57 protein-coding genes (2 of these 57 cut by a window edge) are annotated in these 55,786 nt (G+C 65.1%); 26 read left to right on the top strand and 31 right to left on the bottom strand.

Annotation, left to right across the window (positions count from 1 at the left end):
- Together msbA and AB4Y34_RS17665 are read left to right on the top strand one after the other, a co-directional pair.
- A protein-coding gene (gene msbA, locus AB4Y34_RS17670; protein ID WP_176380783.1) for a lipid A export permease/ATP-binding protein MsbA crosses the window boundary here: on the top strand, window positions 1–1,374 show its 3' portion. It extends 420 nt beyond the left edge of the window; 1,374 of the gene's 1,794 nt are visible here — the last part of the coding sequence; its start codon lies off the left edge, out of view; the stop codon is at window positions 1,372–1,374.
- 151 nt (window positions 1,375–1,525) lie between these two features.
- Window positions 1,526–2,578 (top strand): glycosyltransferase family 2 protein, encoded by a 1,053-nt coding sequence (locus AB4Y34_RS17665; protein WP_368716735.1) that lies wholly within the window; start codon window positions 1,526–1,528, stop codon window positions 2,576–2,578.
- A 49-nt stretch (window positions 2,579–2,627) separates the two neighbouring features.
- Here AB4Y34_RS17665 and AB4Y34_RS17660 read toward each other — a convergent pair whose 3' ends face one another.
- Window positions 2,628–3,653 (bottom strand): glycosyltransferase family 2 protein, encoded by a 1,026-nt coding sequence (locus tag AB4Y34_RS17660; protein WP_176380785.1) that lies wholly within the window; start codon window positions 3,651–3,653, stop codon window positions 2,628–2,630.
- Window positions 3,654–3,834: 181 nt separating this feature from the next.
- Here AB4Y34_RS17660 and AB4Y34_RS17655 point away from each other — a divergent pair, with 181 nt between their 5' ends.
- Window positions 3,835–4,929, top strand: coding sequence for a glycosyltransferase family 4 protein (locus AB4Y34_RS17655; protein WP_368716734.1), 1,095 nt, complete (start codon window positions 3,835–3,837; stop codon window positions 4,927–4,929).
- A gap of 45 nt (window positions 4,930–4,974) precedes the next feature.
- Here the strand turns inward: AB4Y34_RS17655 and AB4Y34_RS17650 are convergent, their stop codons facing one another.
- On the bottom strand, window positions 4,975–6,276 hold the full coding sequence (locus AB4Y34_RS17650; RefSeq protein ID WP_368716733.1) for an O-antigen ligase family protein: 1,302 nt from the start codon (window positions 6,274–6,276) through the stop codon (window positions 4,975–4,977).
- 290 nt (window positions 6,277–6,566) lie between these two features.
- Here AB4Y34_RS17650 and AB4Y34_RS17645 point away from each other — a divergent pair, with 290 nt between their 5' ends.
- Complete coding sequence (locus tag AB4Y34_RS17645; protein ID WP_176109175.1) at window positions 6,567–7,412, top strand: glycosyltransferase family 2 protein; 846 nt, start codon at window positions 6,567–6,569, stop codon at window positions 7,410–7,412.
- A 66-nt stretch (window positions 7,413–7,478) separates the two neighbouring features.
- Here the strand turns inward: AB4Y34_RS17645 and AB4Y34_RS17640 are convergent, their stop codons facing one another.
- Complete coding sequence (locus AB4Y34_RS17640) at window positions 7,479–7,808, bottom strand: hypothetical protein (RefSeq protein WP_176380789.1); 330 nt, start codon at window positions 7,806–7,808, stop codon at window positions 7,479–7,481.
- A gap of 198 nt (window positions 7,809–8,006) precedes the next feature.
- On the opposite strand from AB4Y34_RS17640, the gene AB4Y34_RS17635 reads away from it, so the two are divergent.
- Window positions 8,007–8,939, top strand: coding sequence for a recombination-associated protein RdgC (locus AB4Y34_RS17635; RefSeq protein WP_368716732.1), 933 nt, complete (start codon window positions 8,007–8,009; stop codon window positions 8,937–8,939).
- 3 nt (window positions 8,940–8,942) lie between these two features.
- Here the strand turns inward: AB4Y34_RS17635 and AB4Y34_RS17630 are convergent, their stop codons facing one another.
- The 5 genes from AB4Y34_RS17630 to AB4Y34_RS17610 all read right to left on the bottom strand — a co-directional run bounded on the left by AB4Y34_RS17630 (window position 8,943) and on the right by AB4Y34_RS17610 (window position 14,438).
- A complete protein-coding gene (locus AB4Y34_RS17630; RefSeq protein ID WP_368716731.1) occupies window positions 8,943–9,800 on the bottom strand; it encodes a FecR family protein in 858 nt (285 codons plus the stop codon).
- A 592-nt stretch (window positions 9,801–10,392) separates the two neighbouring features.
- Window positions 10,393–11,613: an MFS transporter gene (locus AB4Y34_RS17625; protein ID WP_368716730.1), complete on the bottom strand. Its 1,221-nt coding sequence runs from the start codon at window positions 11,611–11,613 to the stop codon at window positions 10,393–10,395.
- 86 nt (window positions 11,614–11,699) lie between these two features.
- Complete coding sequence (locus tag AB4Y34_RS17620; RefSeq protein WP_176109171.1) at window positions 11,700–12,173, bottom strand: VOC family protein; 474 nt, start codon at window positions 12,171–12,173, stop codon at window positions 11,700–11,702.
- A gap of 67 nt (window positions 12,174–12,240) precedes the next feature.
- Window positions 12,241–12,726 (bottom strand): VOC family protein, encoded by a 486-nt coding sequence (locus AB4Y34_RS17615; protein ID WP_368716729.1) that lies wholly within the window; start codon window positions 12,724–12,726, stop codon window positions 12,241–12,243.
- A gap of 149 nt (window positions 12,727–12,875) precedes the next feature.
- Window positions 12,876–14,438: an SH3 domain-containing protein gene (locus AB4Y34_RS17610; protein ID WP_368716728.1), complete on the bottom strand. Its 1,563-nt coding sequence runs from the start codon at window positions 14,436–14,438 to the stop codon at window positions 12,876–12,878.
- Between the two features lie 158 nt (window positions 14,439–14,596).
- Between AB4Y34_RS17610 and AB4Y34_RS17605 the strand changes: the two genes are divergently transcribed.
- Window positions 14,597–15,022, top strand: a complete 426-nt coding sequence (locus AB4Y34_RS17605) for a molybdopterin-binding protein (RefSeq protein ID WP_368598241.1) — start codon at window positions 14,597–14,599, stop codon at window positions 15,020–15,022.
- A gap of 36 nt (window positions 15,023–15,058) precedes the next feature.
- On the opposite strand, the gene AB4Y34_RS17600 is transcribed toward AB4Y34_RS17605, so the two are convergent.
- Together AB4Y34_RS17600 and AB4Y34_RS17595 are read right to left on the bottom strand one after the other, a co-directional pair.
- Window positions 15,059–15,496 (bottom strand): hypothetical protein, encoded by a 438-nt coding sequence (locus AB4Y34_RS17600; protein WP_368716727.1) that lies wholly within the window; start codon window positions 15,494–15,496, stop codon window positions 15,059–15,061.
- Entirely contained in the window at window positions 15,493–15,975 is a 483-nt protein-coding gene (locus tag AB4Y34_RS17595; protein WP_368613775.1) for a lysozyme, read from the bottom strand. Before AB4Y34_RS17595 ends, AB4Y34_RS17600 begins: the two co-directional genes overlap by 4 nt.
- A gap of 286 nt (window positions 15,976–16,261) precedes the next feature.
- Here AB4Y34_RS17595 and AB4Y34_RS17590 point away from each other — a divergent pair, with 286 nt between their 5' ends.
- Complete coding sequence (locus AB4Y34_RS17590; protein WP_368716726.1) at window positions 16,262–16,762, top strand: GAF domain-containing protein; 501 nt, start codon at window positions 16,262–16,264, stop codon at window positions 16,760–16,762.
- Window positions 16,763–16,964: 202 nt separating this feature from the next.
- Window positions 16,965–17,774 (top strand): mechanosensitive ion channel family protein, encoded by an 810-nt coding sequence (locus AB4Y34_RS17585; protein WP_368716725.1) that lies wholly within the window; start codon window positions 16,965–16,967, stop codon window positions 17,772–17,774.
- 18 nt (window positions 17,775–17,792) lie between these two features.
- Here the strand turns inward: AB4Y34_RS17585 and AB4Y34_RS17580 are convergent, their stop codons facing one another.
- Window positions 17,793–18,191, bottom strand: a complete 399-nt coding sequence (locus tag AB4Y34_RS17580; protein ID WP_368716724.1) for a VOC family protein — start codon at window positions 18,189–18,191, stop codon at window positions 17,793–17,795.
- Window positions 18,192–18,761: 570 nt separating this feature from the next.
- Here AB4Y34_RS17580 and AB4Y34_RS17575 point away from each other — a divergent pair.
- Window positions 18,762–19,277, top strand: coding sequence for a hypothetical protein (locus AB4Y34_RS17575; protein ID WP_368716723.1), 516 nt, complete (start codon window positions 18,762–18,764; stop codon window positions 19,275–19,277).
- A 17-nt stretch (window positions 19,278–19,294) separates the two neighbouring features.
- A complete protein-coding gene (locus AB4Y34_RS17570) occupies window positions 19,295–19,732 on the top strand; it encodes a hypothetical protein (protein ID WP_368716722.1) in 438 nt (145 codons plus the stop codon).
- A gap of 87 nt (window positions 19,733–19,819) precedes the next feature.
- Here AB4Y34_RS17570 and rng read toward each other — a convergent pair whose 3' ends face one another.
- The 9 genes from rng to upp form a co-directional block, all read right to left on the bottom strand.
- Window positions 19,820–21,289 carry a ribonuclease G gene (rng, locus tag AB4Y34_RS17565; RefSeq protein WP_176380798.1) on the bottom strand — a complete coding sequence of 490 codons (1,470 nt, stop codon included), beginning with the start codon at window positions 21,287–21,289 and terminating at the stop codon, window positions 19,820–19,822.
- 9 nt (window positions 21,290–21,298) lie between these two features.
- Window positions 21,299–21,928: a nucleoside triphosphate pyrophosphatase gene (locus AB4Y34_RS17560; protein ID WP_368716721.1), complete on the bottom strand. Its 630-nt coding sequence runs from the start codon at window positions 21,926–21,928 to the stop codon at window positions 21,299–21,301.
- Window positions 21,929–22,186: 258 nt separating this feature from the next.
- On the bottom strand, window positions 22,187–22,657 hold the full coding sequence (gene rlmH / locus AB4Y34_RS17555; RefSeq protein ID WP_090803715.1) for a 23S rRNA (pseudouridine(1915)-N(3))-methyltransferase RlmH: 471 nt from the start codon (window positions 22,655–22,657) through the stop codon (window positions 22,187–22,189).
- Between the two features lie 36 nt (window positions 22,658–22,693).
- Window positions 22,694–23,143 (bottom strand): ribosome silencing factor, encoded by a 450-nt coding sequence (rsfS, locus tag AB4Y34_RS17550; RefSeq protein ID WP_176380801.1) that lies wholly within the window; start codon window positions 23,141–23,143, stop codon window positions 22,694–22,696.
- A 4-nt stretch (window positions 23,144–23,147) separates the two neighbouring features.
- Window positions 23,148–23,903 (bottom strand): nicotinate-nucleotide adenylyltransferase, encoded by a 756-nt coding sequence (locus AB4Y34_RS17545; RefSeq protein WP_368716720.1) that lies wholly within the window; start codon window positions 23,901–23,903, stop codon window positions 23,148–23,150.
- Between the two features lie 10 nt (window positions 23,904–23,913).
- Complete coding sequence (hemF, locus tag AB4Y34_RS17540) at window positions 23,914–24,837, bottom strand: oxygen-dependent coproporphyrinogen oxidase (protein WP_368716719.1); 924 nt, start codon at window positions 24,835–24,837, stop codon at window positions 23,914–23,916.
- A 256-nt stretch (window positions 24,838–25,093) separates the two neighbouring features.
- Window positions 25,094–26,377: a phosphoribosylamine--glycine ligase gene (gene purD, locus AB4Y34_RS17535; RefSeq protein ID WP_176121282.1), complete on the bottom strand. Its 1,284-nt coding sequence runs from the start codon at window positions 26,375–26,377 to the stop codon at window positions 25,094–25,096.
- A 104-nt stretch (window positions 26,378–26,481) separates the two neighbouring features.
- Window positions 26,482–27,210, bottom strand: coding sequence for a YebC/PmpR family DNA-binding transcriptional regulator (locus AB4Y34_RS17530; RefSeq protein ID WP_176121283.1), 729 nt, complete (start codon window positions 27,208–27,210; stop codon window positions 26,482–26,484).
- Between the two features lie 621 nt (window positions 27,211–27,831).
- Window positions 27,832–28,482 (bottom strand): uracil phosphoribosyltransferase, encoded by a 651-nt coding sequence (gene upp / locus AB4Y34_RS17525; RefSeq protein WP_013088896.1) that lies wholly within the window; start codon window positions 28,480–28,482, stop codon window positions 27,832–27,834.
- 216 nt (window positions 28,483–28,698) lie between these two features.
- Here upp and AB4Y34_RS17520 point away from each other — a divergent pair, with 216 nt between their 5' ends.
- The 15 genes from AB4Y34_RS17520 (at window position 28,699) to AB4Y34_RS17450 (ending at window position 44,614) form a co-directional block, all read left to right on the top strand.
- Window positions 28,699–29,478, top strand: coding sequence for an SDR family oxidoreductase (locus AB4Y34_RS17520; RefSeq protein WP_176380804.1), 780 nt, complete (start codon window positions 28,699–28,701; stop codon window positions 29,476–29,478).
- Window positions 29,479–29,564: 86 nt separating this feature from the next.
- Entirely contained in the window at window positions 29,565–29,954 is a 390-nt protein-coding gene (locus tag AB4Y34_RS17515) for a methylglyoxal synthase (RefSeq protein WP_013088898.1), read from the top strand.
- Between the two features lie 46 nt (window positions 29,955–30,000).
- Window positions 30,001–30,975 carry a quinone oxidoreductase gene (locus AB4Y34_RS17510; protein WP_176380855.1) on the top strand — a complete coding sequence of 325 codons (975 nt, stop codon included), beginning with the start codon at window positions 30,001–30,003 and terminating at the stop codon, window positions 30,973–30,975.
- Between the two features lie 181 nt (window positions 30,976–31,156).
- A complete protein-coding gene (locus AB4Y34_RS17505; protein WP_129959723.1) occupies window positions 31,157–31,267 on the top strand; it encodes a potassium ABC transporter ATPase in 111 nt (36 codons plus the stop codon).
- Window positions 31,267–31,359, top strand: a complete 93-nt coding sequence (gene kdpF, locus AB4Y34_RS17500) for a K(+)-transporting ATPase subunit F (RefSeq protein WP_013088901.1) — start codon at window positions 31,267–31,269, stop codon at window positions 31,357–31,359. Before AB4Y34_RS17505 ends, kdpF begins: the two co-directional genes overlap by 1 nt.
- Window positions 31,356–33,161 carry a potassium-transporting ATPase subunit KdpA gene (gene kdpA / locus AB4Y34_RS17495; protein WP_368716718.1) on the top strand — a complete coding sequence of 602 codons (1,806 nt, stop codon included), beginning with the start codon at window positions 31,356–31,358 and terminating at the stop codon, window positions 33,159–33,161. The genes kdpF and kdpA overlap by 4 nt, the downstream gene beginning before the upstream one ends.
- 88 nt (window positions 33,162–33,249) lie before the next feature.
- The gene (gene kdpB / locus AB4Y34_RS17490) at window positions 33,250–35,334 is read left to right on the top strand and encodes a potassium-transporting ATPase subunit KdpB (protein ID WP_176380806.1); all 2,085 of its coding nucleotides are present in this window, start codon (window positions 33,250–33,252) and stop codon (window positions 35,332–35,334) included.
- A gap of 59 nt (window positions 35,335–35,393) precedes the next feature.
- Window positions 35,394–35,972 carry a potassium-transporting ATPase subunit KdpC gene (gene kdpC / locus AB4Y34_RS17485; protein ID WP_368598251.1) on the top strand — a complete coding sequence of 193 codons (579 nt, stop codon included), beginning with the start codon at window positions 35,394–35,396 and terminating at the stop codon, window positions 35,970–35,972.
- A 151-nt stretch (window positions 35,973–36,123) separates the two neighbouring features.
- A complete protein-coding gene (locus AB4Y34_RS17480; RefSeq protein ID WP_368716717.1) occupies window positions 36,124–38,976 on the top strand; it encodes a DUF4118 domain-containing protein in 2,853 nt (950 codons plus the stop codon).
- Entirely contained in the window at window positions 38,969–39,667 is a 699-nt protein-coding gene (gene kdpE, locus AB4Y34_RS17475; protein ID WP_176380808.1) for a two-component system response regulator KdpE, read from the top strand. The genes AB4Y34_RS17480 and kdpE overlap by 8 nt, the downstream gene beginning before the upstream one ends.
- Window positions 39,668–39,769: 102 nt before the next feature.
- Window positions 39,770–40,090 carry a quaternary ammonium compound efflux SMR transporter SugE gene (gene sugE / locus AB4Y34_RS17470; protein WP_176135238.1) on the top strand — a complete coding sequence of 107 codons (321 nt, stop codon included), beginning with the start codon at window positions 39,770–39,772 and terminating at the stop codon, window positions 40,088–40,090.
- 230 nt (window positions 40,091–40,320) lie between these two features.
- A complete protein-coding gene (locus AB4Y34_RS17465; RefSeq protein ID WP_176380809.1) occupies window positions 40,321–40,932 on the top strand; it encodes a DUF4126 domain-containing protein in 612 nt (203 codons plus the stop codon).
- 101 nt (window positions 40,933–41,033) lie between these two features.
- Window positions 41,034–43,523, top strand: coding sequence for an ABC transporter permease (locus tag AB4Y34_RS17460; RefSeq protein WP_368716773.1), 2,490 nt, complete (start codon window positions 41,034–41,036; stop codon window positions 43,521–43,523).
- Between the two features lie 37 nt (window positions 43,524–43,560).
- The gene (locus tag AB4Y34_RS17455; protein WP_176109145.1) at window positions 43,561–43,974 is read left to right on the top strand and encodes a group II truncated hemoglobin; all 414 of its coding nucleotides are present in this window, start codon (window positions 43,561–43,563) and stop codon (window positions 43,972–43,974) included.
- Window positions 43,967–44,614 carry a DUF924 family protein gene (locus AB4Y34_RS17450; protein WP_368716716.1) on the top strand — a complete coding sequence of 216 codons (648 nt, stop codon included), beginning with the start codon at window positions 43,967–43,969 and terminating at the stop codon, window positions 44,612–44,614. Before AB4Y34_RS17455 ends, AB4Y34_RS17450 begins: the two co-directional genes overlap by 8 nt.
- 52 nt (window positions 44,615–44,666) lie before the next feature.
- On the opposite strand, the gene AB4Y34_RS17445 is transcribed toward AB4Y34_RS17450, so the two are convergent.
- The 11 genes from AB4Y34_RS17445 to AB4Y34_RS17395 form a co-directional block, all read right to left on the bottom strand.
- Complete coding sequence (locus AB4Y34_RS17445) at window positions 44,667–46,718, bottom strand: glycosyltransferase family 39 protein (RefSeq protein WP_176380812.1); 2,052 nt, start codon at window positions 46,716–46,718, stop codon at window positions 44,667–44,669.
- Window positions 46,719–46,978: 260 nt separating this feature from the next.
- On the bottom strand, window positions 46,979–47,725 hold the full coding sequence (locus AB4Y34_RS17440) for an SDR family oxidoreductase (RefSeq protein ID WP_368716715.1): 747 nt from the start codon (window positions 47,723–47,725) through the stop codon (window positions 46,979–46,981).
- 70 nt (window positions 47,726–47,795) lie between these two features.
- Window positions 47,796–48,383: a TIGR00730 family Rossman fold protein gene (locus tag AB4Y34_RS17435; RefSeq protein ID WP_368716714.1), complete on the bottom strand. Its 588-nt coding sequence runs from the start codon at window positions 48,381–48,383 to the stop codon at window positions 47,796–47,798.
- Window positions 48,384–48,385: 2 nt separating this feature from the next.
- Window positions 48,386–49,111, bottom strand: a complete 726-nt coding sequence (locus AB4Y34_RS17430; protein ID WP_013088915.1) for a TetR/AcrR family transcriptional regulator — start codon at window positions 49,109–49,111, stop codon at window positions 48,386–48,388.
- A gap of 282 nt (window positions 49,112–49,393) precedes the next feature.
- Entirely contained in the window at window positions 49,394–50,077 is a 684-nt protein-coding gene (locus AB4Y34_RS17425) for a diacylglycerol kinase (protein WP_176380814.1), read from the bottom strand.
- Window positions 50,078–50,097: 20 nt separating this feature from the next.
- On the bottom strand, window positions 50,098–51,129 hold the full coding sequence (locus AB4Y34_RS17420; protein WP_176380857.1) for a glycosyltransferase family 1 protein: 1,032 nt from the start codon (window positions 51,127–51,129) through the stop codon (window positions 50,098–50,100).
- Between the two features lie 48 nt (window positions 51,130–51,177).
- A complete protein-coding gene (locus AB4Y34_RS17415) occupies window positions 51,178–52,119 on the bottom strand; it encodes a UDP-2,3-diacylglucosamine diphosphatase (protein WP_176380815.1) in 942 nt (313 codons plus the stop codon).
- Window positions 52,120–52,874: 755 nt separating this feature from the next.
- The gene (locus tag AB4Y34_RS17410; protein ID WP_368716713.1) at window positions 52,875–53,399 is read right to left on the bottom strand and encodes an RDD family protein; all 525 of its coding nucleotides are present in this window, start codon (window positions 53,397–53,399) and stop codon (window positions 52,875–52,877) included.
- A 21-nt stretch (window positions 53,400–53,420) separates the two neighbouring features.
- On the bottom strand, window positions 53,421–54,194 hold the full coding sequence (locus AB4Y34_RS17405; protein WP_176380817.1) for a DUF3106 domain-containing protein: 774 nt from the start codon (window positions 54,192–54,194) through the stop codon (window positions 53,421–53,423).
- 16 nt (window positions 54,195–54,210) lie between these two features.
- Window positions 54,211–54,633 (bottom strand): DUF3619 family protein, encoded by a 423-nt coding sequence (locus tag AB4Y34_RS17400; RefSeq protein WP_176109136.1) that lies wholly within the window; start codon window positions 54,631–54,633, stop codon window positions 54,211–54,213.
- Window positions 54,630–55,193, bottom strand: coding sequence for an RNA polymerase sigma factor (locus AB4Y34_RS17395; RefSeq protein ID WP_008920621.1), 564 nt, complete (start codon window positions 55,191–55,193; stop codon window positions 54,630–54,632). The genes AB4Y34_RS17400 and AB4Y34_RS17395 overlap by 4 nt, the downstream gene beginning before the upstream one ends.
- Before the next feature lie 356 nt (window positions 55,194–55,549).
- On the opposite strand from AB4Y34_RS17395, the gene AB4Y34_RS17390 reads away from it, so the two are divergent.
- Window positions 55,550–55,786: the beginning of an acetolactate synthase 3 catalytic subunit gene (locus AB4Y34_RS17390; protein ID WP_176380818.1), read on the top strand. The gene runs 1,527 nt beyond the window's last position; 237 of the gene's 1,764 nt are visible here — the first part of the coding sequence; its start codon is at window positions 55,550–55,552; its stop codon lies off the right edge, out of view.

The following is a 55,786-nucleotide window of genomic DNA, read 5'->3' as shown; positions in this document are numbered from 1 at the left end:
TTCGAGGTCAACCAGATTCTGAACGTGCTGCTGAGCGTGATGGTCACGCTCGTGCGCGACTCGCTGACGGTGATCTTCCTGCTTGGCTATCTGTTCTATCTGAACTGGCGCCTGACGTTGATCGTCGCGGTGCTGCTGCCGGGCATCGGCTGGCTGGTCGGCAAGATCAATCGCCGGCTGCGGCGCCTGAACCGCGAGCATCAGCTGCTCACCAACGAGCTGTCGTACATCGTCGAGGAGACGGTGGGCGGCTACAAGGTCGTCAAGGTGCATAACGGCGAGCAGTACGAGATGGACCGCTTCAACTCGATGAGCCGGCGCCTGCGCGGCTACGCGATGCGCATGACGGTATCCGGCGGCCTCGCGCAGCCGTTGACGCAGTTCCTCGCGTCGATCGCGCTCGCGGTCGTGATCACGATCGCGGTGGTGCAGTCGTCATCGGATCAAACGACGGTCGGCGGCTTCGTCGCGTTCGTCACGTCGATGCTGCTGATCATCTCGCCGCTCAAGCATCTGATGGACGTGAACCAGCCGTTGCAGCGAGGTATGACCGCGGCCGAGCTGATCTTCGGTCTGATCGACGAGCCGGCCGAGCCGAAGGGCGGCGGCAAACCGCTCGCCCGCGCGCGCGGCGAGGTCGAGTTCCGCGACGTGTCGTTCACCTACGGCGCCAGCTCCACGCACAACCGTCACACGCTCGACCAGGTGTCGTTCAAGGTCGCCCCGGGCGAGATGGTCGCGCTTGCAGGTCCGTCGGGCAGCGGCAAGACCACACTCGTGAACCTGCTGCCGCGCTTCTTCGATCCGACCGGCGGCGCGATCCTGGTCGACGGCGTCGCGCTGCCCGAGTACGACCTGCACGCGCTGCGCAGCCAGATCGCGATGGTGAGCCAGGACGTCGTGCTGTTCAACGACACCATCGCGCACAACGTCGCGTACGGTCAGGAGGTCGATGCGGAGAAGGTCAAGGCGGCGTTGCGTGCGGCGAACCTGTGGGACACCGTGCAGGCGATGCCGCAGGGCATCGAGACGCTCGTCGGCGACAACGGCATGATGCTGTCGGGCGGCCAGCGCCAGCGTCTCGCGATCGCGCGCGCGATCTACAAGGACGCGCCGATCCTGATTCTCGACGAAGCGACGTCGGCGCTCGATTCCGAGTCCGAGCGCCACGTGCAGGCGGCGCTCGAAACGCTGATGAAGGGCCGCACGACGCTCGTGATCGCGCACCGGCTGTCGACCATCGAGCGCGCCGACCGCATCCTCGTGATGGAAGCGGGGCGGATCGTCGAGCGTGGCAGCCATCGCGAGCTGCTCGAGCACGACGGCTTGTACGCGCATCTGCATCGCATCCAGTTCCAGCAAAGCCCGGTTTGATCCGGCACATTGCGGCCCCCAGCCGCTGATTCTCCTACCCGGCCCATTGTCTGGGCCGGTGTTGTGTTTAAGTCTCAATTTATTGCGCTTTTTCGGCGCTCATCGCATGCTGGCGGGCAATCACGGCCCGCCTGGCGGAAATCGACTGCCTATGTTTGACGACGATCCGAGCAAGCCGCTCGTCTCCATCGCGCTCGCGACGTACAACGGCCGCACTTATCTGCCCGAGCTGCTGGCTTCGCTCGAAGCGCAGAGCTGGCCGCATCTCGAAGTCGTGGTATCCGACGACGCATCCTGCGACGGCACCCGCGAACTGCTCGCGTCGTATACGGGACGCGTGCCGGTGCGGCTCGTCGGTGATGGCACGCGGGCGGGCATCGTCGGCAATTTCGAGCGGGCGCTCGCCGGCTGCCGCGGCGACTACATCGCGCTTGCCGACCAGGACGACGTCTGGGCGCCCGAGAAAGTCGCCGATCTGATGCGGGAAGTGCGGCGCGCGGAAAGCGCGGGCGACGGCGCCGCCACGCCCGCGCTCGCGTTCTGCGACATCGAGCTCGTCGACTCGACGCTGTGCCGTCTGTCGCGCTCGCTGTTCGATATCACCGCGAAGTCGCGCTGCGCGACGCGCTTGCGCGATTTTCTGCTGAGCAACCATGTGCCCGGCTGCGCGATGCTCGTCAACCGCGCGGCGCTCGATCGCGCACTGCCGTTCCCGCCCGGCATCGTGATGCACGACTGGTGGCTCGCGATGGTGGTTGCGTCGTTCGGCGAGATTCGCCACGTCGCGGCGCCGCATCTGAAGTATCGGCAGCATGACGGCAACGCGGTCGGCGCGAGCGCGACCAACGAGCGCGGCGCGGCGCGCGACGAATGCGGTGCCGAGGCGGCACGGCGGCGCGGCGCGAGCCGGCGGCGGCAGATCGAAGCCATCGCGGATCAGGTGCGGGTGTTCACGCGCCGCTTCGGCGCCGAGCTGCCCGTCGATGCGCGTCACGACATCAACGCGTTTTCGCGTGGTGTCGCGAGCTGGCGCGGCGCGTTCGAGTTCGTGATGATCAGTCACACCGGCGAGACCTTCGTGCGCTCGGTGAAGATGCTGCGGCGCTTGCGCGCGAGTGTGCTGAGCTTCGGCGTCGAAGTGCGAAGGCCGAGTCTCGCGCGACGCTTGCGGCAGCGGCGGGGCGCGTCGCGCGGAGTTTCGTGAGCCGCGGTCGCGTCGAGTCGCAAAGCGCGGTCAGACCTTACCGTCGTCTTCAGGCCTTTCCGCCCCGCACGAGCCGCTTGAGCCAGATGCCCGGTGCATAGACCACCGGGCAACTCGCATACAGAAACATCCGAATCCGCAGCCCGAGCTTCACGCCGGCGCTGCGCGTCACGAGGCCGATGCGTTCGCCCAGGCTGCGCGCTTCGAACATCGCGTGGATGAACTGCTCGCGCGCGAGCTTCGGCGCCATCGCCGCGCGCATGCGTTCGCCGACGCCGGCGATCTGCGCGTCGCGCTGCAGCTGCGCAAGTTCCGCGAGTCCGTAGCGATTGCTCTGCCGCATCCGCGCGATCAGCTCGTCGACCGACTGGTAGCGACGCTTGCGTGAGAGTCCGCCGCGCCGGTAGCGCACCAGCGGCTCGCGCAGACTGATCGCGCCGCCCGACAGGATCGCGCGCAGCACCATGATCTGATCCTCGGCCGCGGCGCCCGGCAGCATCGGCCCGAAGCGCTCGATCAGGCGTCGCGACCACGTATGCGCGGCGCCGATCAGCCACGGACGCTCGACGAGCCAGTCGTCGAAGCTGCGATAGCGGTCGAGCTCGGTCGGGCTCACGCGCTCGTGCACGTGACCCGTTTCGTCCATGTCGGCGAGATCGGTCGCGATCAGGTCGGGGCGGCGCCCATGCGCGAGCCAGCAGTCGACGACGCGCTCGCAGCGCTCGGGCGCCGACATGTCGTCGCCGGCTGCGACGAACAGCAACTCGCCCTGCGCCAACTGCGCGAGTTGCGACAGGTGCGCGCTGATGCCCTGGTTCACCATATTGCGCCGCGCGATCACGCGATGCGGCCCGCTGTAGCCGGCGAGTGCCGCTTCGATCGCGGCGTAGGTCGCGTCACGGGACGCGTCGTCGGAGACGATGATTTCGAGCGGCTCGTAGGTTTGCGCGAGCGCGCTGCGCACGGCGTCGCCGATCTGCTCTGCCTGGTTGTAGGCGATCACGAGCATCGAGACGAGGGGGCGGGCGGTGTCGGCGGTTGCAGGGGGTGCGAGGTGCGCCAGGCTATCGGTCATGGAGTCGGGGAGAAAGCGATTGGCCTAGATTCTAGCCGCTGACGGCCGCGCCGCGCGACGCGCACGGCAAACCCGAGCACCGCGAGCTGAACCCGGCGAAATCCATCCTTTACAATTGCCGCTGCCCCGAAACTGCGCACCCAAGGACTCGTCCGCGCGTGCGCCTCACCGAGACCGATCCTTGTCAGAGCCGACCCTCGACCCGAACCAGCGGCCCCTCACCGACATCGCGCTGACCGCCCAGGCGCTGAAGAACAGCGGCGGCGCCGAGCGCTACACGCGCGACGTGATCGCCGGCCTGCATCGGCTCGGTCTGCGCCCGACGCTGTTCGCGCGCGAGATCGACGAGGCGCTTGCCGAGGCCGCGTGGATCGATGCCCAACCGCTCAACGTGCGCTGGGCGCCGCGCAAGCTGCGCAACCTCGCGTTCGACTGGCGTCTGAAGCAGCGTTTGAAGCGGCATCGTCCGGCGTGCGTGTTCTCGATCAATCACTCGACGCATGCCGACGTCGCATTGTGCGGCGGAACGCATCCGGGTTCGCTCGAAGCCGCGGGCCGCACCGCGCGCCGCAGCGACGAATGGCAAATCGAGCTCGAGCGGCGCGTCTACACGCGGGCGCGCGCGATCGTCGCGCATTCGCAATTGATGAGCCGCGAGTTGCAGCGTTTCTATCACGTGCCGGCAGCGCGCATCGACGTGCTCTATCCGCCCGTAGACACCGCCCGCTTCAAGCCGCTCGACGCCGCCGCGCGCGCGGCCGTGCGCCGCCAGCTCGGCGTGCCCGACGATCGCGTGATGTTCGTGTTCTCGTCGACGAGTCACGAGCGCAAGGGCTATCCGTTGCTCGAAGCGTTTTTCTCGGGCACGACGCTGCCGGTCTGTCTCGTCGTCGCGGGCCGGCCGGTGCCCAAAACTGGCGACACAATTCGTTACGCGGGTTACAGCAAAGAGATCGAAAAGCTGTTCGCGGCCGCCGATTTCACGGTCGTCGCGTCGGCGTACGAGCCGTTCGGGCTCGTCGGTGTCGAGTCGGTGATGTGCGGCACGCCGCTCGTGATCGCCGACAACGTCGGCTCGGCGGAGACCGTGACCGGCGCCGCGAAGATCGAGTTTTCGCGGCAGTCCGAGGGCAGTTTCGAGCGCGCGATCGGGCAGGCGGTCGAACGCGTGAAGAGCGGCGCAGCGCGCATCGCGGCACCGCGCGACAGCCTCGTGTACGACCCGAGCGTCGACGCGCACGTCGCGGCGCTTTACGAGGTGTTCACGCGAGGATGAGGGCGGCGCTCCGCGCTCGGGCAGCCGCTTCTCGTCGAATCGGAATCAATCGCGCGGCTGCGTCTCGCGCACGAGCGCGGCTGGCGTCGGCGCGGCCGGCGCTTCGCTGCGCAGCTCGCGCTTGCGGGCATCGATCATCGCCAGCAGTGTCGCTACCAGCAGCGCGAGCAGTACCGTCACCATGACCGGCACCAGCACGTCGATCGTGAGCCCGAAGATCACCGTGCTCGACGCGACCGCCAGACCGGAATACGACGCGGCGCGAATCGCCGGGTCGCTCGCATGCCGGTGTCGCCAGAAATACACCGTCATGCCGTAGTAGAACAGCAGCAGGCAGATCACGCCGACCGCGCCCATCTCGGCCAGTGTCGAGAAGAAGTCGCTATGCGCGCGTTCGTTGACGATCTCGGCCTTCACCTCGCCGCGCTTGGCCATCGCGCCGAGTTCGTTGACCAGATGGCCCTTGCCGACGCCCCACAGCGGATGCCGTTCGACGATCATCCGCGATGCGTCCCACAGTTGCAGGCGCAGACCGGTGGCCGTGAAGTCTTCACCCTTGTGCATCATCGATACATCGTTCGGCACTTCGGCGAAGCGCTTCTGGACCCGTTCGGTCGACAACAGCCCCCCCGCGCCGATAACGATCACGAGCGTCGCGACCAGCAGGCGCTTTTTCCGCGTGAACCAGTGGTACTGCATGCCGAGCAGCACGACGAACACCGGCACCGCGAGCCAGCCGCCGCGCGAGCCCGACAGAAACGACGCATAGCCGCCCGACACCAGCGCGAGCACGCGCGGCACGAGCACGCGCCAGTCGCGCGGATTGTCCCAGCCGAGCGTGAATACCGACAGGAACGCGAGCAGCAGCGCGGTATCGCCGAACGGTATCGCGTTCGTGTACGAGTTGTTCAGACGGTTCGCATCGGTCCAGCCGCCGGGCGGCTGATTGATGATCGCCCATGCGCCGACCGCGAGCGCGCCTGCCGCACAGCCCCAGCCGATCATGCGCAGATTGCGCGACGGCAATTGGCGCAGCAGCAGGAACACCAGTAGCGCGAACACGAAGCGCGCGACCGAGTCGAGTTCGCGTGGCAGCCAGTAGCCGAGCGCCAGCTGCTGCGCGCCGATCCCGACGACGAACGCGAGCATGCCGATCGTGAACCAGCGATAGGTGCGCAACGCGGAGAAATAGCCCGGCATGCGCCGGTTGACGATGGCCGCGCCGAGCGCGAGCGCGACGAGTACGAAAAAGCAGTAGCCGGTGCCGCCGCGCCACATCAGATTGACCGCGGGCGCGAGAAACAGCAGGGCCGACGTGAGCCAGACCAGACTGGAAGCAAAAATCATAGGTCTACGTTATCGATGAGCACACTACCGTTCCGGTGGTGAAATTGCAGGGGACGCCGGACCATTTGAGGTTTTCAAGACGGCAGAGCGATCCGGATTATAACCATGCCCTACCTTGCGGAATGCTTGCTGCCGCACGCGGTAAGGTACCGCCGGCCCGCGGTATTCGGCGTGGCGGCGGCAGGCGGCGCCTGTCGTGCGCGCAGGCGGGGGGCGGTACAATCGCGCGACATTCATGGCCGGCGCGCGGCGCATGCCGCGCCCCGCGCCCAGCACAACGGACCGACTCGATGTTCTCAATCATCATCCCGACCTGGAACAACCTGCCTTATCTGCGCCTCGTGATCAAAAGCCTGCGCCGTCATTCGACGTATCCGCACCAGATCATCGTGCACGTCAACGACGGTTCGGACGGCACGCTCGCGTGGGTGCGCGACGAGGGCATCGAGCATACGGCGTCGCCCGGCAATATCGGCATCTGCCACGCGGTCAATATCGCGGCGGCGCGCGCGACGCAGGACTACATCGTCTACATGAACGACGACATGTACTGCTGCCCGGGATGGGATGAAGCGCTCGTCAAGCGTCTCGCGCAGATGCCGGCCGACAGGCTGTTCATGTTGTCGGGCACGATGATCGAGCCGGTCGATTCGGGCAATCCGTGCGTGGTCGTGCGCGACTTCGGCCGCGATGCCCAGGTGTTTCGCGCCGACGAGCTGGTCGCTGCCGCGCCCAGTCTCGTGCGTGCCGACTGGCGCGGTGCGACGTGGCCGCCGACGCTCGTGCACCGCGACTGGTGGTTCAAGGTGGGCGGCTACAGCAGCGAGCTGAGCCCCGGCATGAGCAGCGACAACGATTTCTCGATGAAGCTGTGGGACGCGGGCTGCCGCGTGTTCGTCGGCGTCGGCGACAGTCTCGTCTATCACTTCCAGCAGAAGAGCACCGGCAAGATCGTGAAGAACGACGGCCGTCGCCAGTTTCTCAACAAGTGGGGGATGACGCAGGCGACGTTCGACCGCTATTACCTGCGCCGCGGCACCGCCATCGACGGTGCGCTCGCGGTCAGCGAGCCGGAGCGCACCGGCCGGCTGCGCCGGGCGCTGCTGAAGTCGCGCATCAAGCGTGCGTTGGGCTGACGGGCGCCGAACCGAAAACGGCGGCTCGACTCGCTGCGGGTGTCACTGCGGGTGTCGCCTCGGGTGTCAAACGCCGCCCGTCACGAGCGGCAGCACCGTCAGGTCCGGATGCGTGCCGTCGACGATGCTGCGTCCCACGTGCACCGCTTCGTAGAGCGCGTCGTCGACACTCGCGAAGCTCTCCTCGCCATCCGCGTGAAACGGCACCGCATGGCCGGGAAGCTGGGGATTGGCGCCCGGATGACAGACGTAGCCTAGATACGTGTAGCGACTCTTTTGCGTGGCCGCCGCGTCGGCGGCATGCGCCGGGTCCGGCGGGTCTTTCGGAACAGGTGACACGTGTATCTCGAAGCCCTCGTATTGCACCGTTTGCCAACTTGCGGTTTGGTCGGCCATGACCGCCTCCGTCTAGTCTGTCCTGTCCAAAAGTCTAGGTGATTTGCCGCCAAAACGCGCGGATGCGCGGGCCTGTAGTCGGAAGATTTTTTGCTTTATTTCTGAAAATCGGCAGTATTCACGATCGCGTCGGCCAGAACGCCCCGTCTGGTTTTGGTCGGATAAAATGCTGCGCTTTGCCTAAATCCGACTTCGCTCATGTGGTTCAAAAACCTTCAGCTGCACCGTCTGCCCGCTCCGTGGTCCGTCACCCCTGAACAGATGCAGAAGTGGCTCGCGCCGTACGCGTTCGCGCCCGGCCAGAGCGTCGAGATGCAGGCCCAAGGGTGGGCGCCGCCGCGCGACGGCGACTCGCTCGTCTACGCAATGAACGGTCAGATGCTGCTGACCTTCCGTGCCGAGAAGAAGCTGCTGCCCGCGTCGGTGGTCACCCAGATCACGCGCGAGCGCGCGGCCGAGCTCGAGGAGCAGCAGGGCTTCAAGCCGGGCCGCAAGCAGATGCGCGACCTGAAGGAGCAGGTCACCGACGAGTTGCGCCCGCGCGCATTCAGCATCCGCCGCGATACGCGCGTGTGGATCGATTGCACGAATGGCTGGCTCGTGATCGACGCGGCGTCGCAGGCGCTCGCCGACGATGTGCGCGGTCTGCTCGTCAAGTCGATCGACCAGTTGCCGCTGATGACGGTGCGCGTCGCGCAGTCGCCGGTCGCGGCCATGACCGGCTGGCTGCTCGACGGCGACGCGCCGGCGGGTTTCACGCTCGATCAGGACACCGAGCTGCGTTCGCCCGCCGAGGGCAACGCGACGGTCCGCTATGTCGGACATGCGCTGGACGCCGAAGACATGCGCCGCCACATCGAGGCAGGTAAGCAATGCATGCGGCTGGCGATGACGTGGAACGATCGCGTGTCGTTCGTGCTGACGCCGTCGCTGACGATCAAGCGCATCGCGCCGCTCGACGTGCTCAAGGAAGCGAGCGATCCGACCGCGCAGAACGACGACGAACGCTTCGATTCCGACGTCGCGCTGATGACGGCCGAACTCGACCGCATGCTGCGCGATCTGATCGATGCAATCGGCGGCGAGCAGGGCGAGCAAGGGTTCGCGTTGCCGCAGGCCGTGGCGGCTTGAGCGTCAGATTCTCGTGCTGTCGAGCGCTTCGACGAGGGTCCAGTAAGGCGTGATCGAGCGCAGACGGATCGGGTAGATCCGCTGCAGCAGCGCGAGCGTGGCGTCGCTATCGGTGAGCTGAAAGATGCCCGACACGCGCAGATCGGCGACGTCGGCGGCACAGCGCAACACGCCGGCGTGATAGCGCGCGAGTTCATCGACGAGCTCCGCGATACGCATGTCGTTCGCGTAGAGCAGGCCACGCGTCCACATCGCCTCGCGTGGGTCGAGCGTGAGCGGCGCCGCGATGCCGTCGCGCGTGAACCTGCACCATTGGTCCTGCGTCAGCATCAGCGCCGCGGTGGCTGCCGGCGTCGCCAACGCGTCGCCGCGAAACGCAGCCACGCGCGTGAAACCATCCCGTTGCTGCACACTGAACTGCGCGCCACGCGCTTCGACGACGCCTTCGGCCGTTTGCACGAGTAAAGGCGCATGAGTCGTTCGGGTGCCAGCGGTGCCGCGGACATCGCTCACGGGCCGCACCATGATTTCCCCTTCAAGCAGATCAACGCGGCGAACGTTCGCTTCGAACGCGACGTCGATCGCGCTCGCGCTGCCCAGCGTGATCTGGGAGCCATCCGCGAGCAGTATGTCGTGCAGTTCGCCGGTCGCGGTGCGGAAGTCGGCGGTCCATGTGCGCCACGGCGGGCGGCTCGCGAGCCAGCCCGCGGGCGCGGCGATGGCGAGCCACGTCAGTGCCTTCAGCGCGCGTCGCCGTCCCGCCGACACGCCGACAACCCCCGCGTCTTCGCGTAGCGCGGTGCCGGCTTCGCGCCGCAATTCATGATTGGCCGATCTTTCAGTATTCGACTCGCGAAGCATTTTGATTAAATGTGCTGCATTCTGAACGCAATTGACAGATGTGATTTATCAATTGAATTTTGCAAATCACATTTAACAATTCATGCCTATTGAATTGCCTATTTCAGGTTGAATGTGAACCTGAGTTCACATCGGGGTTACGCACGCACACCCGGTAATCTCAGATCAGGCAGACACATTGTCACCGATACAAAAAAACTGCGCTGCATGTGGCTTTACTTTTTCATGAATGCTTAGCCGTGAAATACGCCTATTTGCGCAGCACGCGAACGTAGCCTTTTCGTCATGAATTACAGTGTGCCGGGTTTGGCTGACGGGTGTGTGAAGCCGGCTGAGACTATCCGCTGGGCCACGCGGATCATCGCCGTCCTGCGCGCGGGCGAGTTCCCGGTTGCGTTGCAACCTGTCATGCATCATGACTTCCGTTCGAGCATGAACCCCGGTAAAACTCCGTGCGCTGCCGCACCTTCGATGCAGACGAAAAAACGACAGCCGTATCAAAGGCTTGCGGCTTTTCCCGGGAAGTTATGCACAGATTTGCCAACAAAAACTGTGGGTAACTTTGCGCGTGTCGTCGTGCGTCGAAGCGCGGTCAGTCTTCGAGCGCCCACGCGCGCTTGCGGCGCAGCAGCGCCGAGCCGATCGATACCGCGGCGCCGATGCCGCCCATCGTCAGCGACAGCGCGACGATCAGTGGGCCCGTTTGCGTACGAGCGGAGAACACGCCGACCAGCAGGCCGGCGAGCGGCTGCGTCAGATTGTTCAGCAAAATCGCGACGCCGATCGTCTTGCCGTAGTCCTCGGGCGGAATGATCTGCAAACGCGCGCTGCGGATGTACACGTTGAACATCTTGTCGAAGCCGACGATCAGCAGAAAGCCGAGCGCATAGCCCCACGGCGACGCGCTCGCGCCCGCGATCACGCCGCCCGCGCAGATCGTCACGAACGCGACGAGACCGAGCACGCGCGCGGGCCAGCCGGCGCGCGCCACCGTCAGCAGCACCAGCACCGTGGCGACGGCGCCGGCCGTTTGCAAAGCTGCGTAGTAGCGATTGGATTGCGCATGCAAGCCCGTCACCATCGCCGCCGATGTCGCGAGCGTGACACCGATGACGAGGTTCTCCGCGGCCGCGAGCATGATGACCTTTTTCAGGCCTGGCAGCGTCCACACGTGCTTGAGCGCGATGCGCAGCGGCGTGCTCCAGCGAGCGGCGCGCGCTAGCGATTGAGCGGACCCGGGCGAGCGCGCGCGAAAACCGCTCAGTCGCTGCCAGACCAACAGCGCCGCGTCGGCGCACAGAAACAGCACGCCGGTCGCGGCGACCACCCATTCCCAACGCCACACACCAAGCAGCAGCGCGGCGAGCATCGGCCCGAGCACGAAGCCGAGCTGGTCGGCCAGTTGCGAATAAGCGAGCACTTTCTGGATCTGCTGCGTGCTGAAGATCTGCGGCAGCATCACCTCCCGCGCGACGAGCCCCTGGCTCGTCAGCACGCCGCACGCGGCCGACAGCGCGATCAGCCAGCCGATGCCGCCGAACAGCGCATACGCGGCGATACCACCGAAGCACGCGAGGGCTCGCACTGCCTGGCTCAGCCGCATCAGACGCAGCGGCGGGAAGCGGTCGCAGAGTGCGCCGAAGAACGGGAACACGAGGTAGCGCGGCAGCGTCTCGATGAAGAACGCGAGGCCCGACCATGAAACCTGGCGCGTCGTTTGATAGACGACGAGCGGCACCAGAAAGAGCAGGATCTGCTCGGCGAGACGCGCGATGAACAACGAGCAGAAGAAAGCCTGATGGTTGACGCGCACCGTGGTTGTCTCGCCGTGTTGGGGTCGAGTCCGATCCTATCAAAAGATCGCGCAAGCGAGGGAAGGCGGGCGCTCGCTGCCCGGTCCTACTCGCCGCGATACGCCTGTTCCAGCGGCGCGATATCGAGCTTGACCATCTTCATCATCTGCGCCATCACGCGACTTGCCTTCGCGCGATCCGGATCGCGCAACATCTGCAGCAGCACGTTCGGCGTGATCTGCCACGATACGCCGAAGCGGTCCCGCAGCCACCCGCAGGCCACCGGCTCGCCGCCGTCGAGCAGCTTCGACCAGTAGCGGTCGACTTCTTCCTGCGAGTCGCAGTGAACCATCAGCGAGATGGCCGGCGTGAATTTATATTGCGGGCCACCGTTCAGTACCATGAACTCCTGGCCTTCGATTTCGAAGGTGACGGCGACGACCTCGCCCGCCGGTCCGGGGCCGGCGTCCGTGGAGTGCAGCGTAGTGGCGATGCGCGAAGCCGGAAACACCGACGTGTAGAACTCCGCGGCTTCTTCCGCATTGCCGTCGAACCACAGGCACGGCGCGATTTTCTGCATGGCGTTGCTCCTTCGGGACGGGTGTCGGTGGGGCCGGGCGTGCGTTCGCCCGACGCCCACCTTCAGCTCACTTCTTCTCTTGGGACGAACAATCCATCGCGGCCATCGCCTTCTGGATTTCCTCGGCGCTAAGGTCGCGCTTGTGCGTCGCGAGCGACCAGCTGTGGCCGAACGGGTCTTTGACCTGGCCATAGCGGTCGCCCCAGAACATATCGGTGACGGGCATCGTGACGGTCGCACCTGCGTCGACCGCCTGTTTGAAACTTGCGTCGACGTCCGGTACGTAGTGGTGAATCGTGACCGGCGTGCCCTTCAGCGTGTTCGGGCCGAAGGTTTGGTGCTCGGGCCATTCGTCGGTCAGCATCAGCATCGAGTCGCCGATTTTCAGGGTCGCGTGCATCACCTTGCCGTCGGGGCCCGGCAGACGGACCTGTTCGACGGCGTTGAAGGCTTTCGTGTAGAACGCGATCGCTTCGGCGGCGTTCTTGCAGATCAGGTACGGCGTGAGCGAGTGCATCCCTTCCGGGATTGGTTTGACTGCGGCGCTGGACATGACGGTGACTCCTTGAAGTAACGGTTCCTCAGTGGAAAGACCGGCTGCGTGAGCTGGGTCTTCAACGTTACGACGAGTTTGTGACCGTTGGATCGACACTCCGGGAAAAATATTTTCGGGCCCGGGCGAGGGCAAGTCGCCGTTGTCATTCACCCCGCCGGATTGTCCTCGTCCGCAGGCGGCGCGGACGACGGCGCCACGCTGCCGGCCGGTGCGCCGAGGATGCTGATCTGGAACGTCCGCGTCGCGGCGAGCGACTGCAGCGTCGCGTCCTCGGCGATGCGCTCGTCGAGCGGCAGGATTACCGAGCCACCAATCACCGCGCGCCGGCTGTTGTCGGCCGGACGCAGGCCCCACACGTCCTGATAGACGACCGGGACCGTGGCGCCGTTGCGCGTCGTGTTGCCGAGGTACAGCATCACGTGGCCGCCGATGTAGATCAGCGTGCGCAGCGGCACGCCATGCCGCGCCAGATAGTCGAGCCGCTCGGCGGGCGTCGAGTCCGACAGATCGATCATGCGGCCGGCGCTCATCTGCGTCGACGAATGGCGTGGCAGCCACACGCCGAACGCCGCGAAGATGCTTTGCAGTTCCGACGAACAATCGTTGTAGAGGCCGCTGTTCCCCCAGCCGTACGGCCGGCCGATCAGCGCCTTCAACAGCATCGCGAGATGGCGCGGTGTCGCGGTGAGCGGCATCGGCGTGATCTGCGTGGTGTCGAGCGACGCGGTGCGGATCAGCGCGCGGCCGTCGACGTCGCGCGCGGGAACGAGTAGCTGGAGCGCCCCTGCGTTGGTGCTGGTCGCGGCTGGCGATGCCGAGCCACCCGTCAGCAGCGGCAGCATCGTCCCGGCCGGCGCGTTGAAGCGGAATACGTCGCGGCTGTCGTTGACCGCCGCCGACGCGGCGATCACCGCGCCCAGCGACTTGCCGGCCGCCGCGCGCCATTGATCGATGAAACGATCGTCGGCGAACGCCACGCCGTCGCTGCGCACCCAGCCCTGCACGTCGGGCGTCTGCACGTAGTGCCATGCACCGTCGACGCTGCCGCCGAGCACATAGAGCGGCGTACCCGGCCGCACCGCCGAAATCTGCAGGTTGTCGAACGGATAGCCTTCGCCAGCCAGGTGACGGTCGTAGAACGACGGATCGGTGGTTGGCAGTTCGCGCACCATCAGGTTGCCGGTCGCGATCGCGCGCCGCTCGGGCTGATACACCGGCGCTTGCGTGAATTGCGCGACGTTGATGTTGCGCGCGATCGCGTCGATCCACGCTTTGTCGTGCGGCCGGAAGTTTTCGCCGTAACCGATGACGCTGCGATGCTTGCCGCTGTTGTCGAACTTGTCGATGCGGCGCTGTTGCAGTGCGGCAATGTCCTCGCCCTGCTCGCGAAACACGCGTGCGCTCACCCAGGCGGGATTCCATGGCGACGGCGCGTTCTCGCCCGTGCCGAAGTAGCGCGCGAACAGCGCGTCGAAGTGTGCGCGCTGCTCGGCGGCGCTGAGAAACGGCCGATCGTAGTCGGGGCTGTTCGGATCGAGCCAGTGATCGACGTTCTGGTCGTAATGGGCGAGCGGAAACAGCGTGACGTTATCGACGAAAGCGTGCGTGCCATGCGGCGGCGTTGGCGTGCCGCACGCGACGAGCATCGTAACGGCGGCGCATAGCATGGCGGTGCGGCAGGCACGGCCGGAGAGAACGGCGACAGGCATAAAGATTCGGCGTATGAGGTGCAAGGCCACGATGATACGGTGCCGGCGATACCCGCGGCGCATTGGATGTTTGGTGGCGGCGCGCGCGGCATCCGCTACACTCGATTTGTCCGTCTACCCGCGCGTTGCCACGCGCTTCAATCGACAGGGAGCACGCTATGAAAACCAGCGCCCGCAATCAGTTCAGCGGCGAAATCACTGACGTCACGCACGGTGCCGTCAACGACGAAGTCACGCTGCGCACGTCGGACGGTCTCGAGATCGTCGCGATCATCACGCACGGCAGCGCGAAATCGCTCGGGCTCGCGGCTGGCAAGCAGGCGTTTGCGCTCGTGAAGGCATCGTCGGTGATCGTGATGGTCGATGTCGCGAAGCACCAGGTGTCGGCGCGCAACTGCGTCGAAGGGACCGTCGCGGCCGTCACGAAGGGCGCGGTCAATTCGGAAGTGACGATCAGTGCAGGTGGCGCACAGATCGCGGCGATCATCACGAACGACAGCGTGGAGCGTCTTGGCCTCGCGAGCGGCAAGACGGCGACGGCGATTTTCAAGGCGTCGAGCGTGATTATTGGGGTCGATCAGTAGCAGGCCTAGGCCTCTGGGACGGTACTCAGCGAGCTCTCACTGATCCCGTAGCGCGCGAACGATGATGCCGTCCCACCCAAACACAATCCTGTGAGCGTCCATCCGGAAAACCGCAAAACAATTGTCGCTATCTACGACAACAGTTGTAGCGGGCAATCCGGTTTCATTCACGCGAAGCCCGAACTGATTCTTCAACGCCGAAAGCGTGTCGATTCGTTTGACGGTAAAACCTGTGTTCGGCTGGCAGGTTTCACTGTCGAAGCTCATGGATTGCGGCGTAATTGTCATTCTCATGCCGAGAATCCTTTTTGCTTCGGGGATGCCACCAGAAATATCGGCGTAGTCAACTACATCGGTCACGATCCAATTGCCGACGAAATCATTAATCGTCGCGTGCGGTGTTTGTGCCGCGCACACGCTCGCCGAGGCGGCCAGTGTGAGAGCCACATATGCAAAAATCTTGTGGCCTGTCATTGTGCGGACTGCCGGAAGGGCGCGGATTCTCGTTGGCGGCGGCTCGTTAGTCCCCGGCTTCTCTTCGCAGGACCGATCTTTCGGCCATTGCGATCGCGCGGGGTAATCATCACATTGAGCATCATTTTTTCTGCGACGGCTGTCATGTTTCCGGTATTTGCGGGACCTAGCGCGTCGCGTGTGTTCTGGCGTGACGAGTTATAAGCAAAAGACACGGCAGCATCGAACTGTGCCTGAGTCAATTCGTACTGCGTGACCACGGTTTTAACTGCTGCCTCTGCCTCACGAACCCGATTTCGCAGAATAGTGTTTGCCTCTTCGGGAACAACCGTTCGCGCTAGTTCCTCCGCCGTACACGGACCGAAGTGGGCTAATGTGCCGATGCCCCAAGTGCAATTGCCATTCTTTGGTGCATCGTTGTAGTAGCGCATAACGACGCCTTCATTTATACGAAGGGCGGTATAGCCTGCTTCACTCATGGATTTATCTGAATTTGCGTTTGGCATCGAGTATCTTAAAAAAGCAGATCGAATGGAGTGAGTAATATAACAAAAATAGAACTCGCAAAAATCATTTTGAGTTAAAATAATGCGAAATGAGTTATTTATAATATTGAGATAGAAACTAAAAAGGGCAAATTGAGAACTGGAAGGGACGCGAGCATAGACGCGCGGCGTGTGTCACCCCGTTCGACTTCCGCGCGCGGGGATTTCGCTTGCTTTAAACTTCACCGTTTACCCTCCCGCTCTGCTCACGGACACCGTCATGTTCCAAGTTTCCTCCACCTCGCATCTGCCGAAAGCCGCGCAATATGAAGAACTGGTTGCGCAGGCGCGCGCGCTGCTGGCCGGCGAAACGGACTGGATCGCCAACGCCGCGAACTTCTCGTCGTTCGTCTTTCATTCGTTGAGCGATCTGAACTGGGCCGGCTTTTACTTTCACGACGGCCGCGAACTGGTGGTCGGCCCGTTCCAGGGCAAGCCCGCGTGCGTGCGCATTGCACTCGGCAAGGGCGTCTGCGGTACGGCCGCGCAAACCCGTCAGACCCAGGTCGTGCGCGACGTGCAGGAGTTTCCCGGTCATATCGCATGCGATTCCGCGTCGCAATCGGAAATCGTCGTGCCGCTCGTCGCGCCCGACGGTACGCTGATCGGCGTGTGGGATGTCGATAGCCCAATCGTCGCGCGCTTCGACGAGGAGGACGCGAAGGGCATGCAAGCGTTGTGCGCGGTGTTCATCGAGGCAGCGCTGCCCCGCGGCGTGTAACGTCGCGAATCGCGCCGAGCACGGCGCGCAGCATTGAAGCGCAGATCGTCCATCTCAATCTTTGAGACGCTCGAGCGCATCTTCTTGATGCCGTCGAGATCGACGGCCGGTTAGCAAGTCACGTACCGCATCTTGCGACGGATGGACAGGAACGCGTCGTGCTTGCTCTGCATCGGTATCGATCAAGCGGACCAAGCCGACGATGAACGACTCCCTCTACCGTTTCTTTCATCTTCAGCCGTCACTGCTCGTCACGCTGACACACGACGTCGTCCATATCGCGATTGCCGTGCTGATCGTCGTGGTCGGCTGGTGGTTGTCGAACCGCGTCGGCGCGATGTTCGCGAAGGCGCTCGCGCGCACGCGCGCGGACCCGACCCTGGCGCCGATGCTGGCCGCGATGGGCACGTGGGCCGTGCGCGTGCTCGCCTTCATCGCGGCGCTCGGTGAAGTCGGCATCGCGACCGCGAGCGTATTGGCCGTGCTCGGCGCGGCTGGCCTCGCGATCGGCCTCGCGCTGCAAGGCACGTTGCAGAACATCGCGGCCGGCATGATGCTGCTGTTGCTGCGACCGTTTCGCGTCGGCGACGTGATCGAAGGCAGCGGCGCCGCGGCTGGCATCGTCCGCGAGGTGGGGCTCTTCACGACGCGGATCGAACGCGGCGACGGCAACATCGTGTTCGTGCCGAATAGCCAGATCTGGAGCAATCCGGTGATCAACTACAGTTGTGGCGGCACGCAGCGCATCGAGGTCGACGTGGAACTCGCGCAGCGCAAGGACGTGGATGCGGCGATCGGGCAACTGCAGAAGCTCGTGGCCGACGAGCCGCGTGTGCTGAGCGGTTCGACGCTTGCACCGGTGGTGTCGGTCGCGGATTATCCGGTGCATGGCGGCGCGACATTAAGGATCGCCGCGTGGGTCAGGTCGTCGGATGCGTCGTTGGCTGGCGGCGATCTGCATGACCGGGCGCAGGCCGTATTGGAGCAGGCGGGGTGTGAGGTGGCGGCTTAGGCCTGGAGAGGTTTGGGTTTAGGGTTTCGCGGCATGGCACACGGCCTCGATGCGATTGCCGGCCGGGTCGATCAGAAATGCGGCGTAGTAGCCGGGGTGATAGTGGGGCCTCAAGCCGGGCTGGCCGTCGGATTTGCCGCCGGTCGAGAGTCCCGCTTTGAAGAATGCATCGACATGCTCGCGGGACGGCGCTTTGAAGCACCAGTGACGTTTGTTTTCTGTTATTTCATTTGGATCGAGATACACGGCCAGATAGGTCGATGAGCTGTCGTCGATCGTGCAACGCTCGCCGTAGCCCAAGGCGGTGGGACGGTCGAAGACTTTGCTCGTGCCGAGAGCTGACATGATGGCGTCGTAGAAAGGGCGGGCTGCCTCGATGTCGGGAACGCCGATCGATACGTGATCAAGAAGTTGCATTAGATGTCTCCCTCTGGAAGTTGCGCTGAGTTTATACGTTCGACTCGTTGCAACAGGCATTTCCAAACTCAATCGCCGGGGTCTTGTTCCATTGGGGTGGGGCCGGCTCATGCCACAATCTGTCTGGACTCCAGCGCGCTTCGACGCGCGCATGGCGATGCTTTATTGGTTCCGCGTGGTCGACCAGCAAACTAAAGAGTGTCATCGATTGTTTCGATTCTATCGCGCTGTCTCCAGCCTTATGCTACGTATACCCGTTTCAAATCGATCTGGCGGGGTGACGCATGTTGATGGGGTTGCAGACCGATGGCGATTGACTTCAAAGCTGGGGCCAACCGAAACTGCAAGCTTTACACGCGCCACGAATATCGTGGCAACACGAGGAGCGACGAGGCGCGCGCCGGCCGTCAGATCATTCTTTCGGCACGCTCGTGGGAGCTGACGCGCGACGCACGCCAGCTAGCGCAGCTCACCGGCTTCATGCGAAGCGTACGTGGCCGCGGGTCCGCGAGCGGTCCCGCGCCGGAGCAGTTGATCCGTGCGCTACAGTCCGCCGTCGAAAGCGGCGATGTGATCGCAGTCGTGTCAAAGCGGCAAGCTTCGGGCGCGAACGGCGCTCCTGGCGAACAGGAAATCCGGCCGTACTATGCGACCGTCACGCCGTCGCAGCTATTCCGGCGCGCGGTGCCCGTTGAGAGTGTCGGGCGCTCGCTACAGCGGCCGAAATTGCCGAGACTGGCGGCTGACGATGGCCTCGCGATCTGGTTCGCCCGCCCGGGCGACATGTTGCCCGATGGAACGATTGCTACGCCGGTATCAACGCCGCTTGGCGATGCGCAGGCGTTCGACTATCAGCCGGATATGCCGGCGGGCGTTTCCTTCGAGATCGCCAAGACTCCAAACCATGGCGAGCCGGGCACGTGGTACACGAATGCGGGCAGCGGGCAGATGCGTCTGTACGGGGACGATGGGAAGGCGGTTGTCGATTTTGATTTTGACCATGACCATGGTCAAGGCATCCCTCACGCGCACAATTGGGATCGCGGAGTACGAGGCCCAAGCCTACCTTTTTCCCTGTTGCCGTGAGTTTTATGGGAGCTTATATGGACACGGGTACATACACCGATATTCGGAACGTTACGGACTTTCCAAGTTTTCACGACGCGGAGCTAGTTGGGATTGACCATGATCCCCTCGCACGTGCCTTGGAACTTCGCTTTCGCCGGGTTGGCGGTGAAGTCGAAGAGCTAAGATTTTCTGGCGTGATCGGGCAACGCATGATTGATTTCGCCGGGCAGAATGTCGTGTCCAGGCTTTTGATCTCGCCGCGGTACGCGTTTTCGCTCGCGGAGGTTCGGATGTGGATCCAGTGGATCGATAGTCGCGACGACTCGAAGGGGACCACGCTCAGCGAGCAGAAGGGTGATGAGTACGTCCAGAAACTGAGGGCTGGAGCTCGCCTGTTATTTGTTCTCGAGCCGTCGTGTGGTGCTGAAATGGCCGTGCTTTGCGAATCACTTACGCTAAAGGCGAGAATCTGAATCGGGTGCTGACAAGAACATCGAAAAGCTGATGCGGGCACTTCGCCCAGACCGGTGTGAATGATCCGGCCCGATCCGGTGCAATACCTACATCAGCACAATATCGTACTGCTCCTGACTCAAATTCGACTCCACCTGCAACGACACCGGCTTGCCGATGAAATCGATCAGCATCGCCAGATGCTGCGACTCTTCCTCGAGAAACAGATCGATCACCTGCTGCGAAGCGACCACACGAAACTCGCGCGGATTGAACTGCCGTGACTCGCGCAGAATCTCGCGCAACACGTCATAGCACACCGTGCGCGCGGTCTTCACCTGCCCCTTGCCCTGGCAAACCGGGCACGGTTCGCACAGCACATGCGCGAGCGACTCACGCGTACGCTTGCGTGTCATCTCGACGAGCCCGAGCTGCGAGAAGCCATTGACGGTCACCCGCGTGCGATCGCGCGACAACGCCTTCTTCAATTCTCCTAGCACCTGGTCGCGATGCTCGGCGTTTTCCATATCGATGAAATCGATGATGATCACGCCGCCCAGGTTGCGCAGCCGCAATTGCCGCGCGATGGTATGCGCGGCCTCGAGGTTGGTCTTGAAGATCGTGTCGTCGAAGTTGCGCGCGCCGACGTAACCGCCGGTGTTCACATCGATCGTCGTCATCGCCTCGGTCTGGTCGATCACGAGGTAGCCCCCCGACTTCAGGTCCACGCGACGCGACAGCGCGCGCTGAATCTCGGCCTCGATGTTGTAGAGATCGAATAGCGGCCGCTCGCCGGTGTAGTGATGCAGCTTCGACGATACCGCCGGCGTGAATTCGGTCGCGAAATCGGCGAGCATCTGATGCGTCTCGCGTGAATCGACCTGGATGCGCGACGTTTCATCGTTGACGAAATCGCGCAGCACGCGCTGCGCGAGATTCAGATCCTGGTAGAGCAGGCTGGTGGGCGGCATGCGCTGCGCCTGCGACAGAATCGTCGCCCACGTCTTGCGCAGATACGCGACATCGGCGGCAAGCTCTTCGCTCGTCGCATCCTCGGCGATCGTGCGCACGATGTAGCCGCCTTTCTCGTCGGCGGGCAGCACGGCGGTCAGTCGCGCGCGCACGGCCTCGCGCTCGGCCTCGCTCTCGATCTTCTGCGAGATGCCGATGTGCGGTTCCTGCGGCAGATAAACGAGCGTGCGCCCGGCGATGCTCACTTGCGTGGACAGCCGCGCGCCCTTCGTGCCGATCGGGTCCTTGACGACCTGCACCATCAGCGTCTGACCTTCGAAGACGATTTTTTCGATCGGCTGATGCGGCGCTTGATGTTGCGCTTCGCCGGCAATGCGCGGATGCCAGATGTCGGCGACGTGAAGGAACGCAGCGCGTTCGAGGCCGATGTCGATGAACGCCGATTGCATGCCAGGCAGCACGCGCACGACCTTGCCGAGATAGACATTGCCGACGCGCCCGCGCGACAGCGTTCGTTCGACATGAAGTTCCTGGACGGCGCCCTGTTGAACGAGCGCGACGCGCGTTTCCTGCGGCGTGACATTGATCAGGATTTCTTCATTCATGGTGTTGTTCTAGAAGTCGATGCGCGCTGCACGCAGGAGGGCAGCGGTTTCAAAAAGCGGCAAACCCATGATACCCGAATAGGACCCGTCTATATGCTCGATAAACTCCGCCGCGCGTCCCTGCACGCCATAGGCACCCGCCTTGCCGAGCGGCTCTCCGCTCGCCGCATAGCGACGCAACGCGTCTGCGTGCACTGCAGCAAAACGCACCTTCGACACCGACAACGCCGCCGGCAGCAGCGCGCCGTCGGCATCGATCACGGCGAGCGCGGTCAGCACTTCGTGCGTGCGGCCCGCGAGGCGCGTGAGCATCGCGACCGCATCGTCGGCATCGATGGGCTTGCCGAGAATCGCGTCGTCGATCGTGACGGTGGTGTCGGCGACGAGGATCGGCCGCACCGCGCGACCAGCGGCCACGAGACGCGCGCGCGCCGCAAGCGCTTTCGCAATGCATACGCGCCGCACGTAGTCGCGCGCGTGTTCGCCGGGCCGTTCGGCTTCGAGCGCTTCGGCGTCTTCATCGGGGCGCGGCAGCAGCAATTCGAAACGCACGCCGAGCTGTTGCAGCAGCTCCTGGCGGCGCGGGCTTTGCGAGGCGAGGTAGACGAACGGATGCAGCGAAGCGGTGGGCGTGGGCATGAACGGGTCTCGGTGGAGCGGGGAACGGATGGCGTGGCGGCGGTGAACGCGGATGGGCGTGGAAGAGCGGGCGGGGCGAGCTTGATTCGGCGACGCGATCGATGCGCCGAATCCATTCATGGCATCGATGCGCGGCGCGTCGGGCGCATCATCGCATGAAGTGGCGGCAATGCGTTCAAGAAGCGTATCGACCAGAGCACCCGCGACGTGCCATCAACAACGAAGGGTTGCAAGGCGTCGCCGCGCTGGCTCCGGCACTCACGCGCGATGATACGGGTGATTTTGCGTGATGGTCCACGCACGGTAAAGCTGTTCGGCCAGCAGCACGCGCACCATTGCGTGCGGCAGCGTGAGGCTCGACACGCGCAGCATCATATCGGCGCGTGCTTTCAGCTCGGGATCGAGACCGTCCGCGCCGCCGATCAGAAAGGCCACGTCGCGGCCGTCCTGCTGCCAGCCCGGCAACGCGCCCGCGAACTGCATCGTGGTCCAGTCCTTGCCGCGTTCGTCGAGCGCGACGATGCGCGCGTTCTTCGGCAACGCGGCTTCGATCTTCTGCCGCTCGGCGGCCATCACGCTTTCGGCCGAACGGCCCGACGAGCGCTGCTCCGGTTTGATCTCGCGCAGCTCGATGCGCAGCTCGGGCGGCATGCGCTTCGCGTATTCGTCGAAGCCGGTCGCGATCCAGTCCGGCATCTTGTGGCCGACGGCGAGGATATGCAGTTTCATTGCGACGAAAGTAGCGGTGTGGCCGACACGCACCGCTTACTTGCGGCGCGCGCTAGTCTTGCGCGCGGGCTTCGCGGCAGGCAAATCCTCGTCTTCCTCGTCGTCGGGCTCGCTTGCACGCGCGCCGCCGAACGGACTCGGCGTAGACAGCTTGATGCGCACCGGCTTGTCGCCCCAGATTTCCTCGAGGTTGTAGTACTGGCGCAGCGCCGGCTGCAGGATGTGGACGATCGCGTCGCCGCAATCGACCAGCACCCATTCGCCGATGTCCTCGCCCTCGGTGCTGACGATCTCGCCGCCGGCTTCCTTCACGCCTTCGCGCACGCTCGACGCGAGCGCCTTGGTTTGCCGGTTCGACGTGCCACTCGCGACGATCACGCGATCGAACAGCGAGGTCAGATGGGTGGTGTTGAACACTTTGATGTCTTGCGCCTTGACGTCTTCGAGAGCGTCGACGATTACGCGCTGCAGTTTGCGAATATCCATGGAGTTACCGGTGGTACAGATGATGTTGAAGAATATAGTCCCACACCGCGGCGGGGACGTGACTCGTGGCCTGATCCTGGGCGGTGTCGCTCGCACCCGCGTGGACCAGCCGCTGGCTGACCTGCTCGCGCAGATGCGCGCGAATGTCGGTGGCCGAAACGTTGAACGCGAGCGTCGTGTCGATCAGCAGATGGCCGCAGGGCGTGGCCTGCAGCACCTCGGCTTTCGCACGGCGCGCGGCGATTTCCCTCGCCACCGCGGGGGCGACCGACGCGAGGTCGAAGCCGGGCCGCGTGGCCGCGCCGATATGCGCGAGCTCGAACAGGCGCCGCCAGTCGCGCCACGTATCGAGATGAACCAGTTGATCCGCGCCGATCAGCAGTGTGATCGATGCGTCGTCGCCTTCGCGCTCGCGCCAGCGTTGCAGCGTATCGACCGTGTAGGTCGCGCCCTCGTGCTCGATTTCGTCGGTTGCGACGCGCACCGTCACGCCGGGGATCGCGAGCGACGCGGCCGCCGCGCGCGTCATCGCGAGTCGATGTTCGGCAGGCGATACGTCGGCTTTCTGCCACGGTTGGCCGGCCGGCAGCAGCACCAGTTCGGTCAGCCGCAGCACGTCGGCGAACCGCCGCGCGAGCGCGAGGTGACCGTCGTGGATCGGATCGAAAGTGCCGCCCAGAAGACCGATCCGGCGGGGCAGCGCGACAGGGTGAGCGTTCGGCTTCAGGTGAGGATCCTTTGTCGTGACCGTGAGCGACACGGGTGGCGCGTCACACCCACTCGCGCGGCACGAGGAAATCGCTGTACAAGCGAGCTTCCGGCGTGCCCGGCTCGGGGTGCCAGTTGTAGCGCCAGTTCGCCACGGGCGGCATCGACATCAGGATCGATTCGGTGCGTCCGCCGCTCTGCAGCCCAAATAGTGTGCCACGGTCGAAGACCAGATTGAACTCGACGTAGCGCCCGCGCCGGTAGGCCTGGAACGCGCGTTCGGCTTCGCCGTAGGGCGTATTGCGGCGCCGTTCGATGATCGGCAGGTACGCCTCGAGAAAACCTTCGCCGACGCTTTTGAGCATCGCGAACGATTGCTCGAAGCCGGGCGCCGAGAAATCGTCGAAGAAAATCCCGCCGATGCCGCGCGCCTCGTTGCGGTGCTTCAGGAAGAAATACTCGTCGCACCAGCGCTTGAAGCTCGGGTACAGGTCCGCGCCATATGGCGCTAGCGCGTCGCGGCACACCTGATGGAAATGCCGCGCGTCCTCTTCGTAGCCGTAGTAGGGCGTCAGATCCATGCCGCCGCCGAACCAGAACACCGGCTCTTCGCCTTCCCTGGTCGCAATGAGCAGGCGCACGTTCATGTGCACGGTCGGGCAGTGCGGATTGTGCGGGTGCAGCACGAGCGACACGCCCATCGCCTCGAAACCGCGCCCGGCCAGTTGCGGCCGCGCGGCGCTCGCCGAGCCCGGCAGCGCGTCGCCGGCGACGTCCGAGAAGCCGATGCCGGCGCGCTCGAAGAACTGGCCGCCTTCGAGAATCCGCGTGACGCCGCCGCCGCGCAGCTTCTCGCCGGGTCCGCGCTGCCATGCGTCGGTCGCGAATGCGGTGCCGTCGAAGGCGCCCAGCGTGTCGGAGATATGCGATTGCAGGCCTTGCAGCCAGTTGCGCACGGCTTGTGCGTCGTAGCTCGAATTGCTCATGAATGCAGGTTCTTCGAAAGAGGGCGACGGCCGCGTTCGCGCCGGGTTGGCTGCCGGGACGCTCGGACCGCGCATTCGGATGGCACGGACGCAGTAGACGGATGGAGAAAGCGGCTTGCCGCTTCGGTCGATCCGCGGGCTCCGTGCCCGTCTGTCGCGACGAGCGCGAAAAATGCAGTGTAGCGCGCGTCGTGCCGCACGCCCGCGGCGCGCTGTCGCGCGTGGGCGCCGCTCGCACGGCGCCCGGCGGTACCGCTTATTTGCCGTCGTGCTTGCGATTGAGCGCGCGATAGCCGATGTCGCGGCGGTACTGCATGCCGTCGAAGGCGATCTGGTTGATCGTGTGATAGGCGGCCGCCTGCGCGGTGCGCACCGAATCCGCCAGACCGACGACGCACAGCACGCGCCCGCCCGAGGTGGTCAGCTTGCCGTCCGTCAGCGTGGTGCCGGCGTGGAACGTGACCGAATCCGCGGTTTCGGCGGGAATGCCGTTGATGCGGTCGCCCTTCCTCGGCGTGTCCGGATAGTTGTGCGCGGCGAGCACGACGCCGAGCGCGGTACGGCGGTCCCATTCGAGCTCGACGGTGTCGAGCGTGCCGGCGATCGCGTGTTCGACCACTTTCGAATAGTCGCCCTTCAGACGCGCCATGATCGGCTGCGTTTCGGGGTCGCCCATCCGGCAGTTGAATTCGAGCGTCTTCGGGTTGCCTTGCGCGTCGATCATCAGGCCGGCGTACAGGAAGCCGGTGTAGCGGATGCCTTCCTTCTCCATGCCGCGCACCGTCGGCAGGATGATTTCGCGCATCACGCGCGCATGCAGCTGCGGCGTGACGATCGGCGCGGGCGAGTAGGCGCCCATGCCGCCCGTGTTCGGGCCCTGGTCGCCGTCGAGCAGACGCTTGTGATCCTGGCTCGAAGCGAGCGCGAGCACGTGCTTGCCGTCGACCATCACGATGAAGCTCGCTTCCTCGCCGGCGAGGAACTCCTCGATCACGACGCGCGCACCGGCGTCGCCGAGCTTGTTGTCCGACAGCATCATGTCGACCGCGGCGTGCGCTTCTTCCAGCGTTTGCGCGACCACGACGCCCTTGCCGGCGGCGAGGCCGTCGGCCTTGATCACGATCGGCGCGCCCTTGGCGTCCAGATACGCGTGCGCGGCGGCGACGTCGGCGAAGGTTTCGTACTCGGCCGTCGGGATGCCGTGGCGCTTCATGAACGCCTTGGCGAAATCTTTCGAGCTTTCGAGCTGAGCGGCTTCTTTGGTCGGCCCGAAGATCTTCAGACCGCGCGAGCGGAACAGGTTGACGATGCCTGCCGCGAGCGGCGCTTCCGGCCCGACCAGCGTGAACGCGATCTGTTCTTTTTCGACGAAATCGGCGAGCGCGGCCGGATCGGTGATGTCGACGTTGAGCAGACGCTCATCCTGAGCGGTGCCGCCGTTGCCGGGCGCGACGTAGACGAGCTGAACCCGCGGCGATTGCGCGAGCTTCCATGCCAGCGCATGTTCGCGACCGCCGGAACCGACGACGAGTAACTTCATGTGAATCCCCGAGACTTAAAAACCATAAACGGCCGAGCGCTGTGCTCGGCCGTGCAATAAACCATCGACAGCAAGGGCAAACGATGCGAAAGCCCGGCGCGCCATTACTCGCCGGCGATCGACGCGTTTGTATAGACTTCCTGCACGTCGTCCAGATTTTCCAGCGCGTCGAGCAGCTTCTGCATTTTCACGGCGTCGTCGCCGGTGAATTCGACTTCGGTCTGCGGCTTCATCGTGACTTCGGCCAGTTCGGCCTTGAAGCCCGCCGTTTCGAGCGCTGTCTTCACCTTCGAAAAATCGTTCGGCGGGCACAGCACTTCGATACTGCCGTCCTCGTTCGTCACGACGTCGTCGGCGCCCGCCTCTAGCGCGGCTTCCATCAGCGAATCTTCGGCGGTACCGGGTGCGAACAGGAACTGGCCGACGTGATCGAACATGAACGACACCGAGCCGTCCGTGCCCATGTTGCCGCCGTTCTTCGAGAACGCGTGACGCACTTCCGCGACCGTGCGGGTGCGGTTGTCGGTCATCGTGTCGACGATCACCGCCGCGCCGCCGATGCCGTAGCCTTCGTAGCGGATTTCCTCGTAGTTCGCGCCTTCCGCGCCGCCGACACCGCGCTGGATCGCGCGGTTGATGTTGTCCTTCGGCATGTTGGCGTCGTACGCCTTGTCGACCGCGAGCCGCAGACGCGGGTTCGAGTCGATTTCGCCGCCGCCCATACGCGCCGCGACCTGGATTTCCTTGATGAGCCGCGTCCAGACCTTGCCGCGCTTGGCATCGGCCGCTGCTTTCTTATGCTTGATGTTGGCCCATTTCGAATGACCCGCCATACTTTTCTCCGTCGCGCGCGCCAGCGGGGCGCACGCATAGTGCAATTGTCGTTGCGATGTCGGGCGCCTCGCGGGTTGCGCCTCGCGTGTCGTGTCCCGATCCCAAACCGTCAGGTGAAAGGCTGCCGGCCGCTCGTGCTCGTTGCTCGCGCTTGTTGCTCGGCTTAGCCCGTCGGCGCGGCCTCTCCTGTCGCCGATCTCAGCCTGGCCGTTCACGCGCGTCGTTCCACGCATGCCCGCCGGCAGGCGTTCGAGCCGGTTCATGCATGGGCTGCGGCCCAAGCGGGGCCGCAGGGCGGCAGCGCGATGGAAGCGGGGCAGCTTCCGCGGCCAGGCGCCGCATGACCTGATGCGAAGGCGCGGGGCGCCGGTCGAAATTGCAGACGGTGGTGCGAGTGATCGTGCGAGTCGAGCCGCTCATCGAGCGGATTCGAATTTTATCACGCCGCGAGGGTGCGGCAGAGGGGGCCGCGGCGCGAAACCGGCCGTAAATGCAATGAAATCGAAGTGAAAATGAATGGAGGCGGCGCGGATGTGTCACCGGGACGGCCGGGTGCCGTCGAAAGCGGGGGCGGCTTTAGGGCAGGGACACTGCCGAGCCACCCCGCCGGCTCCTGCGCATCAGTTCTTCGTACCGAACAACCGGTCGCCCGCGTCGCCCAGGCCCGGCACGATGTACGCATGCTCGTTCAGATGCGAATCGAGCGACGCGACGAACAGCTTGACGTCCGGGTGCGCGTCCTGGAACACTTGCACGCCTTCGGGCGCGGCGACGAGCGCGAGGAACAGGATGTTCTCCGCGGCCACGTTGCGGCGCTTGAGCACATCGACCGCGTGCACGGCCGAGTAGCCGGTCGCGACCATCGGATCGCAGAGGATGAACACGCGGTCTTCGAGGTCCGGCAGCCGCACCAGGTATTCGACCGGCCGATGATCCTCCGCGCGATACACGCCGATGTGACCGACCCGCGCCGACGGTACCAGCTCGAGCAGCCCGTCCGACATGCCGACGCCCGCGCGCAGCACCGGCACGATCGCGAGCTTCTTGCCGGCGATCACCGGCGCGTCGATCTCGACGAGCGGCGTGGTGATGCGGCGCGTCGTCATCGGCAGGTTGCGGGTGATTTCGTAGCCCATCAGCAGCGTGATTTCGCGCAGCAATTCGCGGAACGTGCGCGTCGACGTATCCCGGTCGCGCATGTGCGACAGCTTGTGCTGGATCAGCGGGTGATCGAGGATGAAGAGATTGGGGAAACGGCTGTCCTGGGTCATGGCGGGCTCGCGCGTGGCGGCAAGGTGGATCGGTTCGGCGCGCCCATCCGTTGGTTTCGCCAGCGCCCGAAGCTCGGACGAACGGAGGAAATGCACGCCACCGCGCAAGTTTACCGAAAGAGTACCGCCCGGCGATACCTGAGATTGAAGCGACGCGGCACAGTCCGGCACCGATTCTTCTAAAATCTGGGGAAACTTCGCTATGAGGGCATCCACATGGACTTGGGAATCGCAGGACGTACCGCGCTGGTTTGCGCGGCGAGCAAAGGTCTGGGACGCGGCTGCGCGGAAGCGCTCGCCGCCGAGGGCGTCAATCTGACGATCGTCGCGCGCACTGCCGAAACGCTCGAAGCGACCGCCGAGGCGATCCGTAAGCAAAGCGGCGTAAAGGTGAAGGCGGTCGCATGCGACATCACCACGCCCGAAGGGCGCGCCGCCGCGCTCGCCGCCTGCCCGCAGCCGGACATTCTCGTCAACAACGCGGGCGGCCCGCCGCCGGGCGATTTCCGCGACTTCACGCACGACGACTGGATCCGCGCGCTCGAGGCCAACATGCTGACCCCGATCGAGCTGATCCGTCAGACCATCGACACGATGAGCGCGCGCGGCTTCGGGCGCATCGTCAACATCACGAGCTCGGCGGTGAAGGCGCCGATCGACGTGCTCGGCCTGTCGAATGGCGCGCGCTCGGGGCTGACCGGCTTCGTCGCGGGTCTCGCGCGCAAGGTCGCGCCGACCGGCGTGACGATCAACAACCTGCTGCCGGGTCTGTTCGATACCGACCGCATCGCGGTCACGATCGAGGCGCAGGCGAAGACGCACAACATTTCCATCGACGAAGCGCGCAAGCAGCGCATGAAGACGATCCCCGCCGGGCGCTTCGGCAATCGCGAAGAATTCGGCCGGGCCTGCGCGTTCCTGTGCAGCACGCATGCCGGCTACATCACTGGGCAGAACTGGCTGATCGACGGCGGCGCTTATCCAGGTACGTACTGAGCACGCCCGTACCGAGCCGCCGCACACGAACGACAGCCATCACATCACAACAACGATATTCACAACGGTTTGAGGAGTCTTAAGTCATGAGCACCCGCATTGCGCTGATCGCACACGATCACAAGAAGGACGACATCGTCAAACTGGCCGGCGAATACGTCGACACGCTCGCGCGCTGCGAGATCGTGGCGACCGGCACGACCGGCGGACGCATCAGCGACGCGCACGGCCTCACGGTCGAGCGCATGTTGTCGGGCCCGCACGGCGGCGATCTGCAGATCGGCGCGCAGCTCGCCGAAGGGCGCGTCGACATGGTGATTTTCCTGCGCGACCCGATGACGCCGCAGCCGCACGAGCCGGACATCAACGCGCTGGTGCGCGCGTGCGACGTGCACAACATTCCGTGCGCGACGAATATTTCGACCGCGCGCATGGTGCTCGACGTGCTGACGCTGCGCCTGTCCGGCGAGGCGTGAGCGCGCGGGTCCCCGAACCCATACCCCTACAGAACAAGGAGACATGATGGTCAAGGCAATCCGTTTCGACAAAACCGGCGGCCCCGAAGTCATGAAATGGGTCGACGTCGAGGTGGGCGAGCCCGGTGCGGGCGAGATCCGCATTCGCCAGACGGCGGTCGGCCTCAATTACATCGACGTGTATTTCCGCACCGGCCTGTATCCGCTGCCGCTGCCGGGCGGGCTCGGCATGGAGGCGGCCGGCGAGGTCAGCGCGCTCGGCTCGGGCGTGAGCGGTCTGAAGGTCGGCGATCGCGTCGCGTATGTCGCGCGGCCGCCCGGCGCGTACGCGCAGGAGCGCGTGCTGCCGGCCGCGCAGGTCGTCAAGCTGCCCGATGCGGTCAGCGACGAGCAGGCCGCGTCGGTGATGCTGCAAGGCTTGACCGCGCAGTATCTGCTGCGCCGCACGTATCGGGTGAAGGCCGGCGACACGATCCTGATTCAGGCCGCGGCGGGCGGCGTCGGCCTGCTCGTGTGCCAGTGGGCGAAGGCGCTCGGCGCGACGGTGATCGGCACGGTCGGTTCCGACGAAAAAGCCGAGATCGCGAAAGCGCACGGCTGCGATCACGCGATCGTCTATACGCGCGAAAACTTCACGAAGCGCGTACGCGAGATCACCAACGGCGCGGGCGTGCCGGTCGTCTACGATTCGATCGGCAAGGACACCTTCGAAAAGTCGCTCGACTGTCTCGCGCCGCTCGGCCTGTTCGTGAGCTTCGGCAACGCGTCGGGTCCGCTGCCGCTGATCGATTCGTCGGAATTCGCGGGACGCGGTTCGCTGTTCTTTACGCGCCCGACGCTTTTCACCTATATCGCGAAACGCGCCGATTACGAGGCGATGTCGGCCGAGCTGTTCGACGTGCTGAGATCGGGCAAGGTGAAGACGAGCATCAATCAGCGCTATGCGCTGCCGGACGTCGGCCAGGCGCACGCGGAGCTCGAAGGGCGCCGCACGACGGGCTCGACGATCCTGCTGCCGTAAAACACCAACTGCGCGGCCTCCGGCTGCGCTACCTGTCATCCATCAAGGCCGTTTCATCGCGTGATGAAACGGCCTTGTCCGTTTACGCGATTTTTACGCGCACCCCATGAACTTTGACCAGCCCTTTAGGCTGTTCGGCATACCGTTGCATCTATCCAAAATCCGTAAATGGGGAAACAAAATGGATGTGCTGTATGTCGGGGGCCTGGCGCTGTTTGCCGTGCTGACCTTTGGGCTGATTGGCGGCTGCGAGAAGCTGATGCAGTTCCGTCGCGGACAGGGAGCGCGCTGATGACCTGGATGCTTTGGCTGGCCGGCGCGTCCACCGCGCTGCTGTTCGTTTATCTCGTGTATGCGCTGCTGCGCGCGGAGGACATTGAATGAACACGAACGATGTCCTGCAGGCGAGTCTTTTTATCGTCGTGCTACTGGCCGCCGCGGTGCCGGTGGCGAGCTATCTGGGCGCCGTGATGGACGGCAGCTCAAGCGTGGTGCGCTTTGGCGCGCCGCTCGAACGGCTGCTTTACCGTATCGCGGGCGTCGATCCAGCGCAGGAAATGGGCTGGAAGCACTACGCGATCGCCACGGTCGCGTTCAACGTGCTCGGCGTGGCATTCCTGTATGTGCTGCTGCGTGTGCAAGGATGGCTGCCGGGCAATCCGCAGCAGTTCGGCGCGATGTCGGTCGACAGCGCGTTCAACACCGCGGTCAGCTTCGTGTCGAACACCAACTGGCAGGACTACACGCCCGAGCAAACGGTCAGCTATCTGACGCAGATGCTCGGTCTGACCGTGCAGAACTTCCTGTCGGCAGCGACCGGCATCGTCGTCGTGATGGCGCTGATTCGCGGCTTCGCGCGTCATACCGCGCAGACCATCGGCAACTTCTGGGTCGACATCACGCGCGTGACGATGTACGTGCTGATTCCGATGGCCGCGATCATCGCGGCACTGCTGATGAGCCAGGGTGTGATCCAGAACTTCAAGGCCTATCAGGACGTGCCGACGCTGCAGACCACCACGTACGCCGCGCCGAAGCTCGACGCGCAAGGTAATCCGGTGAAGGACGCAAAGGGCAATCCGGTGACGGTCGATACGCCCGTGAAGACGCAGACCATCGCGATGGGTCCGGTCGCGTCGCAGGAAGCGATCAAGATGCTCGGCACCAACGGCGGCGGCTTCTTCAACGGCAACTCCGCGCATCCGTACGAAAACCCGACGCCGTTCTCGAACTTCGTGCAGATCTTCTCGATCCTGATCATCCCGGCGGCGCTCGCGCTCGTGTTCGGCCGCGTGATCGGCGACCGCCGCCAGGGTGTCGCGGTGCTTGCGGCGATGACGATCGCGTTCGGCGTCTGCGTGTTCGGCGAGATCAGCGCCGAGCAAAGCGGCAATCCCGCGTTCACGGCGCTCAAGGTCGATCAGTCGGCGAACGCGCTGCAGGCGGGCGGCAATGCCGAAGGCAAGGAAACGCGCTTTGGTATTGCGCAGTCGGGCATCTTCACGGTCGCGACCACGGCGGCTTCGTGCGGCGCGGTCGCCAATACGCACGATTCGTTGACGCCGATCGGCGGCCTGTACCCGATGCTGTTGATGCAACTAGGTGAAGTGATCTTCGGCGGTGTCGGTTCGGGTCTCTACGGCATGCTCGTGTTCGCGCTGCTCGCGGTGTTCGTGGCGGGGCTCATGATCGGCCGCACGCCGGAATATGTCGGCAAGAAGATCGAGGCCTACGAGATGAAGATGGTGTCGATCGTGGTGCTGCTCACGCCGCTGCTCGTGCTCGTGGGCACCTCGATCGCGGTGCTGACCGACGCGGGCAAGGCCGGCATCGCGAACCCAGGCGCGCATGGCTTCTCCGAAATCCTCTACGCGTTCAGCTCGGCCGCGAACAACAACGGCAGCGCATTCGCGGGTCTAACGGTGAGTACGCCGTTCTACAACTGGCTCACCGCCATTGCCATGTGGTTCGGCCGCTTCGGCACCATCATTCCGGTGCTCGCCATCGCGGGTTCGCTCGCGAGCAAGAAGCGCATTGCTGTGACGGGCGGCACGCTGCCCACTCATGGCCCGCTCTTCGTCGTGCTGTTGCTCGGCACGGTGCTGCTGGTCGGCGCGCTGACCTACGTCCCGGCGCTCGCGCTCGGTCCTGGCGTCGAGCATCTGATGATGATGGGCGTGCAGTGACGCGGGGCCTCGATCAACGACGCCCAACGACCGAACAGGCGCTTGCACGCGGCAAGCCCGCAAGCGCACAAGGATATTCGAGGATTCAATGACTGAACATAACGCTACGAGGTCCATGTTCGACCCGGCGCTGCTGCGTCCGGCGATCGTGGACTCCTTTAAAAAGCTCACGCCGCGCACGCAGTTTCGCAACCCGGTGATGTTCTGCGTGTACGTCGGCAGCATTCTGACGACCATTCTGTGGATCGCCGCGCTCGGCGGTCAGGCGGAGGCGCCCGCGGGCTTCATTCTCGCGGTCACGTTGTGGCTGTGGTTCACGGTGCTGTTCGCGAACTTCGCGGAGGCGCTCGCCGAAGGGCGCTCGAAAGCGCAGGCCGCGTCGCTGCGCAGCGCGAAGAAAGACGTGATGGCCAAGAAGCTCAACGAGCCGCATCCGAAGTCGCCGATCCGCATCATGACCGCGTCGGATCTGCGCAAAGGCGACGTCGTGCTGGTCGAAACCGGCGACGTGATTCCGGCCGACGGCGAAGTGATCGATGGCGTCGCGTCGGTCGACGAATCGGCGATCACGGGCGAATCGGCGCCGGTGATCCGCGAGTCGGGCGGCGACTTTTCGTCGGTGACTGGCGGCACGCGCGTGCTGTCGGACTGGATCGTCGTGCGCGTCACGGCGAACCCGGGCGAGGCGTTCCTCGATCGCATGATCGCGATGGTCGAAGGCGCGAAGCGTCAGAAGACGCCGAACGAAATCGCGCTGACGATTCTGCTCGTCGCGCTGACGATCGTGATGCTGCTCGCCACCGCGACGCTGCTGCCGTTCTCGATGTTTTCCGTCGAGGCCGCCAAGGCGGGCCATGTGGTGACGATCACCGCGCTCGTCGCGCTGCTCGTGTGTCTGATCCCGACGACGATCGGCGGCCTGTTGTCGGCAATCGGCGTGGCCGGCATGAGCCGCATGATGCAGGCGAACGTGATCGCGACCTCGGGCCGCGCGGTCGAAGCGGCCGGCGACGTCGACGTGCTGCTGCTCGACAAGACCGGCACGATTACGCTCGGCAACCGCCAGGCGTCGCAGTTTCTGCCCGCGCCGGGTTTGAGCGAAGAGGCGCTGGCCGATGCCGCGCAGTTGTCGTCGCTGGCCGACGAAACGCCGGAAGGCCGCAGCATCGTCGTGCTGGCGAAGCAGCGCTTCAATATTCGTCAGCGCGATATGGCCCCGCTGCACGCGGTGTTTCTCGCGTTCACCGCGCAGACGCGCATGAGCGGCGTCGATTTGCCTGGCCGCGAAATCCGCAAGGGCGCGGCCGATGCGGTCAAGCAGTACGTCGAAACGCACGGCGGCCGTTTCCCGAACGAAGTCAGCAATGCGGTCGCCGAGGTCGCGCGACGGGGCAGCACACCGCTCGTGGTCGCCGAGAAGGGCGAGCAGGGCGCGCGCGTGCTCGGCGTGATCGAGCTGAAGGACGTCGTGAAGGGCGGCATCAAGGAGCGCTTCGCCGAGCTGCGCAAGATGGGCATCAAGACCGTGATGGTGACGGGCGACAACCGTCTGACCGCCGCCGCGATCGCGGCCGAAGCAGGCGTCGACGACTTCCTCGCCGAAGCGACACCGGAGACGAAGCTCGCGACGATCCGCGCGCACCAGGCTGAAGGGCGTCTGGTCGCGATGACCGGCGACGGCACCAACGACGCGCCCGCGCTTGCGCAGGCCGACGTCGCGGTCGCGATGAACACCGGCACCCAGGCAGCCAAGGAAGCCGGCAACATGGTCGACCTCGATTCGAATCCGACCAAGCTGATCGAGATCGTCGAGATCGGCAAACAGATGCTGATGACGCGCGGTTCGCTGACCACGTTCTCCATCGCCAACGACGTCGCCAAGTACTTCGCGATCATCCCGGCCGCGTTCGCATCGACGTATCCGGCGCTGAATGCGCTGAACGTGATGCATCTCGCGACACCGACCTCGGCGATCATGTCGGCGGTGATCTTCAACGCGCTGATCATCGTGCTGCTGATTCCTCTTGCGCTTAAGGGCGTGCGCTACCGCGCGCTAGGAGCCGCGATCCTGCTGCGCCGCAATCTGCTGATCTACGGACTCGGCGGGATCATCGTGCCGTTCATCGGCATCAAGCTGATCGATATGGTCCTCGCTGTGTTCGGCTGGGTTTGAGGCGCGTAGCGCGTCGCTGCGCAGAAACCAGCATTGATGAAAAGGGAAAGAGACTCATCATGAAAAATCTGTTCCGTCCGCTGATCGTGATCTTCGCGGTGCTGACCGTGGTCACCGGACTTGCTTATCCCGCCGTGATGACCGCGTTCGGCCAGGCGGCGTTCCACGACAAGGCCAACGGCAGCCTGATCGAGCAGAACGGCAAGGTGGTCGGCTCGCAGCTGATCGGCCAGCAGTTCGACGCGCCGCAGTATTTCTGGGGCCGGCTGTCGGCGACGAGCCCGATGCCGTACAACCCGCAGAACTCCGGCGGCTCGAACCTCGGGCCGAACAACCCGGCGCTGCTCGACGAGATCAAGGGCCGGCTCGCCGCGCTGAAGGACGCGGGCACCGACATGTCGAAGCCGGTGCCGGTCGATCTGGTCACGTCGTCGGGCAGCGGGCTCGATCCGGAGATCAGTCCGGCCGCGGCCGCGTACCAGCTCGAGCGGGTCGCGCAGGCGCGCCACCTCGCGCCGAGCGACGTGCAGGCGCTCGTCGAGCGCTACACGACGGGGCGCCAGTTCGGCGTGCTCGGCGAGCCGCGCGTGAACGTGCTGAAGCTCAATCTCGCGCTCGATGAAATGAAGCGCGGTTGACGCGAAACGCAACTACAACGCATCAGCCGCGCTTGCGGTTCATCGACCAAACAGCGGCGTCCGCGTGGCGCCGCTGCGCCATTTGCGGGCCGGCGCGGGCCGTGCCAACATGCAGGTACCGCCGCTCGCACGACTATGACAATCACTGAGCATGAACCGCCCCGATCCTGACGAACTGCTCGACAAGCTGCAGCGCGACGAAGAAAAGCGCCTGCGCGGCAGGCTGAAAATTTTCTTTGGCGCGTCGGCAGGAGTCGGCAAAACCTACGCGATGTTGCAGGCCGCGCGCCGCCGCAAGGAAGAGGGTGTCGACGTGCTGGTCGGCATTGCCGAAACGCACGGGCGCGGCGAAACCGCCGCGTTGCTCGCGGGGCTCGACGTGCTGCCGCTCGCGCATATCGAGTATCGCGGCCGCAAGCTCGGCGAGTTCGATCTCGACGCCGCGCTCGCGCGCAAGCCGCAACTGATCCTCGTCGACGAACTCGCGCATTCGAACGTGCAGGGCGCGCGCCATCTGAAGCGCTGGCAGGACGTCTACGAACTGCTCGACGCCGGCATCGACGTCTATACGACCGTCAACGTGCAGCACCTGGAGAGCCTGAACGACGTGGTCGGCCAGATCACCGGCATCCGCGTGTGGGAGACCGTGCCCGATCGCGTGTTCGATCATGCCGACGAAGTCACGCTCGTCGATCTGCCGGCCGAGGAACTGCTCGACCGCATGCGCGACGGCAAGGTGTACATGGCGCAGCAGGCCGAGCGCGCGGTGCGCAACTTCTTTCGTAAGGGCAACCTGATCGCGCTGCGCGAACTGGCACTGCGCCGCACCGCCGATCGCGTCGATGCGCAGATGCGCGAGTACCGCGCCGATCGTTCGATCCAGCGCATCTGGCAGGCGCGCGAGCGGCTGCTGGTGTGCGTGGGTCCTGGTCCCGAAGCGCCGGCGCTGGTGCGCTCGGCGGCGCGCCTCGCCGCGAGCCTGAAGGCCGACTGGCTCGCAGTCTATGTCGAAACGCCCGCGTTGCAGCGTCTGCCCGACGCGCGCCGCGCACGCACGCTGAACGCGCTGAAGCTCGCCGCCGAACTCGGCGCCGAAACCGCGACGCTCGCCGCCACCGATGCGCTCGACGCGCTGATCGGTTACGCGCAGGCGCGCAACGTATCCAAGCTGGTGGCGGGCGCATCGTCGCGCACGGGCGTGAGCCGCTGGCTGCGCCGGCCGCTCGGCGAGCGCATCGCCGAGAAGAGCGGCGATCTCGATCTCACGCTGATTCGCGTGTCGTCGGAGCGCGACGGCGGCGAACAGCGCCATCTGTTGAACACGACCGCGAACGCGTGGCGCGAGGCATTGAGCGCGGCGCGCGAGCGTCGCTCGCCGCCGCGCGCGTATGCGTTCGCGCTCGCGATCGGCGCGGCGATCACGCTGCTGTCGAGCCAGCTGATCGACCGCATCGATCTGACCAACCTTGTGATGCTGTATCTGCTCGGCGTGATCTTCACCGCGGTGAAGCTCGGGCGCGGGCCGGGTGTCGTGCTGTCGTTCGCGAGCGTCGCCGCGTTCGATTTCTTCTTCGTGCCGCCGCGCATGTCACTGTCGGTGTCCGATACGCAGTACCTGCTGACGTTCTTCGGCATGCTGCTGACATCGCTCGTGATCAGCCATCTGACTTCGAGCCTGCGCCGCGAGGCGAGCGTCGCGCGACGCCGCGAGCAGCGCACCGGCGCGATGTACGAGATGGCGCGCGAGCTCGCCGCGGCGCTTGCGACCGAGCAGATCGTCGGCATCGGCACGCGGCACGTGAGCGAGGTGTTCGGCGCGCGTGCCGCGATTCTGCTGCCCGACAGCGCCGATCAGGTCAAACAGAAAATCGAGGACCCCGACCCGGCGATCACGCTCGAAGGCGACGCGCTCGACCTCGACGTCGGCCAGTGGGTCTACGATCAGCAGAAGCCGGCCGGCCACGGCACCGACACGCTGCCGGCCGCCGCGGCGCTGTATCTGCCGCTAAAGGCGCCGATGCGCACGCGCGGCGTGCTCGCGGTCGTCGTGCGTGACGAGCGCGAGCTGACCGTGCCGGAACAGCGGCGCATGCTCGATGCGTTCGCCGCGCAGATCGCGCTCGCGCTCGAACGCGTGCATTACGTCGATATCGCGCGCGATGCGCTCGTCAACATGGAGTCGGAACGGCTTCGCAATTCGCTGCTGTCGGCGATATCGCACGATCTGCGCACGCCGCTGACGACGATCGTCGGGTTTTCGTCGATGCTCGCTCAGGGGCAGCGAGGACAGGGGCCGACCGACCCGCAATCCGCCGCGCGTCGTAACGACGAACTCGTCGATGCAATCCACGAAGAAGCGCTGCGCATGACCGACATCGTCACGAATCTGCTCGACATGGCGCGCCTGCAGGCCGGCAGCTTGCAGCTGAACCAGCAATGGACGCTGCTCGAGGAGACCGTCGGCGCCGCGCTGCGGGCGTGCAAGCGCGTGCTCGCCGATCATCCGGTGCAGGTCACGCTGCCCGCCGATCTGCCGCTGCTGCATCTCGACGCGGTGCTGATGGAGCGGCTGTTCTCGAACCTGTTCGAGAACGCGGCCAAATACACGGCGTCCGGCACGCCGCTGATGATCGGCGCGCAGCAGATCGACGCGGATGGCGCGCCGTTCGTGCGCGTGACGATCGACGACAACGGCCCCGGCCTGCCCGCCGGCATGGAAGCGCGCGTGTTCGAGAAGTTCACGCGCGGCGAGAAGGAATCGGCGAAACCGGGCATCGGCCTTGGCCTCGCGATCTGCCGCGCGATCGTCGAGGCGCACGGCGGTACAATCGGCGCGCTCAACCGGACGGCCGCGGATGGCCACATCGAGGGCGCGCGCTTCTGGTTCACGCTGCCGGTCAAGACGCCGCCCGACGCGCCCGAGACGTTCGATACGCTCGAAGACGAAGGCGCCCCCGCCGCCGCCGCCGACCTCAACCCGCTCACCCGACCCGCCCATGAGTGACCTGAGCATCACCGTCGTTCTGATCGAAGACGAAAAGCAGATACGCCGCTTCGTGCGCACGGCGCTCGAAGGCGAGGGCATCGCCGTGTACGACGCAGAGACGGGCAAACAGGGTCTCGTCGAAGCGGCGACGCGCAAGCCCGATCTCGTCATCGTCGATCTGGGTCTGCCCGACACCGACGGCCTCGATGTGATCCGAGAGCTGCGTGGCTGGAGCGAGTTGCCGGTAATTGTGCTATCGGCGCGCACTCAGGAAAGCGAAAAGGTCGCCGCGCTCGACGCCGGCGCCGACGACTACCTGACCAAGCCGTTCGGCGTGTCCGAGTTGCTCGCGCGCATCCGCGCGCATCTGCGGCGGCGCAATCACGGCGGCGCGAACGAATCGCCGCAGGTGCGCTTCGGCGCGGTCATCGTCGATCTCGCGCTGCGCCAGGTCACGCGCGACGGCGCCGCGGTCCATCTGACGCCGATCGAATACCGGCTGCTCGCGACGCTCGTGCGCCACGCCGGCCGCGTGCTCACGCACCGGCAGCTGCTGCGCGATGTGTGGGGGCCGTCGCATGTCGAGAGTCACCACTATTTGCGCATCTACATGGCGCACCTGCGCGGCAAGCTCGAGCGCGATCCCGCGCAGCCGGAGCATATCGTCACGGAGACGGGCGTCGGATATCGGCTGGTGGGCGCGGTGTGAGCTCGTCCGCGAAGCCGCTCCGTTATAATCTCCCGACGTAAGGACGACCTTACGCTTCTATCAATCATCGGGGACGGCCCCATTTTTCATGGAGCTGTTTCGATGTCCTGGTTTCTTCTGTTGATCGCCGGGTTGCTCGAAGTCGCGTGGGCAGCCGGTCTCAAAACTTCCGAAAGTTTCACCCGTTTCTGGCCGTCCGTCTTCACGGTCGTGACCGCGCTCGGCAGCTTCGCGCTGCTCGCGCTGGCGATGCGGCAACTGCCGCTCGGCACGGCCTATGCGGTGTGGACAGGAATTGGCGCGGTCGGCGCGTTCATTTTCGGCGTCGTGATGATGGGCGAGGCGCTGACGGTCGCGCGCGTCGCCAGTGCGTCGCTGATCGTGATCGGCCTCGTCGGGCTGAAGCTGTCGTCGGGGCACTGACCCTCGGCTACGTCCGCCCGGCGCGCGGCCGCCATTGCCTGTAAGCCACAGCGCGGCCTCGCCGCTCTACGTTCTGCGAATCATCGTAGCTATAATGAGACAGCAACGACGTTGAGATTGCCCGCGGCCTGGCTGGCGCGGCCGGCTTGGCAAGCCTGACGGCTTCGGCGCCGAACCCCCGCTGGTTCCCGTCGCGGCGTCCGGCAAGCACAAAGCGCGTGGAGGCGGCCATGCTTGAATCACTTTCGCTTGCAGCGGGCCTTTCATGGGGCAGCGGTCTGCGCCTCTATCTAACGGTCCTTTTGGCCGGCGTATTAGAACGTCTTGGCCTGATTCACTTGCCGAACACATTGTCCGCGCTGTCATCGCCATGGGTGATCGGCGCGGCGGCCGTGCTGACGCTGGCCGAATTCCTCGCCGACAAGATCCCCGCGTTCGACTCGCTGTGGGACGCGATCCACACTTTCATCCGCATTCCGGCCGGCGCCGTGCTGGCCGCCGGCGCGCTCGGCCACGCCGATCCGACGCTGCTGACCGTCGCCGCGCTCGCGGGCGGCACGCTCGCCGGCACTGCGCATCTTGCGAAGGCGGGCACCCGCGCGCTGATCAATCTGTCGCCCGAACCGCTGTCGAACGTCGTCACGTCGACCGCCGAGGACGGCCTCGCGGTCGGCGGGATACTGCTTGCGCTATTCGTGCCGCTCGCGTTTCTGGTCTTGATGGTAGGCTTTCTGCTACTCGCGGCGTGGGCATTGCCGCGATTGTGGCGTGGGGTGCAGGGCGGTTTTCGCGGCATGGCCACGCACATGGTGTCGCGATTGGCGAGGAGCAGGCACGATTGAGCGAAGCACTACCAGGATCTAAGGCGGGTTCAAGAACGCGCGCCGATACGAGACCGGCGCGCCGGCTCGGCGGCATCGATCTGTTGCGCCAGGCCATGCGGATGACGGCGCGTGACTGGCGCGCGGGCGAACTGACGATGTTGCTGCTCGCGCTCGTGCTGGCGGTCGCGGCGTTGTCGAGCGTCGGGTTTCTGGGCGACCGGCTGCATCAGGGGCTCGAGCGCGATGCGCGGCGCATGATCGCCGCCGACTTCATCGTGCGCGCCGATCATCCTGTCGATCCGCAATTCGCGGCCGAGGCGCGCACCCTGGGCCTGCGCACCGCCACCACGGCGATCTTTCCCAGCATGATCAACTCGACCGGCGCGCAGCCGGCGTCGCGGCTCGCCGCCGTCAAGGCGGTGTCGCCGGGTTATCCGTTGCGCGGCGCGCTGCGCATCGCGGCGGCGCCGGGTGCCGCCGATCATCCGGCGACGTCGATTCCGGCGCCGGGCACCGTGTGGGTCGATCAGGAATTGCTCGACGCACTGAAGCTGAAGGTCGGCGATGCGGTGAAGGTCGGCAATCGCAGCTTCACGGTCGGCGCGCTGATCACGCGCGAGCTCGATCGCGGCTTCTCGTTCGTCAACTTTTCGCCGCGCCTGATGCTGCGCGCCGACGAAGTGCAATCGACCGGCCTGATCACGTACGGCAGCCGGGTCACGTACCGGTTGCTGGTCGCCGGGTCCGACGACGCGGTCGCGCGCTTCGCGCAGTTTGCGCATGAGCACGTCGACGCCGGCAAGATGCGCGGCGTCGCGCTCGAGTCGCTGCAGGACGGGCAGCCGCAGGTGCGTCAGACGCTCGATCGCGCGGGCCATTTCCTGACGCTCGTGTCGCTGTTGACCGCGCTGCTCGCGGCGGTCGCGATCGCGATGGCCGCGCACCGCTTCATGCGCCGGCATCTCGACGGCTGCGCGGCGATGCGCTGTCTGGGCGTGAGCCACTCCGCGCTACGGGCGTTGTTCACGCTCGAATTCGTCGGGCTCGGCGTGATCGGTGGGGCGCTCGGCGTGGCGCTCGGCTATCTTGGGCATCTCGCGCTGCTGACGTGGCTCGGCGGCCTGATCGACGTGGTGTTGCCGCAGCCGACGCTGTGGCCCGCGCTCGAAGGCGTCGCGGCCGGCCTCGTGCTGCTGCTCGGCTTCGCGCTGCCGCCGCTGTTGCCGCTCACGCGGGTGCCGCCGGTGCGCGTGCTGCGGCGTGAATGGGGCGAGGAGGGCCGCACCGCGTGGGCCGCCTACGCGTTCGGCATCGTGCTGTTCGCGGGGCTGCTGATCCTCGCCGCCGGCGAATTGAAGCTCGGCGGCATCGTCGCGGGTGGATTCGCGGGCGGGTTGCTGGTGTTCGCCGGCATCGCACGGCTCGCGTTGTGGGGCGCGGCGCGCGTGGTGCGCAGCGAGCGCGTCAATGCGGGCATCGGCTGGCGCTATGCGCTCGCGTCGCTCGAGCGGCGCAGCAGCACGAGCGCGCTGCAGATCACCGCGCTCGGCATCGGCCTGATGTGCCTGTTGCTGATCGCGATGACGCGCAACGACCTCGTGCAGGGCTGGCGTAAATCGACGCCGCCCGATGCATCCAACGAGTTCATCATCGACATCCAGCCGGATCAGCGCGACGCGGTCACCCAGTATCTGGACGCGCACGGCATCGCTGGTGTGGACTTGTCGCCGATGGTGCGTGGGCGGCTCGTCGCGATCAACGGCAAGGCAGTCAACCCGGACTCGTTCAAGGGCGCGGACGCGCGGCGTCTGGTGGACCGCGAGTTCAACCTGTCGTACACGACGCAACTGCCCGACGACAACCGGATCGCCGCGGGCAACTGGTTCGGCGATACGACGAAGCCGCAGATTTCGATCGAGCAGGGTCTCGCGAAGCTGATCAACGTGAAGCCCGGCGATGTGCTGCGCTTCGACGTGACGGGGCTGACCGTCGAGGCGCCGGTGACGAGCGTGCGCAAGCTCGACTGGGGGTCGTTCAAGGTCAACTTCTTCGTGCTGATGCCGCCCGTCTCGTTGCAGGACTTCCCGGCGCCGTTCATCACGAGCTTCCATCTGCCCGCGGATAAGCAGTCGACGATCGACGGCCTGATCGCCGCGTATCCCAATCTGACCGCGATCGACACCGGCCCGATCCTCGCGCAGGTGCAGCGCGTATTGCAGCAGGTGATCGGCGCGGTGCAGTTCCTGTTCGCGTTCACGCTCGCGGCCGGCGTGCTGGTGCTGTACGCGGCGCTTGCCGGCACGCGCGACGAGCGTATGCGAGAATCCGCGCTGCTGCGCGCGCTGGGCGCATCGCATCGTCAGGTGCGGGCGGTGCAGGTGGCCGAGTTCGTCGCGGTCGGTGCGCTGGCCGGCCTGATGGCGGCGGCTGGCGCGCAGATCATCGGCTCGCTGCTGGCCACGCACGTGTTCGAGTTTTATCTGGAATTCGATCCGTGGCTGCTGCCGGCGGGCATTGGTGCCGGTATCGCGTGTGCGGGCGTCGGCGGGTGGCTGAGTCTGCGGCATGTGTTGGCGCGGCCTGCGCTGCAATCGCTGCGCGACGCGTGAGTTTTCTTTGTGATGTTCATTTGCTGTTGAGCAGGGTATGAGCGATTTGAACGACGAAGTGTCCTCGGACAAGCCGACGGCCTTCGAACTGGTGGGCGGCGAGGCGCGTGTGCGCGAACTGGTCGACCGGTTTTACGACCTGATGGATCTCGAGGCGGATTTCGCCGGGATTCGCGCGCTGCATCCGGCATCGCTCGAGGGTTCGCGCGACAAGCTGTTCTGGTTTTTGTGCGGCTGGCTCGGCGGTCCCGATCATTACATCAGCCGCTTTGGCCATCCCCGTTTGCGCGCGCGGCATCTGCCGTTTGCGATCGCGTCGAGCGAGCGCGACCAGTGGTTGAGGTGCATGGCGTGGGCGATGGAGGACATCGGCTTGCCGGAGCCGCTGCGCGAGCGCCTGCTCGGTTCGTTCTTCGAAACCGCCGACTGGATGCGCAACCGCAATGGCTGACACGCCGCCGCCGCACGCCGCCTCGGCACCGTACTCGGTCGAAGCCGACTATGCGGCGCTCGAGCCGCGTGCGCGCGAGATTCTCGACTGCTGGTTCGGCGCGCCGGGCACGCCGGAGCACGGCACGGAGCGCAAGCTCTGGTTCAAGCGCAATGACGCCGTGGATGCGATGCTGCGCGAACGTTTCGGTAACCTGATCGATGCGGCCAACGCGGGTGAGCTCGACGCATGGCAGGCCACGCCGTTGGGCGCGTTGGCGCTCGTGATCGTGCTGGACCAGTTTTCCCGCAACTGCCATCGTGGGACGCCGCGCGCTTTCGCGACCGACAGCAAGGCGCTGCAAACCGCGCAACGAATAATCGCGAGCGGCGCGGATCGGCTGTTGCCAGGCGTGCAGCATCGCGCGTTCGCGTATCTGCCGTTCGAGCACGATGAATCGCTCGCTAGCCAGCAGGAGTCGCTGCGGCTCTTCAAACAGCTTGCGCAGGAGCCGGGCGGTGAAGGCTACTATCAATACGCGCTGCGCCACGCGAAAGTGATCGAGCGGTTTGGCCGCTTTCCGCATCGCAACGCGTTGCTCGGACGTGAATCGAGCGACGAGGAGATCGCTTTTCTGCGCGAGCCCGGTTCGTCGTTTTGAATCAACGCGGACGCGCGCGAGGCACTCGGCCGGCGCGACGCGTTGCGCGGCTTTACTCGTCGCCGTGTATCTTGCCCGCCACCGGCGTACGCACGAACACGCGCAATAGCTCATCCGAATCACCCGGCCGCGCGCCGGACCAGAACAGCCGCCATTCGCCGGCCGGCGGCCGCGCGTTGTCCCGGCGGCTTTGCTCGATCAGCCACGTGCAGGCGGTCGTGCGCGGATCTTCGCTCGGCTGATGCACGATGCCCGTGTAGTAGAAGAGCATCGGCGCTTCGGATTCGCCGAGTCCGGAGCTCGCCATGCAGTCGCCGTCGTTCCATTCGATATCCATCTTCGCGCCGAGGTCGCGGAACACCGAGCGGTAGCTTTTCGCGTAATCGAGCCACGGGAGCAGCAGCGTGCTGACGAGCCCCCAGACGAGCATCGCGCCCGCGCACCAGCTGAGCGCGCCGCGCCATTTGCCCGCGTACTTGAACGACGGCAGCAGCCACAGCCAGCCGATCGTCAGCGCCAGCGCGCCGATGATCAGCGCGGGCGAAATCGGCAGCACCCAGTCGAGCGGTAGCCAGCGGCCGAGCAGATGCAGCGACGCATGGTTGCTCGCCGGATTCGTCATGGTGGACCAGACCATCCACACGAGTGCGGCCGCGCTGCCGAACAGCACGCGGCTCGTCATATCCCAGCCGGTATGCAGGCGCGCCGGCAAGCGTTCGACGCCCTGCATCGCGACCAGCGCGAGCGGCGCGATGAAGGGCAGGATGTAGAGCTCGCGCACCGTCGCCGAAGTTTGCAGCACCGCGAAACCGGTGCCCGCGAACAGCATCGGCAACGCCACGCGCGGATCGCGCCAGCGCCGCCATGCGCCACCGGCGAGCGCGGCCAGCGCGAGCGGCACGACCGGAAAACCGACGCTCAGCACGGTGCGCAGCACGAACAGGTGGCTCTCGTTTTCGGAGCCGAGCTCGGCGACCGAAAAACCGAAGAAGCGCCCGACGTTGTTATCCCACAGCCATACCTTGAAGAGCGCCTCGGAGCGCAGGTAGAAGCAGATCGGCCAGATCAGCGCGAACGGCGCGCAGACGAGCGCGGCGAGGCACAGCGCGCCCGCGAAGCCGCGGCTGCGGCATGCCGGATAGAGCAGCAGCGCCGCGCAGGTGGTGGCGCCGAACACGAGCGGCACGAACAACCCCTTGGCAAGCAGCGACACGCCGACACCCGCGCCGAACATCGCCGCGCCGCTGAGGATCGCGTGACGCCGCGTGCGGGCATCGAGCGGTCTGATCTGCCGGGCGGCCTGAGCATGCATCGGGAAATACGAGGCCGCGCCCGGGTCGTCACGCAGATGCACGAGCACGAGTTCGAACAATCCGCAAAAGCCGAGCGCGGCGCCGGCCATCAGTGCGACGTCGGTCATCATGTCGTGCACGTGCTTGACGACGACGAGCGTGCCGCCGAACAGCGCGAGCGTGCCGATCACGCGCAGGTCGAACCAGCTCGGCGCAGCGACCGCGCGACGCGCGACGCGCGCGGTGTAGTACACCGTGAGGCCCGCGAACAGCGCGCTCGCGAGCCGTGCCGCATCGTGCAGCGGCAGATAGCGGCCGAACATCCACGCGAAGCCGGTGGCGACCCAGTCGTAGATGGGCGGCTTTTCGACGAAGGGCTGGCCGGCATTGGTCGGCACGACCAAATCGCCGGTGTCGAGCATGTGCTGGACGATGCCGAATGTGTAGGTTTCGTCCTGCTTCCATGGCTCGTGGCCGAGAATGCCGGGGACGAGCCACGCGCAGAGGATCGCCAGCGCGACGAACCACAGCAGCGGACGGATCGCCGCGAGCGCGCGCCAACGCTGCAGGCCACGCGTGGCGCGGTCGGCGGAAACCGCTGAGCCCGATGCGTGCGCGGTGTCGACGCTGTGGATCGCGAGCGCCGAATCTGCTGTGTCTCCGATGGCGGGCTGGACCTGCGCGCCGGCAAACGGGTGTGCGGTGCTGGCGGTAAGCGCGGCCTCTTGCGCACGGCCCGCTGGAGCGGCCGAGGTGGCGGCCGTCGCGCTGGCATTGTGCGCGCGCCAGCGCGTGGACTGCTTGTCTTGCATGGATGTCTCTGGTCAGCGTACGCGTCGGCGTTGGCCTCGTACCTATGTTTTGCTTACGTCGCCTGCAAATGCATTCGATCCGGTCGATTGTAGCGCTGCAGTATTACGGAAGATTACAGCTGCGGGGAGGCGCTCGCATTCGATGAGCGGTTGTGTCGGTTTCACGACAAATCGACGGGGATACGTGGAACGAGAGGAGGTGTGGAGCGGACCGCGCCCTGCGTTCAAGGCTTGCGTGTCCACTTGCACGCGACGTTCGCTCACCGGCCGCCGGCAACGTCGAACAACGCGCCCGTCACGTACGACGACGCATCGCTGAGCAGCCATACGATGGCCTCGGCGACTTCGTCGGCGCGGCCGGGGCGGCCGAGCGGCGTGGTCGCGCCCAGTTGTGCGGCGCGTTCCGGCTTGCCGCCGCTCGCATGGATCTCGGTGTCGATCAGACCCGGACGCACCGCGTTCACGCGCACGCCGTGCGGGCCGAGTTCTTTTGCGAGGCCGATGGTCATCGTGTCGATGGCGCCTTTCGATCCCGCGTAGTCGACGTATTCGTTCGGCGAACCCAGCCGCGCCGCCGCCGACGAAACATTGACGATTGCGCCACCGGCGCCGCCGCGCTGGGTCGACATGCGCCGCGCCGCTTCGCGTGCGCACAGATAGGCGCCGAGCACGTTCACGTCGAACACGCGTTTCAGACGCGCGAAGTCCATATCGGCGAGCTGGCTCGACGGCGCGACGATGCCGGCGTTGTTGACGAGCGCATCGATGCGGCCGAAGGATTGCTGCAGCGTATCGAACATGCCGGTCACGTCGGCTTCGTTCGCGACATCGCCGGCGATTGGCAGCGCGCGGCCGCCCGCGTGTTCGACCTCGGCGACCGTCTGCTGCGCGGCGGCGAGGTCACGCACGTAGTTCACGCCGATGCACCAGCCGAGCGCGCCTAGCAGACGCGCGGTGGCTCGGCCAATGCCGCGGCTGCCGCCGGTGATCAGAACAGCTTTCGTCATCGCAACCTCGTCGTTGTGGTGATGCGTGCGCGGCGCTCCGCCGTCGAGTTCGAGTTCGGCGGAACGGGATTCAGATCGCGTCGCCTTGCACTGCTGCCCATTTGTCGCGTGCGGGCGGCGCGTAACGTTGCAGCTTGCCAATCAACGCGAGCGGATCGGCGTCGATTTGCAGCATGTCGAGATAGGTCTTGCGCAGGAAGCCTTCGTCGACCGTGTGCCTAAGCAGGCGGATCAGCGGCTCGTAGAAGCCGCCGGTGTTCAGCAGCGCGACCGGCTTGCCGTGGTAGCCGAGCTGCGCCCACGTGAAGACCTCGAACAGCTCCTCGAGCGTGCCCGCGCCGCCCGGCATCGCGACGAACGCATCGGATAGTTCGGCCATCATCTTCTTGCGATGATGCATGTCGGGCACGACGTGCAGCTCGGTCAGGCCGTTATGACCTACCTCCTTGCTGACGAGCAGCTCGGGGATCACGCCGATCGCGCGGCCGCCTTCGGCCATCACGGTGTCGGCGATCACGCCCATTAGTCCGACCTTGCCGCCCCCAAACACGAGCGCGAGATCGGCCTCGACGAGGGCGCGGCCGAACGCGCGCGCCGCCTGCGCATACAACGGCTTGGCTCCCATAGAAGAGCCGCAATAGACACACACCGACTTCATGCTCAACTTTCCTTCGATTCGTTGCGAGGCGCGGCGCCTTCACGCGGCGGCAAGTAGTCGTAGAACTCGCGCTTGGGCAGTGTGCCCGATACGAGGTCGTCGAACAGCTGCCGCGAGCGGCCGCGCAGATAGGGTGCCATCAGCGAGACGATCTGCACGCTGACCTGATGCAGCTCCTCGCGGATCGCTTCCTGCTCGTTGTATTTGCGCGGATTCATCACGAACTGATATGACAGCCAGTACGTGCCGATCACGCCGACGTTGGTCGCGATCACTTGCATTTCCTGCGGCGTTGCGACCATTTCGCCGTCGGCGACGAGTTGCTCGCAGAACTGGCTCGCGAAGCGCACCTTGTGGCTGATGATCTGCTTGAAATGCGTCTCGAGCGTGCGGTTGCGCGCGAGCAGGTCGTTGAGGTCGCGGTACAGGAAGCGGTAGCGCCAAGTGAAATCGACCATGTACTGCAGATACGACCACATTTCGTCGATGGTCGCACGATGGTCGTCGGGGAAACGCAGACGCTTCTCGATCTCCTGCTCGAACTGGCTGAAGATGCTGTTGATGATGTCGTCTTTGTTGCGGAAGTGGTAGTACAGGTTGCCTGGGCTGATTTCCATTTCCTCGGCGATCGTCGTCGTCGTGACGTTCGGCTCGCCGATTTCGTTGAACAGCTTCAACGACAGTTCGAGAATCCGTTCGCGCGTGCGGCGGGGAGGTTTGGCTTCCATGTCGTCCGGCCCTGGTTATGCCGGGCTGGGGCGCATGGCGGCGTGCCGCTGCTGCGTGTTCCACCCGGATGCGGTTGGTATATTGAGCTCTCCCGAACCCGCCGACACCCGGCAGGCCCCCCGAAAGGGCAGGATGAGGCGATGCGCGGATACGTTTGCGCGAGCGCTTTCCTGTGAGACCGTCAAACGATTATAAACCGAGCGTTCTAATACCCAACCGCCTGCGCGGATATTCAACCTGTTGGACATGGCCCAAGCGTGCGCTTCAACCCGCGTCGAGACTCAAAGCCACCCGCGAACCCAGCCGACCGCCAGTGGCCCGACGATCACCCCCCACGTCATCACACACATGCCGAGCGCGACCATCACGGCCGCGCTGCCGAGATCCTTCGCGCGGCGGGAGAGCTCGTGACGTTCGAGCGAGATCCGGTCGATGGCCGCTTCGACGCTCGAATTGAGCAGCTCGACGATCAGCACGAGCAGCACCGAGCCGAGCAGCAGCACGCGCGACACGGGATCGACGGGCACCACGAGGCCGCACGGAATCAGGATCGCGGCCAGCGTGAGTTCCTGACGAAACGCGCTTTCCTCGCGAATTGCGACGCGAAAACCGGCCAGCGAGTTTTTCATCGCGTGCCATGCGCGCGTGAGGCCGCGGTTGCCTTTGTAGGGGTTGAAGGGCAGCGGGGCGAGCGGGTCGTCGGGGCTGAGCGGTTCGTTGGGGGCGTCGTGGCTCGAGTCGCGGGTCGTGTCGTGGCTGGCGTCGCGTTGCACGCCGCCCGAGACGCTGGGGCCGCCGTTCCTGGACCTCTCGCCGTTCACCCGATGCACGGTATCCGCATGCCCGCTCACACCCGGCTCGCGGACATCGTCGAACGGTTCGATGCTCGTGGTGTCGCGGCTGGACTCGACGGCGCGCAGCGCGCCGTTCGACGCGCCTTCGGCGCTGGATCTACTGCTTCGCATGGATAGCTCCGCGCGCCGCATCACGCAGCGGCGCTTTCCTCACGATACGCCGTGGCGCGCAGTGGCTTCAAATGCGCGGCGAATTGGGCGGACGCCGCTGCCCACGAAAAGCGCTCGGCCCATGCGCGCGCATGCGATCGCTCGATCTTCAGCGCTTCGAGACAGGCCTCGCGCAGATCCTCATGCATCGCACCGGCGCCGCCGTCGCCGAGCACGTCGATCGGGCCGGTGACCGGATACGCGGCCACCGGCGTGCCGCATGCGAGCGCTTCGAGCAGCACGAGCCCGAACGTGTCGGTGCGGCTCGGAAACACGAAGACGTCGGCGGCCGCGTAGACCTTCGCGAGTTCGGCCTGCGACAGCACGCCCAGATAGTTGACCTGCGGGTAGCGCGACTTCAGTTCGGCGAGCGCCGGACCTTCGCCCGCGACCCACTTCGAGCCGGGCAGATCGAGCTGCAAGAAAGCCTCGACGTTCTTCTCGACCGCCACGCGTCCCACGTACAGGAAGATCGGCCGCGCCGTGTTGAGCACCTTCGAGTCCATCGGACGAAAGATCTCGAGATCGACGCCGCGCGTCCACAGCACGACATTGGTGAAGCCGAACTTTTCGAGGTCCTGCTTCACGACGGGCGTGGGCGCCATCACCGCGAGCGATGGCTTGTGGAACCAGTGCAGAAACTTGTAGGTCGCCGCGAGCGGGATGCGAAAGCGCGCCTGCACGTACTCGGGAAAGCGCGTGTGATACGCGGTCGTAAACGGCAGCTTGTGCTCGATTGCATATGCGCGGGCGGCCATGCCGAGCGGACCTTCGGTCGCAATGTGCAACGCATCGGGCGCGAAACGGTCGATGCGCTCGCGCAGCCGGCGGCGCGGCAGCAGCGACAGGCGTATCTCCGGATAAGTCGGGCACGGGATGGTGCGGAATTCGAGCGGTGTCAGCAGATCGACCTGATGGCCGAGCGCGGTGAGTTCGCGCCGGGTGTTCTTCAGCGTGCGCACGACGCCGTTGACCTGCGGCTCCCATGCGTCGGTGACGATCATGATCTTCATCGCGTTGTTCATCGCTGCGGGCCCTGTGGAATTGGAGAGTGGAACTGCTCAGGCAGTGGCGCGGGCTTTTTGCGTGCCCTTCTGGGGCGCGCGCAGCGCGGTCCAGAAGATCACCTTGAGTTCGCCTTCATAGGTCTCGACGAGCGCCGACAGACTCTCGACCCAATCGCCATCGTTGCAATAGAGCACACCGTCGATCTCGCGCATTTCGGCCTTGTGGATGTGCCCACAGACGACGCCGTCACAGCCGCGGCGACGCGCTTCGTCGGTCATCACGGTTTCGAACGACGAGATGAAGTTGACCGCGTTCTTGACCTGATGCTTCAGGTATTGCGACAGCGACCAGTACGGGAAGCCGAGCTTGCTGCGAATCCGGTTGAACCAGCGGTTCAGCACGAGGATCATCGTGTACAGCGTGTCGCCGAGATAGGCGAGCCATTTCGCATGCTGGATCACGCCGTCGAACAAATCGCCGTGCACGATCCACAGCCGCTTGCCGGCGAGCGTCGTGTGGAACGCTTCGCCGCGCACGTGGATGTCACCGAACGCGAGGTCGCAGAACTGGCGCGCGGCTTCGTCGTGATTCCCGGGCACGTAGATGACCTGGGTGCCTTTGCGCGCTTTGCGCAGCACTTTCTGCACAACGTCGTTGTGGGCCTGCGGCCAGTACCAGCCTTTCTTCAACTGCCAGCCGTCGATGATGTCGCCGACCAGGTACAGGTACTCCGATTCGTTGTGGCGCAGGAAGTCGAGCAGATAACCGGCCTGGCAGCCGCTCGAGCCGAGATGGATATCCGAGAGCCAGATCGTGCGATAGCGATGTGGATCGTCGTGGCCGTCGTCGGAATGATCGGCGTGGGCGTCGAGTGATGGCGTCGCCGGCAGCGGCAGGCCGTGATGAGTAGAACCCGGGGCGGGCCGGAACGCGACGGGGTCGACGCTCGGACCGGTTTGACGAAACAGGGAAGTCGCGGACGTATTGGGGTCCATGGCTCACGCGTCGAGTGGCGGTGCCCGTATTGGGCCAGGCGCGAGTGACTCTGCCGTGACAGTCATGAGAAGTTCTTATTACGGGGGCCTTGGCGGGGCCTGTTTTTTGGTTGTTCTGGCTTTTTTGGCCTTTCCTTGCTGGCTTGTCGGTCTATTAGCGTTGCCCCTGTGCGGGGCGGCACCTACTTTCTTTGCTGCTGCAAACAAAGTAGGCAAAGAAGACAGCTCAAACCGCCAGCTCATAAGCGGGTCCCCTGGCTTGGCAGGGGTAGTGGTGCATCTGGAATCCGTGCCCCCGCACATTCGACGGCAGTGACAAAGCCGTCATTCATCCCACTCCGCACTGCGTGCGTCGCGGACGGGTCAGCCGGGGAAACCGGCGGGTTTGCCCGCGCAGCGGGGGGCCCTCGGCTGCGCCTCGGCGAGGCGCCGAAACAACGAGTGGTTTTGGAGCGGGGATTCGGCGCGCGGAGCGCCGCCGGAAGAATGACTTCCTTGTCATGAACGCGGAATGTGCGGGAGCACGGATTCCAGATGCACCACTACCTCACGCGGACCAAGGGACCCGCTTAAGAGTTAGCGGTTTGAGCTGTCTTCTTTGCCTACTTTCTTTGCAGCAGCAAAGAAAGTAGGTGCCGCCCCGCACAGGGGCAACGCCAATAGACCGACAAGTCAGCAAGTAAAGGCCAACACTGCAAGAACAAAGACAAAAAGCCCTAACACCGCCAAAGGCGGCAACGCATTCAGCACGCGCGCTAGCGCACAACCTGGACCACCCGCGTCCCCGCGAGCCGATCATGCAAAAACTGCCGCTGCGGATCAAACCGCCCACTCGCGGCCCAGACCACGAACCAGACGCCCGCAAAAACAAGCGTCTGCGGCACCCGCAAGCCAAGAAGCGGATGCACCGCCAACGGCGGCAAAAACCACAACCAGGCGAGCACATACCGCGTAATCGCCCGTCCAACGGAAACCGGCCCGCCATCAGCGCCAACAACCCGTAACCGCCAGGTTTTCATCGGCAGCGTCTGGCCACCATGCGTCCAGAACCAGACGAAATACACGCCAACCACGAAGCCAATCCAGCCGGCGAGCAGGTTGTGATGCGCGAGCCCGTTACGCTGCTGCGTCAGCGTGCTGAACAGATAGCCGGCGAGAAACACCACGCCGAACAGAATGACCGCTTCGTAGAGCAGCGCCGCCAGCCGTCGCCGGACGGTGGGCGCCGTGCCGCCGGGCGCGGCGGCGGGCAGGCTGGGAGTGACGAGCGACTGGGACACGTAATGGGCTCGGGATCGGAATCAGGAGCCGTGGAAGATCGCCGGCGCTTCGGCCGGCGACACCGGCACCGGCGTCGCCGGCACGAAGCTGCCCGCCGCTGGAATCGCGGGGGTGGCCGGCAGCGAGGCCGCGGCCGGTGCCGAGGCGCCCGGCGCGGCGCTCGCCGCCGCGGCAGCGCTGGCGCCCGCGCCGTGCTCGCGCGCGTTCACGAACCGGTCGATGCCCTTGATCTCATTGCGAGCCGACGGCGGCGCGCTGACGACGCTGGGGCGACGCTTGCGCTCACTGGCGGCGAGCCGCTCCTTCGTTTCTTCGGGCAGTTGTTGGTACGCCTTCCACGCGTTCTGGCGCGCTTCGCGCGGCAATTCCTTCGAAACCTGGTAGTTCTCGCGCGCGACGCGGCGCTGATCGGGCGTCATGCGCACCCATTCGCTCATGCGCTCATGCAGACGCTTTTGCGCATCCGGCGACATCTTTGCGTATCGCGACGCGATCTTGATCCACTTTCGCTTGCGTTCGTCGCTGTACGAATCCCACTGCGATGCGAATGGTGCGAGAGCGACATGCTCAGCGGCGCTTAGACGCGACCACGCGAGCGGGCTGTTGCTGCCGGGCAGGCCAGGCAAGTCGACGGAAAGTGCAGGGGCGGGCGCGGGCGCGGCGACGTTGACGCCGGGCGACGGATGGCCCGCCGGGGACGGGCTCGGATGAAAGCGCGGATAGGTCGCGACGAACGACACCAGTGCCGCGATCGTGCATCCGAAAACAACGGCCAGGCCGCGCTTGTAACTCACCCGAGGAATCTCCCGCTCAGTGGGCGCGTGAAAGATACGCGTTGAAGCCGTGGTCGAGATAGGCATTGAGCGGCAGGTCGTCGCTAAGCATGGCGGCATCGATATCGGCGAGTTCGGCGGTGCGCTGCTGGTCTTCCCAGTACGCGATGCCGATCAGGCTCACCACCAGCGCGGCGAGCGGCCACGCGAGCGCGAAGCGGCGCAGCGACCAGCGGCGGCGCGGCTCGAAGCCTCTCTGCGGCAACCCGGCCGGCATGCCGGCGAACGCAGGCACGAACACCGGCGCGCTGACGGCTTCGGGCTTCTTGCGCGCCAACGCGGCGCGACGCGCGGCGGCAAGCCGGTCGACGGTGGCGGGAGGGAGGCTGGCGGTGTTTTCGTCGAGCGCGCGGCGCAGTCGACGCGCAAACTCGAGTTCTGTGTTTTCGAGGGAGCTCATAGCGTGATTCCTTTCGCCTTGAGCGCTTGCGCCAGCGTGTGGGTGGCCCGGGAGCAGTGCGTTTTCACACTGCCTTCGGAGCAGCCCATTGCGGCGGCAGTCTCGGCGACATCCATATCCTCCCAATAACGCATGAGAAACGCCTCCCGTTGACGTGCCGGTAATTTCTGGATCTCGTCGTCGATCAACTGCAGGACCTGCTCGCGCTCGAGCTTCTGCTCGTTGCTCTCGGCGCCAGCCGAACCCGCCTCGGCCTCGAAGGTTTCCAGCGGGTCGAATTCGTCGTCGTCGGCATTGCCGAGCGACGAGAATAGACTAACCCAGGTATTGCGTACTTTGGCACGACGGAAGTAGTCGTGTGTCGCATTCTGCAGAATACGCTGAAACAGGAGGGGCAGTTCGGCCGCCGGGCGGTCGCCGTATTTCTCGGCGAGCTTGATCATCGCGTCCTGCACGATGTCGAGGGACGCATCGTCGTCCCGCACGGCGTAGACCGTCTGCTTGAACGCGCGCCTTTCGACGCCCGCCAGAAAATCGGCGAGTTCCTTGTCTGATGCCATCCGTGTGGGGGTCGGCGCAGCAAGCGTGCGCGTAATCGGTCGAAAAATGTCGTAAAACTCGCGGATGCTAACAAATTTTTGCTCAGATTGGGGTGAAACCTGCTGAACCTTGCAATTGCATGACAATCACATTCTGTCCGATCGCGCGCTCCTGCGCGTGTCCTAATGGCAATATTTTCTTGACCGCGAGCGCGCCAACAGCTATCGTCGCTGGTTCGCAACATAAGTGAGTTGTCTCAATTGAGGTGTGGCCCAAGAAGCCCACCTGTCAACTGGACGCGCCGCTTGAACCCGAGCCACAAGCCCGGCAGAGAGCACCCGATCAATTTTTTGCCGAAAATTCGAAAGGTGAATCAATGAATATGCCCAGCGCGGAATTCTCCACGTCGGATACGACCCCCCCTCACGAAGCAGACTCTATCGGCGCCACCGTGCTCATGAAGGCACTGGCCGACGAAGACGTCGAATTCATCTGGGGCTATCCCGGCGGCTCGGTACTCTACATTTACGACGAGCTGTACAAGCAGGACAAGTTCCAGCACGTGCTGGTGCGCCACGAGCAGGCCGCCGTGCATGCTGCCGACGCCTATGCC

Origin of the sequence: Paraburkholderia sp. BR10954, assembly GCF_040965775.1 — a bacterium.
GTDB lineage: Bacteria > Pseudomonadota > Gammaproteobacteria > Burkholderiales > Burkholderiaceae > Paraburkholderia > Paraburkholderia youngii.
Note: the sequence above shows the minus strand (reverse complement) of the source record. Positions and strands in the feature narration are given on the sequence as shown.

Coding starts and splice junctions, on each gene's coding strand:
- AB4Y34_RS17415 (WP_176380815.1), bottom strand. CDS start 52,119: ATGGACCCCAATACGTCCGCGACTTCCCTGTTTCGTCAAACCGGTCCG.
- AB4Y34_RS17610 (WP_368716728.1), bottom strand. CDS start 14,438: ATGCCTGTCGCCGTTCTCTCCGGCCGTGCCTGCCGCACCGCCATGCTA.
- hemF (WP_368716719.1), bottom strand. CDS start 24,837: ATGAGCAATTCGAGCTACGACGCACAAGCCGTGCGCAACTGGCTGCAA.
- AB4Y34_RS17640 (WP_176380789.1), bottom strand. CDS start 7,808: ATGGCCGACCAAACCGCAAGTTGGCAAACGGTGCAATACGAGGGCTTC.
- AB4Y34_RS17480 (WP_368716717.1), top strand. CDS start 36,124: ATGAACCGCCCCGATCCTGACGAACTGCTCGACAAGCTGCAGCGCGAC.
- purD (WP_176121282.1), bottom strand. CDS start 26,377: ATGAAGTTACTCGTCGTCGGTTCCGGCGGTCGCGAACATGCGCTGGCA.
- AB4Y34_RS17635 (WP_368716732.1), top strand. CDS start 8,007: ATGTGGTTCAAAAACCTTCAGCTGCACCGTCTGCCCGCTCCGTGGTCC.
- AB4Y34_RS17585 (WP_368716725.1), top strand. CDS start 16,965: ATGAACGACTCCCTCTACCGTTTCTTTCATCTTCAGCCGTCACTGCTC.
- AB4Y34_RS17615 (WP_368716729.1), bottom strand. CDS start 12,726: ATGTCCAGCGCCGCAGTCAAACCAATCCCGGAAGGGATGCACTCGCTC.
- AB4Y34_RS17660 (WP_176380785.1), bottom strand. CDS start 3,653: ATGACCGATAGCCTGGCGCACCTCGCACCCCCTGCAACCGCCGACACC.
- AB4Y34_RS17395 (WP_008920621.1), bottom strand. CDS start 55,193: ATGGCATCAGACAAGGAACTCGCCGATTTTCTGGCGGGCGTCGAAAGG.
- AB4Y34_RS17645 (WP_176109175.1), top strand. CDS start 6,567: ATGTTCTCAATCATCATCCCGACCTGGAACAACCTGCCTTATCTGCGC.
- rlmH (WP_090803715.1), bottom strand. CDS start 22,657: ATGAAACTGCATATCCTCGCCGTCGGCCACAAGATGCCGGACTGGATC.
- kdpE (WP_176380808.1), top strand. CDS start 38,969: ATGAGTGACCTGAGCATCACCGTCGTTCTGATCGAAGACGAAAAGCAG.
- AB4Y34_RS17520 (WP_176380804.1), top strand. CDS start 28,699: ATGGACTTGGGAATCGCAGGACGTACCGCGCTGGTTTGCGCGGCGAGC.
- AB4Y34_RS17505 (WP_129959723.1), top strand. CDS start 31,157: ATGGATGTGCTGTATGTCGGGGGCCTGGCGCTGTTTGCCGTGCTGACC.
- AB4Y34_RS17515 (WP_013088898.1), top strand. CDS start 29,565: ATGAGCACCCGCATTGCGCTGATCGCACACGATCACAAGAAGGACGAC.
- AB4Y34_RS17530 (WP_176121283.1), bottom strand. CDS start 27,210: ATGGCGGGTCATTCGAAATGGGCCAACATCAAGCATAAGAAAGCAGCG.
- AB4Y34_RS17620 (WP_176109171.1), bottom strand. CDS start 12,173: ATGCAGAAAATCGCGCCGTGCCTGTGGTTCGACGGCAATGCGGAAGAA.
- AB4Y34_RS17650 (WP_368716733.1), bottom strand. CDS start 6,276: ATGATTTTTGCTTCCAGTCTGGTCTGGCTCACGTCGGCCCTGCTGTTT.
- AB4Y34_RS17630 (WP_368716731.1), bottom strand. CDS start 9,800: ATGCTTCGCGAGTCGAATACTGAAAGATCGGCCAATCATGAATTGCGG.
- AB4Y34_RS17570 (WP_368716722.1), top strand. CDS start 19,295: ATGGACACGGGTACATACACCGATATTCGGAACGTTACGGACTTTCCA.
- AB4Y34_RS17440 (WP_368716715.1), bottom strand. CDS start 47,725: ATGACGAAAGCTGTTCTGATCACCGGCGGCAGCCGCGGCATTGGCCGA.
- AB4Y34_RS17435 (WP_368716714.1), bottom strand. CDS start 48,383: ATGAAGTCGGTGTGTGTCTATTGCGGCTCTTCTATGGGAGCCAAGCCG.
- AB4Y34_RS17450 (WP_368716716.1), top strand. CDS start 43,967: ATGGCTGACACGCCGCCGCCGCACGCCGCCTCGGCACCGTACTCGGTC.
- AB4Y34_RS17465 (WP_176380809.1), top strand. CDS start 40,321: ATGCTTGAATCACTTTCGCTTGCAGCGGGCCTTTCATGGGGCAGCGGT.
- kdpB (WP_176380806.1), top strand. CDS start 33,250: ATGACTGAACATAACGCTACGAGGTCCATGTTCGACCCGGCGCTGCTG.
- kdpF (WP_013088901.1), top strand. CDS start 31,267: ATGACCTGGATGCTTTGGCTGGCCGGCGCGTCCACCGCGCTGCTGTTC.
- AB4Y34_RS17460 (WP_368716773.1), top strand. CDS start 41,034: ATGACGGCGCGTGACTGGCGCGCGGGCGAACTGACGATGTTGCTGCTC.
- AB4Y34_RS17425 (WP_176380814.1), bottom strand. CDS start 50,077: ATGCGAAGCAGTAGATCCAGCGCCGAAGGCGCGTCGAACGGCGCGCTG.
- sugE (WP_176135238.1), top strand. CDS start 39,770: ATGTCCTGGTTTCTTCTGTTGATCGCCGGGTTGCTCGAAGTCGCGTGG.
- AB4Y34_RS17445 (WP_176380812.1), bottom strand. CDS start 46,718: ATGCAAGACAAGCAGTCCACGCGCTGGCGCGCGCACAATGCCAGCGCG.
- rng (WP_176380798.1), bottom strand. CDS start 21,289: ATGAATGAAGAAATCCTGATCAATGTCACGCCGCAGGAAACGCGCGTC.
- kdpA (WP_368716718.1), top strand. CDS start 31,356: ATGAACACGAACGATGTCCTGCAGGCGAGTCTTTTTATCGTCGTGCTA.
- AB4Y34_RS17580 (WP_368716724.1), bottom strand. CDS start 18,191: ATGCAACTTCTTGATCACGTATCGATCGGCGTTCCCGACATCGAGGCA.
- AB4Y34_RS17455 (WP_176109145.1), top strand. CDS start 43,561: ATGAGCGATTTGAACGACGAAGTGTCCTCGGACAAGCCGACGGCCTTC.
- kdpC (WP_368598251.1), top strand. CDS start 35,394: ATGAAAAATCTGTTCCGTCCGCTGATCGTGATCTTCGCGGTGCTGACC.
- AB4Y34_RS17665 (WP_368716735.1), top strand. CDS start 1,526: ATGTTTGACGACGATCCGAGCAAGCCGCTCGTCTCCATCGCGCTCGCG.
- rsfS (WP_176380801.1), bottom strand. CDS start 23,143: ATGGATATTCGCAAACTGCAGCGCGTAATCGTCGACGCTCTCGAAGAC.
- AB4Y34_RS17605 (WP_368598241.1), top strand. CDS start 14,597: ATGAAAACCAGCGCCCGCAATCAGTTCAGCGGCGAAATCACTGACGTC.
- upp (WP_013088896.1), bottom strand. CDS start 28,482: ATGACCCAGGACAGCCGTTTCCCCAATCTCTTCATCCTCGATCACCCG.
- AB4Y34_RS17510 (WP_176380855.1), top strand. CDS start 30,001: ATGGTCAAGGCAATCCGTTTCGACAAAACCGGCGGCCCCGAAGTCATG.
- AB4Y34_RS17600 (WP_368716727.1), bottom strand. CDS start 15,496: ATGACAGGCCACAAGATTTTTGCATATGTGGCTCTCACACTGGCCGCC.
- AB4Y34_RS17560 (WP_368716721.1), bottom strand. CDS start 21,928: ATGCCCACGCCCACCGCTTCGCTGCATCCGTTCGTCTACCTCGCCTCG.
- AB4Y34_RS17590 (WP_368716726.1), top strand. CDS start 16,262: ATGTTCCAAGTTTCCTCCACCTCGCATCTGCCGAAAGCCGCGCAATAT.
- AB4Y34_RS17400 (WP_176109136.1), bottom strand. CDS start 54,633: ATGAGCTCCCTCGAAAACACAGAACTCGAGTTTGCGCGTCGACTGCGC.
- AB4Y34_RS17430 (WP_013088915.1), bottom strand. CDS start 49,111: ATGGAAGCCAAACCTCCCCGCCGCACGCGCGAACGGATTCTCGAACTG.
- AB4Y34_RS17420 (WP_176380857.1), bottom strand. CDS start 51,129: ATGAAGATCATGATCGTCACCGACGCATGGGAGCCGCAGGTCAACGGC.
- AB4Y34_RS17595 (WP_368613775.1), bottom strand. CDS start 15,975: ATGAGTGAAGCAGGCTATACCGCCCTTCGTATAAATGAAGGCGTCGTT.